Source organism: Deinococcus marmoris, from assembly GCF_001949125.1.
Taxonomy (GTDB): domain Bacteria; phylum Deinococcota; class Deinococci; order Deinococcales; family Deinococcaceae; genus Deinococcus; species Deinococcus marmoris_A.
On record NZ_MSTI01000091.1, the window covers coordinates 1 to 57,671 of the forward strand.

The window sequence follows — 57,671 nt, forward strand, 5'->3', positions numbered from 1 at the left end:
CCCGTTCCTGTCGCGCAATTTCCAGCTCCCGTTCGAGTTCTTGAAGACGAGTCTCCTGTGGTGAAAGGGCGGGGATCCCCCGCCCGGTGAAGGCAGGGCGTCCAGCGGCCGTTTGATGGTCCTGCTGTTGCTTCCACCGGACAACGTAGTGAGGAGGAACGCCGAGGTCACGGGCGATCTGAGCGCAACTCTTACCGGTCGTGCGAACCAGGCGGACAGCTTCGTATTTGAACTCAGCGGTGAACTTTTGCTTGGGTACGGACATTCTGTCCTCCAGTGTGAATCACACTGAACTTACCCTCCACCAAACCCTAACAACATCATCCTTCTCCTTCTCGCTCTCGTCATGAACAGACGCCCATAAGGACGCTATTCCTCCCGCTCGGATTTCATCGTTTTTGCAAACGATTCAATCAGAGTCCTTGTCATGCCTCAAGGCGAGCGCAGAACGTCTGGAGGGAGTACCCCGTTCAGGACTTGAGCTGGCGTAGATTGCTCCGCGTCCAGACGATGAAAATCGAGGTGACATGGATCGATATTCTTTCCAACACAGTTGAGATCGTCGGCGCAGCATTCGCCCGCTTCACCGTTGGACCAAATCGCACTTCAGCGCTGAGAAAAAGTGTCGTCACCAGAGAGTCATCGACGCTCTGCCCATCGTGGGCTAAATTTATCCGCTCAGGAGCAATTCCCGGTAGACCACCGGATGGCGGTCAGCACACCAACCAACACAAACGCATTGAAACGGTGTTCTCGCAACTTGCTGCTGAGAATGCCCAGTCTGTCCAGACCAAAACACTGGTCCCATCGCGGTTGTGCGTCGTCCTGACCGTCATCGCCCACAACCTTACCTGGCCCTGAACGGGGTCAATCTCAGGTTTTCGCCCACTTGATAAAGGCGCTCAAGTCCTGATACTGCTGCTCCAGACTGGGCAGGTGCACGTACATCATGTGGCCAGCTTCATAGAACGCCTCGCGGATATTCTTCTGGAGACCGGGATCAAGTTGCAGGTGATCAAAGGTATGCCGCATCGCCCAGTACGGTGTGGCGAAGTCATAGTAACCGGCAGCTACCAAGACTTTCAGATGGGGGTTCTGGTGCATGGCGCTTCTCAGGGTGTCCGACACCCGCACGTGCCGGTTCTCGAAGTCCTTGTTGCTCCACGGACGGGTCCGCCCCGATAGGACCTCATACGCCAGATCAGACTGGAAGCCCAGTTCCTGACGGACATAATGGTTCAGAGTCGCTGTGTAAGGTCCCACGATGGCCGCGTAGCTTGGATCGTAATCCGTGCCGCTGCCGCCTTTCTCGCGGTCAATGCCCGTGAAACGGCTGTCGAGACGCCCGACGGTCAGCCCCTGATCCCGCAGCAGTTCCTTGCAGAAGCGCGACAGCGGAACACGCAGATCGTGGTTCAGGACGAACTGCTCGCTCAGGCCAGTGAGCCGGGCATACCGCTGGGCAATCTTGAGACGGACGTCTGGCGACAGGCGGGCACCGAGGTGCAGGGCGCTGGAATACTCGTTGTCCGCAAACGCTTCCGCTTCCCGCAGCACCGTTTCCAGGGGGCGGCGTTCGCCGAGTTTGTCGTGATACCAGGCCGTGGCCGTCTGGGTTGGCAAATGGGTGACATATGCCAGGTCGTGACCCGGCGTGGTGTCCACCGTGGCGTAATCGAGGATGGCGCTGATCAGCATCAGTCCACTGAGAAACATGCCGTGACGCTCTTGCAGGTAACCGCTCAGGCCAGCGGAACGCAGCGTGCCGTAACTCTCGCCAAGCAGGAATTTAGGGCTGAGCCAGCGGCCCGCGCGCGTCGTCCACAGGCGGATAAAATCGCCTACCGATTCGATGTCTTTCTGGAAGCCGTGGAAATCGCCTGGATTCTCTCCCTCGGTCACGCGGGAATAGCCTGTACTCACCGGATCGATGAACACGAGGTCCGTGTCCGCCAGGAGCGTGAACTCGTTGTCCGTGAGCCGGTAGGGCGGCCCAGTCAGCCCACCGGCGTCGCCCATCACCACCCGGCGCGGCCCCAGCAGGCCCAGGTGCAGCCACAGGGATGGGCTGCCCGGGCCACCGTTGTAGGCGAAGGTCACCGGGCGCGTCGTGGCCTCCTGATCGTCCAGGGCGTAGGCCACGAAGAAGATGCTGGCCTGCCCCTTGTTGCCTTCAAATTCGCCGTCTTTGGCGTGCTTTTCCTCAAGCAGCACCATCGTTCCAGCCGTGGCCGTGTAGTTCAGGGTCCTGCCGTTTACATTCAGGCTGTGCCGGGTGACACTCACCTCATCACAAGGCCTCCGGGCAGCGTGCTGGGCGTCTTTTTTCTCTTCTGGTGCATCATTGCGGTCAGGAGTTTCGTTCATTTGTTCCTTCCTTGCGAAAGCGGTTGACGGCCCAGAACTTCACAGGCGTTCGATGATGGTGGCGGTTGCCATGCCGTGGCCGATGCACATGGTCTGCAATCCAAACGTGCCGCCTGTGGCTTCCAGACCAGTGAGCATCTTGGCCATCAATCCCGCGCCGCTGGCCCCCAGGGGATGGCCGTGGGCCACGGCCCCGCCCCAGGGATTGACCCGGGCCGGATCGGCTTTCAGCTCGTGGGTCCACGCCAGGGCCACGCTGGCGAAAGCCTCATTGATCTCGATCCAGTCGATGTCGGCCAGGGTCATCCCGGCCTTTTTCAGCGCCTTGCGGGTGGCCGGAATAACGCCCGTGAGCTGCATGGTGGGATCGTCTCCTACCACCACGCGGGCGCGGAAGCGGGCGCGTGGGCGCAGGCCGTCAGCGACAGCCGCCTCCCGGTCCCCCACCAGCACGGCGGCGGCCCCGTCGCTGATCTGGCTGGCGTTCCCGGCGGTGACCACCCCGGCTTCCCGGAACGGTGTCTTGAGGGCGGCCATCCTGACCGGGTCAATGTCGCCGCGCACGCCCTCGTCGTGCTGAACGGTGATGGCGTTTCCGTCGGCGTCCAGCCCAGGGGCGGGCAGCAGTTCGGCGTGTAGCCCGCGCGACGCGGCGGCCCGGCGGTGGCTTTCGGCGGCAAAGGCGTCGAGCATCTCGCGGCTCAGGTTCCAGGCGGCGGCGATGCGCTCGGCGCTCTCCCCCTGATGGATCAGATCGACCGCTGAGAGCAATGCGGGATTGAGGCGCTCGAAGCCGCCGCCGATGTCGCTGAACATCGGCACGCGGGTCATGCTCTCCACGCCGCAGCCGATGGCGTAGGTCAGGTCCCCGGCGTCCACGCCCTGCGACGCGAAATGCACGGCCTGCTGCCCGCTGCCGCACATGCGGTTCAGGCTCAGGGCCGGGACTTCGGCGGGAAACCCGGCCAGCAGCACCGCCAGCCGCCCGATGTTCGCGCCCTGTTCACCCGTCTGCGTGACGGTGCCGGTGATCACGTCCTCGATTTTGCCCGCCTCCAGGCCCGCGCGGCTCAGCAACCCATTCAGCGTGAAGGCGAGCAGGGCGTCGGGCCGAACCTCACGGTAAACTCCGCCCCGCTTGCCGTAGGGGGTGCGAACCGCTTCCAGAATGACCGCTTCTCTCATGGGTTCTCCTGTGGTGACGGGGAATTGTCAGGACATTCGGCCAGGGTCAGGGTGCTGCGCCTTGCCCGTTCATAGGGCTGCGCTGCCGTCTGGGCGCTCATCTGGGGGCCATTCGGATCGCGCCGTCCAGCCGGATGGTCTCGCCGTTGAGCATCCCATTCTCGAAGATGTGCCGCACCAGCGCGGCGTATTCGTCGGCGCGGCCCAGGCGGCTGGGAAACGGCACCTGCTGGCCCAGCGAATCCTGGGCCTCCTGCGGCAGCCCCTGGAGCATGGGCGTCTCGAAGATGCCGGGAGCCACGGTGACCACGCGGATGCCGCTGCGGGCCAGATCACGGGCGATGGGCAGGGTCATGCCCACCACCCCGCCCTTGCTGGCCGCATAGGCCGCCTGTCCGATCTGACCGTCGTAGGCGGCCACTGAGGCGGTGTTGACGATCACCCCGCGCTCTCCTCCCTCGCCGGGTTCGTGGTCCAGCATGGCCTGCGCCGCGAGGCGGATCACGTTGAAGGTGCCGATCAGGTTGACCCGCACCGTGCGCTCGAAGACGTCCAGCGGGTGCGGGCCGCGCTTGCCTGCCGTGGTGGCCGCCGGGGCGATCCCGGCGCAGCTTACTGCCCCGTGCAATGCGCCGAAGCGCTCAAGCCCGGCATGAAGGGCGGCCTGCACATCTGCCTCGCTGGCCACGTCTGCCCGCACGAACAGGCCGCCGAGTTCCCCGGCCAGCGCCTCGCCCGCCTCCGCATTCAGATCCAGCATCAATGGAAAGCCGCCTGCCTCGGCCACCATCCGGGCCGTGCCTGCCCCCAGCCCGGAGGCTGCCCCCGTGATCAGCACCGTCTTGTCTTTGAGATTCATGACTCTTCCTCCTGCTGCTGTTCAGGCAACCTGAATTACCGCTGCAACTCGCGGGCGATGACCAGTTTCTGGATCTCGCTGGTGCCCTCGTAGATTTGCAACACCTTGGCGTCCCGGAACAGTTTCTCCACCGGATATTCCGTCGAGTACCCCATCCCGCCGAAGATCTGCACGGCCTCGGTGGCCGCTGCCATCACGCTCTCGGCGGCGAACAGCTTGGCCTGCGAGGCAGCCAGGGTGTTGCGCTGGCCGTGGTCGATCAGCCACGCGGCGCGGTAGGCCAGCAACCGGGCGGCCTCCAGCGAGGTGGACATCTCGGCCAGCTTGGCGGCAATGAGCTGATGGCGGATGATCGGCTGCCCCATCGTCTGCCGGGTCTGCGCGTAGGCCAGACTTTCCTCCAGACAGCGGGCATGCACACCCACCCCGAAAGCCGCCACCATCGGGCGGGAGTGGTCAAAGGCGTCCATGGCGATGCGGAAACCCTGGCCTTCCTCACCGATGCGCTGCGAGGCGGGAATGCGGCAGTCGTCGAAAAAGACCTCGCAAGTGGGGGCGCAGCGCTGGCCCAGCTTGTCCAGCGGCTCCCCGACGCGCAGTCCCGGCGTGCCACGCTCGACGATGAAGACGCTCAGGCCCCGACTGCCTCCCTCACCTGCCTGACCGCCCCCCGTTCGCGCAAACACCACGAAGAACGAGGCGCGGTTGGCGTTGCTGATCCAGGTCTTGCTGCCCGACAGGACATAGTCGTCGCCGTCGCGTGCCGCGCGGGTCTGTAGGCCCGCCACGTCGCTGCCCGCCCCTGGCTCCGTCGCGGCGTAAGAGGCCAGTTCACCAGCCACCAGCCGGGGCAGCACCCACTGCTTTTGCCCCTCGCTGCCGTGGTGGATGATGGCGTCGGCAGCCAGCGAGTTGATGCTCAGCGCCGCGCCGACGCCCACGCAGCCCCGGCACAGTTCCTCGGTAACCAGGGTCAGGGCCAGACAGCCCAGCCCCGCGCCGCCGTAGGACTCCGGCACGGTCAGGTTCAGCAGACCCAGGGCCAGCGCCTGATTGTAGATGGCCTGCGGAAATGCCTTGGTGCGGTCCAGCTCCGCCGCCTGCGGAATGATCTCCCGCCCGGTAAAGGTCCGGGCGAGCTGCTGGAGCTGGCGTTCTTCTGAGTCGAGCATGAAATCCAAGAGACCCTCCCTGGGTGCTTACCTGCGGCGGAGTGCCGCCAGGTTGCATTGAGTGTGAATTGACCAATTGAGCATACTCAACCTGGCACGGCTGTGCAGGACGGCATGCGGTCAGCAGAGACAACCGGGTGTTGTTCGCACGCTGAGAGAACTGGCGGCTGACAATGGGAGCGTGAAGCCGCCAGAGACTGATGACGCCGCCCCCATACGCTGCATGACCCGCCACCTGCTCTTGGCCGCTGATCAGACGGAAAGGTTCAATCGGCCCGTGTGAACTTTGACCTCTTCCTCAGAACAGGCTGTGCAGGGGCAAGTCCTGAAGTTGCTGGCCCGCAGACCGAACTTGCCCACGGTGATGATCAAGGGGCTGGCGGGAGCGGCTTTGGTTGGTGGCACGGGCATCAGGCGCTGCCCGCAGCCATCGGCATGATGCTGTTTTACACGGCTGGCATAGCGGTCATTAACTTGTGGATTGATCGTCGTGAACGTCCGAGCGCCCCTCCCGTCTGGTCTGATGGCACTGCCCGTGCTGTATGGCGTGTGGTACGCCATGCACCTGGATCAGACCTGCGGAAGGTGTTCGGCGTTGGCAACAGGCAGAGGCGGCGCTGCTGGAGCGTCCAGCAGGTCCCGCACCTGCGTGGCAAAGGCCAGTGTGTCGTTCACGCAGCCCAGATGTCCCTGCGCGGAGGCAAATTCCAGATGGACGTGACTGACCCCCGCTGCCGCCGACGCCTGCGCGAAGGTCCGCATCTCGGCGGCGGGGAAGAACTGGTCCACGGCGACGTTCACGGTGAGCAGCCGCAGCCCGGTCTCAGTCCAGTGTGCAAACAGCCTGGGGTGCGGGGCCACTGCCGCCAGATCGTGCGTCTCTATCAACCGCGCGATGTCCAGAATGTGCGGCAGGCTGGCCGTCCCCGAGCGGGAGGACAGGTAGCTGCCGAGATCGGCGTCCCGGAAGGTCGATTCCAGCCCGTCAGCGCCCAGACCGAAGAAGGTGATCAGACGCAGGGCCTCATCCAGGCCGCCTGCCTGCGCCACCTGATGCAGAAAGGGAGTGAAGGCGTCACGCAGCACGGGACCGATGTATGGGCTGGCGGCCACCGCCACCACGCGCGGCGCAAGTCTGGGGGTCCGCGCCGCCCACTGGAGGGCCTGCAACCCGCCCAGGCTGGGGCCAGCCACGGCGTGCCAGCGCTCCACCCCCAGCGCCTGCATCAATTCCAGTTGGATGGCATGCAGGTTGCCAAAATCCCAGGCCGGAAACCGTCCGCCCCACGCCTTTCCATCTGCGTGAGGGGTGTCCGGTCCGGTGGTCACGATGCCAGGATCATGGGCTTGCACGTTGGACGGCGTGTTCATGCAGATCACGAAGAAACGCTCGGTGTCCAGCGCCAACCCTGGCCCGATCAGCGCGGCCCACCAGCCGGGTGTACCGTCCGGGTTCAGTCCTGCCGCGCGCATGGTGCCGGTGTAGTAGTGACAGACCAGTACGGCATTATCGCGCGCCGCGTTCAGTGTTCCCCAGGACTGCGCGCCCAGCCGAAGCGGCACCTCCACACCAGAAAACGTTGCCTGGGTCGAGAAGACCCATTCACCCGGCCTCGCGCCCGCTTCCAGCCTTGGTCCACACAGCTTGTCGCTCATTACAGCAAAGGGTAGGCGGGGAGCGTTACGCGGCGGTCACAGTGAGGCTTCTGGTCAGGTCTTCCTTTCCCTTCCCCCACGCTGTAACGCCCATGTGACGCCTCCCCATTACACTGCGCGCGTTATGAAAACTCTACTTCTGACGGGCGTGTTGCTCGCGGTTTCCGGTGCGGGCGCAGTAAAGGTAGGCGTGCTGATTCCCCTTTCCGGGGCGGGCAGCGTGTCGGGCCAGGCGGCCAAGAACGGCTACGAACTGGCGCTTGATGAGATCAATAAGGCTGGTGGCGTGCTGGGCAAACCGCTGGAAGTGGTCTACGGTGACGACGCCAGCGCCCCGGCCAAGGCGGTGCCGGAATTCGTCAAGCTGGTCACGGTGGATAAGGTGGACTTCATGGCCGGCGGCGTGAGCAGCGCGGTCAGTGTGGCCCTTTCGGGGCCGGCCAAGCAGTACAACACCTTCATGGCCTGGATCGGGGCCGCTGCCACGCCCGTCGAGGATGCGTTCGCCGATCACAAGTATTTCTTTCACTATCACCCGTGGTCCTACTACAATTTCGAGGCCATCCTGGGCTTCTTCAAGACCCTCAAGGACAAGCAGGGGGCCAAAAATATTGCCATCGCCTACGAGGACGGCCCCTTCGGCAGCGCGGGCATCGACGCCACCGTGGACGCCTTCAAGAAGGCCGGATTCAATGTGGTGCTGACCGAGAAGTTCAAGACCGGCAGCGGCAACTTCGGCCCGCTGGTCAGCAAGGCCAAGGCCGCCAAACCCGACATCATGTACTGGGTGGGCTACGACACCGACGCCCTGCCGCTGGCCACTGAGATCAAGCAGCAGAACCTCAAGCTGGGCCTGATCTACGGCACGCCGCCGAGCTGGCCCGTGGGCTTCGAGAAAAACCCCCTGGCCAACGACATCGCGGGCCTGAGTCTGTGGCTGCCCACCAGCCCCAACAAGGAAAGCGCCGCTTTCGTCGCGGCCTACAAGAAGAAGTTCAACAACGTCACGGAGGAGTACTTTGCGCCTTTGGCCTACGTGAACCTCAAGTCGCTGGCCGCCGCCATTAACAAGGCGGGCAGTGTGGACAAAGACAAGGTGGCCGCCGAACTCGCCAGGATCAACATGCCCACGCCGTTTGGACCACTGACTTTCAGCAAGAGCCTCAAGACCCAGTACCAGGGCTTTAAGGCGGGCAACTGGCTGCACTTCCAGTTCCTGAACGACACCCGCGTGCCCGTTTACCCGGCCAACTTTTCGCAGAAGCCCGTGGTGTGGGGCAAGTAGGGGCAAGGGGGCGGCGACGGTTTAACCCCTCAGTCTGCTTCGCAGCCAGCTCCCCTTAAAAGGGAGCCAAGGAGTGCGACTGGCCGGGCAATTCCGCAACTCTTGCCTCCCTTCTAAGGGGAGGTGGCCCGAAGGGCCGGAGGGGTTAAACCGCAAGCTCCCACCCCTGCACATCCGAACAATAAATAAAGGGGCCACCATGACACCCACTTCAAGAACCGTCCAGACCTCCCGCCTCAACACCGCCGTGCTGGAGCGCCCCGCGACGGGCGAGGCGAAGCGGCGGCTTCTGTTCGTTCACGGCAACGTCTCCGACGGCGAGTTCTTCCGCGACTTGATGGCCTCTCTGCCCGGTGACATTCACGCCGTCGCCCCCGATCTGCGCGGCTACGGCGACAGTGAGGCCAGACCGATTGACGCCACGCGCGGCCTGCGCGACTGGTCTGATGATCTTCTGGCCCTGCTGGACGCGCTGGAATGGAAGGGCGCGCACCTGCTGGGCTGGAGCATGGGCGGCGGCGTGGTCATGCAGGTGGCGTTGACCGCACCGGAGCGGGTGCAGTCCTTAACCCTGGTGGCCCCGGTCAGTCCCTACGGCTTCGGCGGCACGCACGGCGCGGACGGCACGCCCAACAACGCGGATTTCGCGGGTTCGGGCGGCGGCACGGTCAATGCCGCCTTCGTCTCGGCGGTGGCTGCCGGAGACCGCTCTGACACGGCAGGCAGCCCGCGCGACGTGATGCGGAAGTTCTACTTCAACGCCGCACAGTTTCAACCGGACCCAGAGAAGGAAGAGGCGTGGGTATCGTCCATGCTCAAAACCCGTACCGGGGACGGCTTCTATCCCGGCGACATGACCGCCAGCGAACACTGGCCGAACGTCGCGCCGGGGACGGCTGGGGTGGCGAACGCTTTCAGTTCCAAATACATGAACCTTTCGGCGTTTGCTGACCTGACCCCGCCGCCACCTGTGCTGTGGGTACGCGGGGAAGCCGACGCCATCGTGGGGGATGCCAGCCTGTTCGATCTGGCCCAACTCGGGGCGCTGGGCGCAGTTCCTGGCTGGCCCGGCGCGGACGTCTGCCCACCTCAGCCGATGCTGATGCAGACGCGCACCGTGCTGCAACGTGGGGAAGCCAACGGCGGCAAGTGGCGCGAACTGGTGCTGCCCGGTGTGGGGCACTCGCCCTTTATTGAAGCACCAGACGAGTTCAGAACAGCCTTTCTGGAGCATCTGACCCAACACTAACCTTCCGTCCACAAATCAAGACCCAAATAAATCGCCACCCTACGGAGCCTGAATGGATCTCTTTTTACAAACCCTGCTCAATGGCCTGCTGCAAAGTGGGATTTACGCGCTGGTGGCCTCCGGTCTGGCACTGGCGGTGGGCGTGGTGGGTATCGTCAACTTCGCGCACGGCGAGTTCCTGATGCTCGGGGCCTTCATGGCCTGGGCCGCCAGCGCCTTTCTGGGCATCGATCCGCTGCTGTCGCTGCCCATCGTGGCGGTGGCAGTCTTCGGCGTGGGCGCGCTGACCTACCGCGTCAGCATCCGGCATGTGCTGCTGGCCCCGGAACTGAACCAGATGCTGCTGACCTTCGGGCTGGGCATCCTGCTGCAAAACCTGGCGCTGATGCTGCTGGGCGGCAACACCCGCACCGTCACCACGCCCTATCAGGCCAGCAGCCTCAATATCGGCGAGCTGAGCATCGGCGGCCCCAAGGCCATCGCTTTCGGGCTGGCGGTGGTGGTGCTGGGCGCGCTGTATTTCACGCTGTACCGCACGGTGCTGGGCCGCCAGATGCGGGCGGTGGCGCAGAACCGCCGGGGCGCGCAACTGATCGGCATTCCGGTGGACCGCGTGTACCTGATTGCCTTCGGCGTGTCGTGCGGGCTGGCGGCGGTGGCCGGGGTGCTGGTCAGCGTGTTGCTGTTCGCCTCGCCCACTGTGGGGCTGGTCTTTGCGCTGAAAGCCTTTGCCATCATCGTGATGGCTGGGCTGGGCAACCTGACCGGCGTCCTGTGGGCCTCCGTCATTCTGGGCCTGTCCGAGGCGCTGGTCCAGACCTACGTGCCGGGGGGCGGCGGCTGGAGCGACGCGGTGTTCTTCCTCATGATCTTCGGCACACTGGTGATCCGCTCGTTCAGGAAGGCCGCATGAGGGCAGACCGCATGGGCACGCCTGCCTCCAAACGGCAGGCCGCCCGCAAACCAGACATTACGGGTGTGGCGTTGGTGCCGCTGGCGATCTTCTTCCTGCTGGCGCTGGCCTTTCCCTTCCTGCCACTGGGAGACTTGGGCGCCTTCCTGCTCCAGATCGGCTTCTTTACGCTGGTGGCCGGGATCATGGCGCTGTCGTGGGACATTCTGGCGCGCAGCGGGCAGGTCAGCCTGGCGCATGCGGCGTTCTACGGGCTGGGCGCATACGGCTATGCACTGCTGCTGAAAACTGGCCTGGTCTGGTCGCTGGCCATGCCGCTGGCGGCGCTGGGCGCTGGTGTGGTCAGCCTTCTGGTGGGCGCAGTGACCATGCGCCTGAGCGGCATGTACTTCGCCATCGCCACCCTCGCCTTTACCGAGGTGGTGCGGACGATCATCCAGAACCTGCCGGAAGATGTGGCGGGGGGCGCGAACGGCCTGCTGGTTCCGGCGCTGCTGGGCGGCAATTCGCGCGGGCAGTATCTGCTGGCCCTGCTGCTGCTGGCCTTAACGGCGAGCGTGAGTCTGGCGGTGCGGACGGGCCGCCTGCACCATGCGTTTGCCGCCATCCGGCAGGGTGAGGAAACGGCGCGGGTGCTGGGCGTGTCCACCGTGCGCTACAAGCTGGCGGCATTCTTCATCTCCAGCTTTCTGGCAGCGCTGGCAGGCGTGCTGTACGCGGGCAAGACCTTTTTTATCAGTCCGCTGGATACCTTCAGTCTCGCCAATTCCATCGCGCCGCTGACCACCAGCATTTTTGGCGGGCTGTACACCACACTGGGGCCGATCCTGGGCGCAACCGTACTGCGTATTGCAGAGGAAGCGCTGCACAACGTCGTCAAGAACGGCTATCTGGTGGTCTACGGGCTGGTGCTGATGCTGAGCATCCTGTGGCTGCCGCGCGGGCTGATGGGCCTGTTCCGGCGCGGGCGGCACGGGGGTGACCTGTGAACACAGTGGGGCAAGTGGTGCTGAAGGCCGATGGGCTGAGCAAGCGCTTCGGCGGTCTTCAGGCTGTGCAGAACGTGACCTTTGACCATTACGACGGTGAGATCCTGGCCGTTATCGGGCCGAACGGTGCAGGCAAGACCACCCTCCTCAACCTGCTGTCGGGGGTGTATCGGCCCAGTTCGGGGCGGCTGGAACTGCTGGGTCAGGACATCACACACGCGCCGATGGAACAGCGCTGCCACGCCGGGCTGGGCCGCGCCTTTCAGGTGGTGCGCCCTTTCCCGGAGATGACCGTCCATGAAAACGTGACGGTGGGCGCACTGTTCGGGCAGCCCGGTACAAAGTTGCCGCAGGCCCGCGAACGTGCCTATGACCTGCTGGAACGCACTGGACTGGCCGATCAGGCCGCCCGAGCCGCCCATGAACTGACGCTACTCCAGGACAAGCGTATGGAAATTGCCCGTGCCCTGGCGACGGGTCCCCGCGTGCTGCTGCTGGACGAGGTGATGGCCGGTCTGCGCCCCGCCGAGGCTGCCGAAGCAGTGGAACTGATACGGAGCGTGCGCGCCGATGGCGTCAGCGTTTTGTTTATTGAACACATCATGCCGGTGGTGCGTGATCTGGCAGACCGCGTGGTGGTCATGGATCAGGGTCAGGTTATTGCCCACGGCACCTACCGGGAGGTCACGGCGCATCCGCAGGTGGTGGCCGCGTATCTGGGCACGGAAGAGGGGCTGGGAGCATGAGTGGAATGAAAGGTCTAAGGGTCAAAGAGTCTGAGGGGCTGGGAGCTTTTTCCCCTCTCCACTTGTGGGAGAGGGAGGGAGGAGCGAAGCGACGGAAGGGTGAGGGGGCCACCCAGCAGGCCCCCAACGAAAATAGATTCATCCACCTGGAGGCCACCCCATGACCGCCCCCCAGGGCCAGGAATTGATCATTGAAAACCTTGCCGCTGGCTACGGCAAGATTCAGGTGTTGTGGGACGTCAGCGTGCGCGTCGGGCCGGGAGAGTTCGTCGCCATGATCGGGGCCAACGGTGCGGGCAAGACCACCACGCTGCGGGCTGTCAGCGGCGTGGTGCGGCCTACAGGCGGCAGCATTCGCCTGGGTGGGCAGGACATCACCCGTGCCACGCCGACGCAGATCGTGGGTCTGGGCCTGGGCCATGTCCCCGAGGGCCGCGAACTGTTCGGCCTCATGACCGTGCGCGAGAACCTGGAACTGGGCGCGGCCATGCGCCCCGAGGCGCGCGCCAAACAGGCCCAGACGCTGGAACACGTCTATTCGCTGTTCCCCCGTCTGGCCGAACGTGCCGGGCAACTGGCCGGAACCTTGTCGGGCGGTGAGCAGCAGATGGTGGCCGTGGGCCGCGCTTTAATGGGCCGCCCCAGCGTGCTGGTGGTGGATGAACCCAGCCTGGGCCTCTCGCCTTTGATGACCCAGACCGTCTTCGGGGCGCTGAGAGCCGTCCATGCCGAGGGCGTCGGCGTGCTGCTGGTAGAACAGAATGTGGGCCTCAGCCTCAAGCTGGCGCAGCGGGCCTATGTGCTGGAAAACGGCGAGGTGGTCAAGGAGGGGACGGGCGCGGCGCTGCTGGCGGACCCCAGCGTGCGGGAAGCGTATCTGGCGCTGTAGCGGGCAGAGCCACCCGCCGGCCTCCGCGCCTCTCCATCAAGTATGTTTGCTCCAGGCCCCTAAATCAGGAGCGGGGCAGACCGCAGCAGCATGGCCTTGCTAGCATCGGGCATGACCCTGACCTGGCGTGACCTGACCTCGCGGCGGCGGGCGCGGGTGCCTGCGGTGCGCGGCGCTCTGGCCCGGCCCCGCCTACAGACGGTGATGGAAGCCGCGCGGGTGCTGCTGCTGGTGGCCCCGGCAGGCTACGGCAAGACCACGGCGCTGGCCGGAAGCATGGCGGGCGGGGCGCACGCGTGGCTGACCCTGGATGCCGATGACGCCGATCCACAGGTGCTGGCCGCCGGGCTGGCACTGGCCGCCGAGGGCCTGCCGGGAGGCGCAGAGGTGGCCGGGTTGCTGGACGCTGGAGCTTCCCCCCGCCGTGTGGCGGCGCGCGTGGCAGATCTGTTGGACGCCTGCGGTGGCCTGCTGGTGCTGGATGAGGCGCAGCATCTGAGTGCCGAGTGTGGGGGCGGCGGGGCCGTGGGCGACCTGCTGCGCGAGTTGCTGGGCGGCGGCCTCCCCGGCACCACGGCTGGGCGGCTGGCGCTGCTTTCACGCGTGCCGCTCGCACTGCCCGAACTGGCCCGGCTGGACGCGGCGGGCGAGGTCACGCGACTGGGAACGGCAGAGCTGGCCTTTACCCGGCAGGAGGTGGGCGGGCTGCTTCGTGCTGGCGGCCTTCATCCTGCCGACGCGGAAGTGCGGCTGGCCCACACCGTCACCGAGGGCTGGCCTATCGCGGTGCGTTTTCTGGCGCAGGCGGCAACGCAGGGCCGCGTTCAACTGGCCGCGCTCGCTGATCTGGACGGTGGAGAGGCACAACTGGGAACGTTGTTTGCCTACCTGGCTTCCGAGGTGCTGGGACCGCTGGACCCAGCCCTGCGGGCGGTGCTGACGCGCGGCAGCCTGTTCGAGGAGCTGACGCCTGAACTGGCCCGTGAAGTGCTGGATGAGCCAGATGGGGCGGCACTTCTGGAGGCGCTGGCGAACGGCGGCACCTTCCTGACGCGCTCGGATCATCTGGCCGGTTCGGAAAGTGCGGTCTACCGCGCCCATCCCCTGCTCCGTGCCCACCTGCGGACCGGACTGTACAGCACTGAAATCGAGGCACTGGCGTCGCGTGGGGCAGCGTATTTTGAGCGCACTGGACGGCCTCGCCGGGCGCTGGCTGCACATCTGCTGTCGGGCGACACGGCGCGGGCGGCGGCGCTGCTCTCGGTGTACGGGGCGGGATGGCTGGACCAGGGCCGGGCCGGGCTGATTGAGCGCAGCCTGGGCCGCCTGCCCCGCGCGGTCTGGACGCCCGAATTGCACGCCCTGGCGGGGGACGCCCTGCGCCTGTCGTCGCGGTACGGCGAGGCGCTGGCCGAGTACGAACAGGCCACGCCGCTGCTGCGGGCGCTGGGGCAGGTACAGGTGGCGCTGGACACGGTGCAGCCGGACGCGGCCTGGGAAGCGCTGGATGTGGCGACCACCCTGGCCCCCGACTCGCCCATACTCCGGCGCATGCGGGCCGAGAATCTGCTGAACGCCGGGCGGCTGCCGGAGGCGCTGGCACTGGAACCCAGTTTGCGGGACGGCGCAAGAGCCGCCCTGCGTTCCGGCGATCTGGAACGGGCGCTGGAACTGGCACTGGCGGCGGCACGGGGCGAGGCGGGCGGTGCGCGGGCCGCTCAGAACCACCGGGAGGGGCTGCTGCTCGCCTCTTTTGTCCATGCCCTGCGTGGCGAGTCGGCGCAGGCCGCCGAGAACGCCCGCGCCGGACTGGCCGAGGGCGAGCGCCTGGAAAGCCCCTTCGTGCGCTCGCTGGCGCTGGCACGGCTGGGGCATGCCGGGATGACGGCGGGTGATCTGGACGGTGCGCGGGCCTCCTACGAAGACGCCCTGATGCTGGCCCAGCGCGTTTCGGGCCGCCTGCGTGTGGAGCCGCTGATGGGACTGGCCTCACTGGCGGGCCGGGCGGGTGATTCGGCGCAGGCCATGAGGCTGAAAACCGAGGCGCTGGCCCAGACGGGCGGTGACGGCTACATGGCTGGTCTGCTGCATCTGGCGGCGGCGCTGGGCGTGCAGGAGTCAGGGAACACCGATGGGCCTGGACTGGACGCTGCCCTCACCGCCTTCCAGACCTGCGGCGACGCCTTTGGAATGGCCTGCGTGGCACTGGCCCGTTTCGCTGCGGATGGCAGCGGGGATCTGGAGGCGGCCCATGCGGCGGCGCGCTATCCGTTTCTGCTGGCCCGGCGCGGCCTGTTGTCGCCAGTCTCCAGTTCATCTGGGCGGGCGCGTTTACTGGCGCAGTTGGCACACGCCCACCCCGAACTTCAGCTTGCCCTGCTGCCCATTGCCCGCCAACTGGGCTACCTGCACTTGCCCCAGCCAGATCAGACGCCCGGCTTCAGGGTCCAGATCTCCGTGCTGGGGCGTGTTTCAGTCACCCGCAGCCATGAGACGAGGGCGCGCGACTGGGGACGGGCCAGGGCGCGTGATCTGCTGGCGCTCCTGGCTGTCCATGACGCTGGTCTGGCACGCGAGGCCGCGCAGGAGGCGCTGTTTCCAGGGGCTGATCCCGGTGTGGGCGAGCGCAATTTCCGCGTGACGTTGCATGCGTTGGGGCAGGTGCTGGAAGAGGGGGCGGCCAGCGGCATGTTTCTGGAACGCGGCGACTGGATTCGCCTCAAGCCTGGTCCCGATCTGTGCATTGATCTGCATGCCGCCCGCACGCTGCTGGACACGCAGACCGGAGACACTGGACGTCTACAAGGACTGCTGGCCCTGCCGGGGCGGATCGCCGACTCTGACCTGAGCGACGTGCAGAACGAGGCCCAGCGCTACGCCGCCCGCCTGCCCGACGCGCTGGCCGCCGAAGCCGAGCTGGCCCTGGATGGTGGAAACACCGAGCTGGCCGTCCGCGCCGCCGAACGCGCGCTGGCTCTGGACTCCGCCCACGAGAGTGCCGCCCACGCCCTGATGCGCACCTGGCATGCACTCGGCCAGGCTGTCGCCGCCCGCCGGGTCTACGATCAACTCTTCAGCGCTCTGGATGAACTGGGACTGGAGCCGCTGCCAAAGACGCGGGCGCTGGGCGGTCATGGGGTGGTCATTTCATCCCGAACGCTGCGGTAACGCCTCCGTCCTACACTCCGGGGCATGACAACACCACAGCAACAGAGAACCGCGCTGGTCACAGGCGGAACAGGTGGCATCGGCCTCGCTATCGCACGCAGATTCCAGGCCGATGGGTTGCGGGTGGCCGTCCTTGATCTGGACCGACCAGAAGGACGCGAAATTGCCGCCGAACACGAGTTGACGTTCATTGGAGCGGACCTGTCTGAGCGTGAGGATTGCCGCCGCGCCGTTGACGAGACGGTGGCTGCATTGGGCGGATTAGATGTACTGGTCAACAACGCGGGCTTCCAGCACATTGCCCCGGTGGCCGATTTTCCCGAGGACACCTGGGACGCCATGCTGCGCGTGATGCTGACCGCGCCGTTTCTGCTGTCCAGGTACGCCTGGCCGCACCTGACCCGGAGTGGTCAGGGCCGAATTATCAATATCTCCAGCATTCACGGCCACGTCGCCAGTCCCTTCAAGGGGGCGTATGTCAGCGCCAAGCACGGTTTGATCGGCCTGACGCGCACGGCGGCGCTGGAGGCAGGCGATCAGGGCCTGACTGTGAATGCCATTTGCCCCGGCTATGTGCGAACGCCGCTGGTCACCGGACAGATGGCCGATCAGGCGCGTACGCGCGGCATCACTGTTGAGGAAGTGGAGCAGAAAGTGATGCTGGAAAGCGCGGCCATCAAGCAACTGCTGAATCCCGAAGACATCGCTGCCCTGGCCAGCTACGTCGCCAGCCCCGCCGCCTGGGGCATGACCGGGGCCGTGCTGGACCTTGATCTGGGTTGGACGGCGCGGTAGGCGCACGGTGATCCTGCCACGAGCGAGTGGCTCCTGCGCGCTTCTGGCACAACGCGTCTGACCGTGCTGATACGGATTCCGGCTGTGACGCGGCAGAAATCGGGACCGCGCAGGGTTCCTGCACTCCACACCCGGAATCCGTTTTCCTCCTGCTCACTGTATTGTCCAGAGCAGCGCCCATGACTGGTACAGCTCGCAGAGAGGACGCTTGGACGCTCGTTCGGATTTCCAGGTGTTCTCAACACCTTTCAATCGGAGTCCGTATTACCCCACCCGTCCACGCGGATCGAGCGCTTCCCGCAACCCGTCGCCGATCAGGTTGAAGGCCAGCACGGCCAGGAAAATGGCAAGGCCAGGAAATAGGGCCATCCACGGCGCATCGGTCAGGTAGCCGCGCGCTGCATTGAGCATGGACCCCCAGCTGGGCGCGGGCGGCTGAATGCCCAGGCCCAGGAAGGACAGGCTGGCCTCGGCCAGAATCGCATTGGCGATGGCCAGCGAGGTCTGCACGATCAGCGCCCCGCTGATGTTGGGCAGCAGGTGACGGGTAATCAGGCGTCCGTCGCCCGCGCCCAGTGCCTGCGCGGCCTGCACATAATCGCGTTCGCGCTGCGACAGCACCTCGCCGCGCGTGATGCGGGCAAAGGCAGGGGCAGTCACGATGGCAATGGCGATCATGGTGTTCTGCAAGCTGGGGCCGAGGATGGCGGCAAGGGCAATCGCCAGCACCAGAAACGGCAGCGCCAGCAGCGCGTCCACGAAACGCATCAGCACGTCATCCACCCAGCCGCCGACGTACCCGGCGACGAGGCCGATGCCGCCGCCAAACACCAGGGCCAGCGTCACGGAGATCAGCCCGGCGCTCAGGGACACCCGCGCCCCGTACACCACCCGCGAGAGAATGTCGCGCCCCAGTTCATCGGCCCCGAACAGGTGCGCCGCGCCGGGAGCGGCCCGCAAATCGGAAAAGAAGATCTGCGCGGGGTCAAAGGGGGCCACCCAGGGGGCCAGCAGCGCCGAGACCGCGAAGATCAACAGCACGAACAGGCCGATGACGGCCAGCTTGTTGCCCAGAAAACGCCGCAATGGCGCAGGCAACCGCCGCTTCTCCGGGCTTGGCGTCTTGGAAACCGTTGTCGTCATGTTCTCGCTCCCCTCAGTGGGCTTCCTGTCACTTGTACCGCCATCAGTTGTACCGGATGCGTGGGTCTACTGCCGCGTAGCCCAGGTCCACCAGGAAACTGACCAGGAAGACCGCCACTGCCGAGACCAGCACCACGCCCTGAATCACGGGCAGGTCACGGGTGAACACAGCGTCCACCAGCAGCCGCCCGAAGCCGGGAATGCTGAAAATCTGCTCGGTGATCACCGCTCCGCCCAGCAGGCCGCCCAGTTGCAGGCCGAAAGCGGTCAAAAAGGGAATCAGCGCATTTCTGAGGGCATGTTTGGAGGTGACCTGCCGCGCCGTGAGGCCCTTGGCGTGGGCGGTTCGCACGTAATCCTGCGTCAGCGTCTCGCTGAGGCTGGAGCGCAGATAACGCGTCAGCACCGCCCCCGAGCCGACGCCCAGCGTGACGGCGGGCAGCAGCAGCAGCAGCAGATTGCGCCCCGGATTCTCCAGCAGGCTGGTGTAACCGCTCGCCGGAATCCAGGCCAACTGGATGCTGAACAGGTAGATCAGCAGGATGCCCAGAAAGAAGTTGGGCAGGCTGATGCCCGACAGCGCCAGCAGCGTCAGCACCCGGTCCACCCAGGTGTTGCGCCGCATCGCGCTGAGAATCCCGGCAGGCAGGGAAATCAGCAGCGAGATCAGCATGGCGAACAGCGAGAGTTCCAGGGTCACCGGCAGTTTCTGGGCGATCAGTTTGCTCACGCTGCTGTTGTCGGTCAGGCTGGTGCCAAAATCCAGCCGCACGGCCCCGGCCAGCCAACTCAGATATTGCTGCAACAACGAGCGGTCCAGGCCCAGCGAACGGCGCAGTTCAGCCAGGGCCTGAGGCGTGGCCTCCTGGCCCAGGATCAGCCGGGCCGGGTCGCCGGGCAGCAGCTTGACCATCACGAAGATGATCACCGTGACGATCAACAAAGTAGGAATGGACGACAGCAAACGGCGTAACGCGAAAACAGCCACTGGACCTCCTGATCTGAAAAGTGCGAAAGGGGCGAGCAAGACCAACTGCCCGCCCCTTCGAGAGAATGTCCGTTACTTCAGGTCCACGTCTTTAAATCGGATGATGCCGTCTGGGATGGGCTTGAGGCCGGTCAGACCCTTAACGCTCGCCACCAGATTGCGCTGGAAGTAGACCCAGGTGTACGGGGTGTCGCTGATGATGGTACTCAGCGCGACGTTGTAGGTGGCTGCGCGGGCGGTCATGGCGGTCTGGGCGCGCGCCTTGGCCAGCAGGCTGTCCACAGTTTTGTTGCTGTACCCGGCCTGGTTGTTGGTGCCGTCTGTCACGAAGAAATCGTAGATGTTGCCGTCAGGATCGGGGCGTCCGCTCCAGCCCAGCATCAGGGCGTCGTAATCCTGTTTGTCGGCGCGGTCCAGCAGGGTGCCGAATTCCACCTGCTCGATCTTGGCGGTGATTCCGGCCTGCGCGAACATGGCCTGATACACCTGCGCCAGTTGCGTGGTCACGCTGCCAGGGGTGGTCAGCAGCGTGAATGTCAGCGGCTTGCCGCCAAGTTTCTGCTTGGCCAGGGCGATGTTGGGCTTCTGCACCGTGATGGCCGAGGACGCGGCAGGGGTGCCGGGCGGGAAGGGACCGGCAGCGGGCGTGACCGTGCCGTAGAAGATGCTCTTGGCAATCGCCTCGCGGTCGATGGTGGCCGCCACCGCCTGCCGGAAGTTCTTGTTGTTGAACGGCGCGCGGGTCACGTTAAACCACACGCCCTGGAAGCCGATGCCAGGGTAGTTCAGCACGCTGAATTTGGCGTTCTGCTCTAGCTTGCTGATGTCCTTGGGATCAATCGGCGTGATGGCCTGCACCGCGCCTGACAGCAGGTTGGCGTAGCGCACGTCACCGTCGGTGAAGGGGCGGTAAATCAGTTTGTCGATCTTGGGTGCGCCGCCCCAGTAGCTCTTGTTGGCATTCAGGGTGATGTTGTCCTGGCGCACGCGACTGACGAAGGTAAAGGGGCCGCTGCCCACCGGATTGTTCTGGAAATCGGCCCCGGCCTTCTTGGCCGCCGTGGGCGAGACGATCATGCCTGCGCGGTCCGTCAGCACCGCCAGCAGCGGGCCATACGACTGCGACAGATTGAGCTGAACCGTCTGCGCGTCAATGACCTTGACTTCCTTGATGCTGCTCATCTCGTTCTTGCGGGCGCTGCCTTCCAGCGTGCGGTTGCGGTCCAGGCCGTATTTGACGGCGGCGGCGTCCAGCACCGTGCCATCTGTGAATTTCACGCCGCTCTTGAGCTTGAAGGTATAGGTCAGGCCGCCGTTGCTCACCTTCCATGACGTTGCCAGCGCTGGAACCACCTTGAGGTTCACGTCCAGATCCACCAGCTTGTCGAAAATCTGGTTCATGACCTGACGGTCCACCAGGGCAGTGGACAGCGCCGGGTCCAGTTTGGGCGGGTCGGCGTCCAGGCCCACGGTCAGGGTCTGTGCCGAGGCGGAAGCGGCGCTCAGGCAGGCGGCACTCAGGAAGGCCATCAGGAACTGGGATTTACGCATTGTCTTCTCCTTGATTAATGAGGGGGGCGGCGTGGCGACGGACGGACGCCATGTGAACGAGCATGGCCTGACGGGCGGCCTCGGGCGAGGCGCTGGCAATGGCCCCCACCAGCGCGCGGTGTTCCGAAATCGTCAATTCCGGTTTGTCTCCTACCACCTGATTTCGCAACTGCACCATCAGGGACCGCAGAGTTTCCAGCACCAGCATGACCACCTCGTTGCCCGCAATCTGGGCGATCAGGTTGTGGAAGACCATGTCCTCATCACTGAGTTTGATGTGACGTCTACACGCGGCTTCCTGACGCTCAAGACACAGATGGAGCTGGGCAATCTGGGTGGGCGTGGCGCGGGCAGCGGCCTGTGCTGCCACTTCCGGCTCGATCATCTGGCGGAATTCGAGCAGATGCTCCAGCTTTTGTGGCGAGCGGATAAGCATGCCCTGGAACGGCTGGGTCAGGTGGGCGGCGGAAGGTTCGCGGACGAAAACCCCATTGCCCTGCCGCGCCTCCAGGTGTCCAAGAACCTCCAGGCGGGCAATTCCGTCCCGCAGGCTGGTGCGGGAAATGTTCATCTGTTCGGCCAGCAGCCGTTCGGGGGGCAACCGCTGACCAGCCGCGAAGTCTCCGCGCAGGATCAGGGCCAGAAGTTCTTCTGCCGCACTGGCAGCCAGTTTCTGCTGTTTGATCGGCTGCGCTGTCATCTCGCCTCCTTGTTTCCGACTTGAAGGTCCAGTGGTTGGACCAATTTGGGATGGAGCAAGCTTAGAGCCTGGAAAGGGCAATAAGCTCCATTGTCTAGATCAACGAGAATTTGCGCTGGATTTTGGGCGACAGAAGATGCGGTCTGGCGGGGAGAACCCCCAACTTTCTCAGCCCTGATCGAGCGGACGGATCAGCAACTCGTTGACGTTCACGCGCTCCGGCTGGGTCACGGCGTAAAGGACGGCGGCGGCGATGTCCTCCGATTGCAGCATCTCCATGTCCTTGATCCGGCCCTCGTACATGTCCTTGGTCTGGGTGTGGGTGATGTGATCGGTCAGCTCGGTGGCGACGACGCCGGGTTCGATGACGGTCACGCGAATGCGGTCCTGTTTGGCTTCCTGCCGCAGCCCCTCGCTGAAGCCCCCCACCGCCCATTTGCTGGCGCTGTACCCGGCGCTCAGCGGACTGGCTCCGCGCCCCGACACCGAGGAGATGTTGACGATATGACCGCTCTTCTGCGGCTTCATCGTTTCCAGCGCGGCTTGCGAGAGGTGCATCAGCGCGGTGACGTTCAGGTCCATCATGCGCGTGAGGTCGCTGGGATCGCCGCCTGCCAGCGGGCCGAGCAGCATCACGCCCGCGTTGTTGACGACGATGTCCAGACGGCCCAGGGCCTCTACCGCCTGCCCCACCACCTCTGCCCCCTGCCCGGCCTGCGCCAGATCGGAGACGATCACGGCCACCTTGCCGCCCATGCCTTCAATCCTGCCCGCCAGCTCGTCCAGACGGTCCCTGCGCCGCGCCACCAATGCTACTGCCGCGCCGTGTTCGGCCAGTGCCAGCGCCGTCGCCTCACCAATGCCGCTGCTTGCGCCGGTCACGAGGGCCACTTTTCCTGCGAGTTTTCCGTTTTGCTGGGTCATAGTATCTGCTCCTTTTGCGCCGTTTCATTTGTCTCGGCCAAGCCGTAGAGTTCGCCGTATTTGCCGCTGAGGTAATCCAGATACGGTTGCGGGTCAAGACCACGCCCGGTCACGCGTTCCAGCAACTCGTGGGGCGTGTAGATGCGCCCATGCTGGTAGATGTTGTCGGTCAGCCAGCCAAGAAGAGTGGCGTATTCGCCGCGCAGCAGCGTGTCTTCCAGTTCCGGCATCTGCTCTGTGGCCGCCGCATAGAACTGCGAGGCCATCACATTGCCGATGGTGTAGGTGGGAAACGAGCCGAACATGCCTGCTGACCAGTGGATGTCCTGCAACACGCCCCTGGTGTCGTCCGGCACGTCCAATCCCAGATCAGCCTTGATGCGGGCGTTCCAGGCTTCGGGCAGGTCTTTGACCGCCAGTTCACCGCCGATCAGGGCGCGTTCCAGCTCTACCCGCAGCATGATGTGCAGGTCATAGGTCAGTTCGTCGGCCTCCACCCGGATCAGACTGGGACGCACGGTGTTGACGGCGCGGTGAAAGGCGGCGGTGTCCACGTCTGCGAGTGCTTCAGGAAACGCGGCCTGAAGCTGCGGGAAGTGCAGATCCCAGTAGGCCTTTGATCGCCCGATGCGGTTTTCCCACAGCCGCGACTGGCTCTCGTGCGTGCCGTAGCTGGCCCCGCCCACCGCGTACAGGCCCAGCAGATCGCTGGCCAGCACCGTGCGGCTCAGCTCCGGGCGGACGCCCTGCTCGTACATGGCGTGTCCAGTCTCGTGCAGCGTGCCGAACAGTGCGCCCGACAGGAAGTTCTCCTGGATGCGGGTGGTGATCCGCACGTCCTGACGGGTAAAACTGATCTCAAAGGGGTGCGCCGATTCGTCCAGTCGCCCGCGCTCCGTGTCGTAGCCGAACTTCTGGGCCAGTGCCAGCGAGATGCTCTTTTGCGCTGCTGCCGGATACGAGCGGTTCAGGAATTCGCTGCGGGGTTGGGGCCGCTCCTGAATGGCCCGCAACAGCGGCACATGATGGGCACGCAGTTGCTCAAACAGCGGCATGAGCGTCTCTACCGTCAGGCCTGGCTCGTACATGTTGAGCAGCGCGTCGTAGGGGTGGCCCTCGTACCCCAGCGCCTCGGCCAATTGCTGGTTCAGTTCCACCATGCGCGTCAGGCCTGGAGCGAACAGGCCGAAGTCGTTGGCCGCTTTGGCGCGTGCCCACACGTCTTGTGCCTCAGATTTCAGCAGGGCCAGTTCGCGGGTCAGCTCGGCGGGAATACGCTTCAGCGCCGAGATGGCGTCCAGCGCCTGCTGAGCGGCGCGGTTCTCCACGTCATCACCGCTGACTGCCTGGGCCGCCGCCGCGTAGGCCGGATCAAGCAACTTTTCCTGTGCCAGCGCACTGACGGTGGCGAGTTGCTGGGCGCGGGGCGAACTGCCGCCTGCGGGCATCTGCGTGCGGGCGTCCCAGTTCAGGACGTTCAGGACGCACAACAGGTCATTGATTTCCGCCGAGCGGCGCTTGAATTCATTCATGGCTTGCTCTCCTGTTCCAGTTTCTTCTGTTCCAATTTCTTCTGGGCCAGTGTCCACCAGAACTGCGCCCAGGCTTGCTGGCCCTCGTACAGCCTCGGCACACGGAAGAATTCGTTGGGGGCGTGGATGTCCTCGTCGCCTACCGCGAAGCTGAAGAACACGGTGTCCAGGCCGAGGGCGCTCTGGAAGGTTTCCAGCACGGGAATGCTGCCGCCCATGCCCACGTCCAGCGGGGGTTTGCCGTAGAGCCTGGCCAGCACTTCCCGCGCCACCACCGCGCCAGGGTGATCGTCGGGCAGGCGGTACGCGCGTGCGCCGTGGTCACTGCCGTGAATCTCCAGGGTAACGCCGGGCGGCAGCCTGTCCTCCAGATGCTGCTGGAGCAGCGCGGCGATGCGCTCCGGCTCCTGCCCCGGCACCAGTCGGCAGGTGATCTTGGCGTGCGCCTCGCTGGGCAGCACCGTTTTCGTTCCCTCGCCCGTGTAACCGCCCCACATCCCGTTCACTTCCAGCGTGGGCCGGTGCCACTGGCGTTCCAGCGTGGAATACCCGGATTCGCCGTAGACGGCGGGCGCTCCAGTCTGGGTCAGGTACGCTTCGTCGGTGAACGGCAGTTGCTGGATGTCCCCGCGTTGCTGCGGCGTCAGCTCGGAAATACCGTCGTAAAAGCCCCGCACGGTCACGCGGCCCGATTCGTCATGCAGTCCGGCGATCAATGTCGCCAGCGCGTGCAGAGGATTGTGGACGCTGCCGCCGTGCCGCCCGGAGTGTAAATCCTTGGCGGGGCCGCGAACGGTGAGTTCCAGCGCCGCCAGCCCACGCGCACTCACCGTCAGCGAGGGGATATCCGCGCTCCACATGCCGCCATCGGCACTCAGGACGAAATCTGATTTCAACCGCAGTGCGTTCTGCGCAACCAGCTCGTTCAGATGGGCGCTGCCGACTTCTTCCTCGCCTTCAAACAGAAATTTGAGGTTGAGGGGCAAGCTGCCCAGCGTGGACAGGTAGGCATCCACCACCTGGACGGTCAGCAGCAGCGGCCCCTTGTCGTCGCTGACGCCGCGCCCATAGATGCGCTCGCCCCTGACCGTGGGTGTGAACGGCGGCGTGTGCCACTTCTCCAGCGGATCGGGGGGCTGAACGTCGTAGTGGCCGTAGACGAGCAGCGTGGGGGCGTCCTCGCCCGCGTCCAGATATTCGGCGTAGACGGCGGTGTGCCCAGCCGTGGGCCACCGTTCTACAGTCTTGAGTCCGGCACGTTTCAGGCGCTCCGAGAGCCACAGTGCCGCCCGATCCATGTCGGATTTGTGGGCGGGCTGCGCGCTGACACTGGGAATACTGGCGAACTCAATCAACTCAGAAAGCGAATCTTTGGCGCGTTCGTTCAGCCGCACCAGCACATCATTCAGGCCGCTCATTTGCCACCGTCCACGCTTAGGACTTGCCCGGTAATCCAGCCCGCCTGCTCTGAAGCGAAGAACAGCACGGCGTTGGCGATGTCTTCCGGCGTTCCCAGGCGCTTCAGGGCGATGCCGTCCAGCAGTTTGCGCTGCCCTTCCTCGCCGTAGCTGTCCCACTGGCGCTCGGTGGTGGGATTGCTGCGGACAAAGCCGGGAGCGACGTTGTTCACCGTGATGCCCCACGCGCCCAACTCGTGCGCCAGTTGCCGGGTCAGACCGATCTGGGCGGCCTTGGCACTGGCATACGCCTGAATCCCGGTCAGGCTGATGCCCAGGCCCGCGCCGCTGGAGATGTTGACGATCCGGCCCGATTTGTGGGCTTTCATGTGCGGGGCCACCGCCTGCGCGAAGAAAAATGCCCCGTCCACGTTGACGGCGAAGATGGCCTGCCAGTCGGCAGGACTGATGTCCTCAATGGGGCGGCCCACCTGTCCGCGCACGCCGCCCGCGTTGTTGACCAGCACATCCACGCGGCCCGTTTCCGCCACGGCTTCAGCCACGAACGCGCCCACAGCAGCGGCGTCGCCCACATCCACTGCTCTGGTCTGGATGGTCAGACCGTCGTGGTGGGCCAGCCTTGCTGTCTCCCCCAGACCCTCGGTGTTCACGTCACAGGCCCAGACTGCTGCCCCTTCCCAGGCGAAGGCGTGGGCAATCGCGCGCCCGAAGCCGTGCGCCGCCCCGGTGACGATCACCGTCTGGCCTGCGAAGCGTTCGGCGCTCACGCCTGCTCCTGAAGCAGAAGCCCACGCAGGTCAGCCAGATTGCCCTGGCTCAGCTCGCGGGTTCCAGCTTCTATCTCGTGAATCAGCGCGATCAGGCGGGCGTTGAGCGGGGTGGGAACGCCGTGCTGGCCTCCAAAATGCACCACCCAGCCCAGTTGTGCGTCCACCTCCGTGGTGCGTTTGCGAACGGCCAGATCACGCCAGATGCCGCTGTGGGTCTTGGCGCTGCGGCGGTTGAAGGCCACCATCTCGTCCAGACTCTGTGCGGCTGCCGCGTCGCCTGCGTCTGGCAGGAAGGCCGCCGGGTCAAAGCCGTTGAAAGCTTCGGGGGTGACGCCGTGTGCCAGGGCCACCCGCATGACCTCGCGGCCCAGTTCGGTGTACAGGGCGCGGTCTTCGGGCTGCTCAAGTGCGTCGGCGATGCTGTCGTTGGTAATGGCGGTGGCAAACAGCAGCGCCCCGTAAGCCAGCTTGCTCCACAGGTAGCCGAAGACATTCGGACTGAGAATGGCGTCCGGTTCAAAGTGCGTCAGCATCTGGTGGAGCTGCCGCGCCCGCCCGGTCAACTCTCCGTCCTGCTCGCCGATGACCACCACGCCGCGCCCGCCGTAATGCACCACGCCGGGTTCCAGATAATCCGCACCGAAGTTGACGAAGCTGCCCAGCACGCGCTGGGGCGGGATGTGATCGTTGATGATCAGCGGGTTGAGGCCGTTCTGGATGGACAGCACCACGCCCTCCGGGCTGAGATGCGGCGCAAGGGCTTTGGCCGCCGCCGCCGTGTGTTGCGCCTTGGTACACAGCAAAATGGTGTCCCACTGGCCCTGCAAGGCGTCCGGGGTGAAAGCGGACGCTGTCACCCTGAAATCCCCAAACGGCCCGTTGATGCTCAGTCCATGCCTGTTAATGGCCTGGACATGATCGGCGTCCACATCCACGAAGGTCACGTCATAGCCATCCCGAACCAGATACGCGCCAATCGTGCCGCCGATGGCTCCGGCTCCCCAGACCAGCAGGCGTTGCGGGCCTTGCTCGTTCACCCGGCCCACCCGCCTTCCAGCAGGGCGCGGGTTTCCGCCACGGCCACATCCCAGATGGCGTGCATATCGGCGTCGGGGCGCTGAAATTTGCCGCCGAAATTGCCCTCGCCCAGATACTCGCGCAGGGCCTTGGGGCCAAGCAACCGCATGTGGTCAAAGTCAATCCCGGTTTTCTCGGTGTCCGGCATCTCCACGCCGTCCAGCCGCGTCCAGGGAAAATTTTCCATCCAGGAGGCGTGGCTGGCGTTGCTGTCGGTGGCCTGCACCTTGGCCCAGACCCCCGGCGCGTTCCACCAGTTGTGAAACTTGACCTGCGTGCCGGGGTGATCGGCCATCCACTCGGCGGCAAAACCCTGCGCCGGGGTATTGCCGCCGTGCCCGTTGACGATCAGGATTCGCCGGAAGCCCTGTTCGTGCAGGTCGTCCAGAATGTCGCGCACGATGGCCAGATATGTCTGTACCCGGATATTGATGCTGCCCGGATAGGCCCGGAAGTACGGCGTGATGCCGTAGGGCAGGACGGGAAATACGGGCACGCCAGAGTCGCCCACCGCGTCCTGTGCCAGCTTGAAGGGCAGGATGTTGTCCACGCACAGGCTCAGGTGCGCGTGCTGCTCGGTGCTGCCCAGCGGGAGGATGCAGCGGTCGTCGGTCTTGAGGTATTCCTCCACCTGCATCCAGTTCATCTGTTCAATCGCGGTCATGACAACTCCTTTTTGGGCATGGGTTGAGGCGGTGGCCGTGTGGATCTCTGCGTGGTTCGCTGTGTCGTTCTCTGGGCGGCCACGGCGGGCAGCACCAGCCCCTCCACGTCGCGCGGATCGACGATGTGGCGGTATTCCAGAGAAGGTTTGTTGGGCATCAGCGCCCTCACGGTTTCGGAGCCGGTGGCGTAGATGGCCACGTCACACGAATCCAGCACGCCCTGCAAATCGGTGGCGTGCAGGTGGGTGGCCTGAATGGCGGAAATATGCGGCGCAAAGCGTTTGACACCGCCCAGAAAGGTGGGCAGAAATTCCTCGAAGGTCGCCACAATCGCCAGACGGATCATGGGATTGAGGGCGGCCAGCGCCGCGCGGGTGCGCTGCGAGGGGATGAAGCCCACTGGAATGACCTCCCAGCCGGGCAAGAGTGCGTGGGTTTCGGATAAACGGTGGGCCAGCGCCAGCACCACGTCGGCGTTCTGCGCGTCGGCGTGTGAGCGCCCGGAGCGCAGGTCGTCCAGCGTGACCGCCAGCACCCGGTCCCCGGCGGGCAGCGCCGCCTGCACATCCGCCGCGTAACTGCGGGTGGCGTCTGCAAACAGGCCCACCAGCAGCACGCTGACACCGATCTGGGGCGGACGTGCGCCGCGCGCGATCAGGGCGTTCATGGCTTCCCCGATCTGGCGCAGGCTGTAGCCCTCGCCCTCGGCCTGTGCCAGCGTGTCTGACAGCAGGCGGGTCAGCCGCGCCGGATCGGGGCCGGGCGGAGGCTGCGGCGCGTCGGCCACGAACGTTCCGCGCCCGCGTGCAGTTACGATCAGGCCCAGCCCCAGCAGCTCCTTGTACACGCCGGCCACGGTCATGTGCGCCACGCCCAGTTCCTGCGATAGCTCGCGCACACTGGGCAGCCGCGCGCCGCGTGGAATATCCCCGCAGGCGATGCCGTATTCCAGTTGCCCGCGCAGTTGCGCCCCCACCGGAACGGCCAGCGTGCGGTCTATGCCCAGCGGCCACGTAAAAGTCTCGGAGGCTCCGAGCGACGCGTCCATCACTGAAGATTTCACGTTGTCACTTTAGCGAGGCCAGCATGGGCTGGATCGTACAGATGGCAGGCCACCTCTGGGCCATCCTCCAGTTTCAGGAGCGCGGGCCGCTCGGTGGCGCAGCGGTCAAAGGCGTGCGGACAGCGCGTGCGGAAAGCGCAGCCACTCGGCACGTTCAGCGGACTGGGCAACTCGCCCGTGATGGCCGGGGCCGCCGTGCGCCTGCTGGGATCGAGGGTGGGCGCGGCGGCCAGCAGGGCCTGCGTGTAGGGATGGCGCGGCGTGGTGAAGATCGTTTGCGTGTCCGAGATCTCCACCACCCGGCCCAGGTACATCACCGCCACCCGGTGCGAGATGTGGCGCACCAGCCGCAAGTCATGGGCCACGAACAGCACGGTGAGGTCCAGGCGTTCCTGAAGCTCCAGCAGCAGATTGACCACCTGTGCCTGCACCGACACATCCAGCGCAGACACCAGCTCATCGGCGATCAGACATTCCGGCTCCAGCGCCAGCGCCCGCGCGATGCCGATGCGCTGGCGCTGGCCGCCAGAGAACTCGTGCGGCAGGCGTCCGGCGGCTTCGGGCGGCAGGCCCACCAGCTTCAGCAATTCGCGCACGCGGGCGGGTTGATCGGCAGGTGGGCGCATCTTGTGGACGCTCAACGCCTCGCGCAGCACGGCTTCCACGGTCATGCGCGGGTTGAGACTGGAATACGGGTCCTGAAAGATCATCTGCACCCGGCGGTTGTACTGCCGCAGGTCCGCGCCGCGCAGCGCCAGCACGTCTGAATCGCCGTAACGGACGCTGCCCCGGTCTGCGTCGTATAGCCGCACCAGCGTGCGCGCCAGCGTGGATTTGCCGCAGCCGCTCTCGCCCACGATGCCCAGCGTCTCGCCGCGCCGCACCGTGAGTTCCACGTCAGTCAGGGCCGCCACCGCGCGTTGTGGCTGTCCGCGCCAGCGTGAGAGCAGGCTTTGAGCCACCGGAAAGGTCTTGGTCAGGCCGTGAATTTCCATCAGCGGAGGGGTGGTAGGGGAGAGAGGAGCAGTCATACGCCCACCTCCTCAGGTGTGGATTTAAGGGCGGGTAGCTCGCTGTAATGAACGCAAGCGCTGAAGCGTCCCGGCGCGACCTCAAGAAGTGGCGGTTCGCCCACCCGGCAGTCGTCGGTCACGTACTCGCAACGCGGCGCGAAGGGGCAACCGGGCGGCAGAGAACGCAAATCGGGTGGCCCGCCAGGAATCGGCTGCAAGGGGCGGCGATGTTCCCCGGCCCCCGGCAGGCTCCGCATCAGGCCCAGCGTGTAGGCGTGTTTGGGCGCGTGGAATAGATCGTTGACTCCTGCCGTCTCCACCAGTCGTCCGCCGTACATCACGGCCACCCGGTCACACGTTTGCGCCACCACGCCCAGATCGTGCGTGACCAGAATGACGCTCATGTGCATCTCCTCGCGCAGCCGCAGCAGCAGCCTGAGAATCTGATCCTGAATGGTCACGTCCAGCGCTGTCGTCGGCTCATCCGCCAGTAGCAACTGCGGCTCGGAGGCCAGCGCGATGGCGATCATGGCCCGCTGGCGCATCCCGCCGGAGAACTGATGGGGGTAGTCTGCGAGACGGGCGCGGGGGCTGGGAATGCCTGTCAAATCCAGCAACTCGGCAGCTCTGTCCTGTGCCGCCTTACCCCGCAGCCCTTTGTGTTCGCGCAGGTTTTCCCCGATCTGCTCACCCACCGTCAGCACCGGATTCAGCGCTGACATCGGCTCCTGAAAGATCATGCTGATCCGCCCACCGCGCACGTCCCGCAGTTTGGATTCGGAGGAATCCAGCAAATTTTTCCCGCCGTACTCCACTGTTCCCGTCATCTGAATCGGCGGGCGGTGAAGGCGGATCAACGAGCGCAGGGTGACACTTTTCCCGCTGCCCGATTCGCCCACCAGGCCCAGCATCTCGCCGGGCATCAGGTCAAAGTTGACGCCGCGCACGGCATGCAGGACACCGCCCGGTGTGGGAATGCGGACATTCAGATCACGCACTTTGAGAAGCGGCGCGGTCATGCGCGGGGCCTCAGGGCGTCGGCCAGTCCATCCCCGATCAGGCTGAAGGTCACGCCCGCCAGCGTCAGGGCCAGCCCGGGAAAGGTGCTGATCCACCACGCGGTGGCCATGAAGTTCTTGCCGTCGGCCACCATCACGCCCCATTCCGGCGTCGGCGGTTGCGCGCCCAGGCCCAGATAGCCCAGCGACGCACCCAGCAGAATGCCCAGGCTCATGTCGGTCATCAGGTACACGATGGCGGGCGTGACGGCGTTGGGCAGCAGATGCCGCAGCAGAATGCGGCTGGGACTGTAGCCCAGCACCCGCCCGGCCTGCGCGTACTCGGCCTTTTTCTGATTCATAACCTCTGCGCGCGTCAGCCGCCAGTAGCTGACCCAGCCCACGGCGCTGACTGCGATGTACATGTTCATCAGCCCTGGCCCCAGAACCGCCACGATGGCGATGACCAGCACCAGGAAGGGAAAGACCACCACCAGATCGGCAATGCGGCCCACCACGGCGTCGCTCCAGCGGCCCAGATAACCGGTCAATGCGCCCAGCAGCGTGCCGAAGATAAAGGGGAACAGGGTGGTAAAAATGGCGATCTGCATGTCGATGCGCGTGCCGTGGATCACCCGGCTCAGAATGTCGCGCCCGAAGTTGTCGGTGCCGAAGGGATGCGCGGCGCTCGGCCCCTTGAGGATGGCCTGATAGTCGAAATCGGTGGGGCTGTAGCGGGCCAGCGCCTGCGGAAACAGGGCCGCGAAGATCAGCACCAGCAGCAGCACCAGCCCGATCAGCAGTGTGGGCTTGGGCCAGCGGCGCGGGCGGGGGGCCACTTCCAGCGCGGGGGAATGCATGGTGGTCATGTGGCTCCTTCGGAGGGGTACGGGTTGTGGGGTGTGGGTTGTAGGCTTGATCTTTTCCTACAACCCATAGCCCACCTCCTACAACCCAACTTCACGACAGCTCCGCACGGGGGTCAAGTCGGGCATGGATCAGATCGGTTGCCAGAAAAACCAGCGACACGATCAGGGCGAACATCAGCGTCAGGCCCTGGATCACCGGGTAGTCGCGCCCGAAGATGGCGTCCACCATCAAACGTCCGACGCCGGGAATGGCGAAGACGGTTTCAGTAATCACGGCACCACCGATCAGCGCGCCAATGTTCAGGCCCAGCAGCGTGACGGTGGCGATCAGGGCGTTTCGCAGCACATGACGGGTCATGATTACGCTTCCCCTCAATCCCTTGGCCCGCGCAAAGTCCACGTATTCGGCGGTCAGCACTTCGATGATGCTGTTTCGCAGGGTTCGTACCAGAATCGCCGCCAGATTCAGCCCCAGCGTCAGCGCGGGCAGGAACAGGTGAAACAGGTGTTCACCGAAATTCTCGCCGTAGCCGCCGATGGGAAACCAGCCCAGCCGCGCGCCCAGCAGGGTCAGCAGTTGCAGGGCCACATAAAACACTGGCAATGACAGACCCACCTGAAACACTGCCCGGATCACGGCATCCACCCAGGTATTGCGGCGCACGGCGGCCAGCATGGCCAGCGGCACCGCCATTGCCACACCCAGCACGGCGGCATAAACAGTCAGGAAAAGGGTCACGGGCAGCCGCTCCCCGATCAGGCGCAGCACCGGAATCTTCAGGTTGATACTCTCGCCCAGATTGCCGTGCAGCAGTTGATTGACGAACAGGCCAAACTGCACCAGCAGGGGCTTGTCCAGGCCCAGTTCCTTATTGGCCCGCGCCACGATGTCCGGCGTGGCCCGGTCTCCCAGCAGCGTGCTGACCGGATCGCCGGGAATCAGGTGAACGAGTGTAAAGACCAGCACCATCACCGCCAGAAACAGCGGAATGATCTGGAGGAGCCGCCTCAGAACGTAACTGGTGTGCATTGCACCTCCTCAAAGCACCAAAGAGCGCGCCACGCCCTGACGAGAACAGCGTGGCGCGCACCCGAATTCAGCTTTCGCCGCCTACTTCGCCAGCCAGGTGGCCTCGAAGATGTTGTTGCCCAGCGGAATCTGGTTGAAGCCCTTGACGTTGTTCAGCAGCGCCACCGCGTAAGGCGTCTCGAACAGGAAGATGGTGGGCGAAGCCGCCGCGTACAGGGTCTGAATCTGCCTGTACTGTGCGGCACGCTTGGTCTTGTCGGTTTCCTGCTGGCTCTGGATGAACAGCTTCTCGATGGCCGGATCGGTGAAGCCGGTGTGCGCGGCCTCGGTGTCGCCGTTGACCGCGTAGTAGCCGGTGATCTCGCTGGGATCGGCGATGTCGTCGGTCCACGCGCCCGTCCGCATCTGGAAGTCGTTGGCGCGGTAGCGGGCGGTCTTGGTGGCGGCGTCGAGCTGCTCGATCTTGAGCTTGATGCCCACCGCACCCCACATCTGCTGCAAAGCGGTCAGGAGCGCCTGATCGTCTGCGCTGCCCGAAGTCGCCATGCTGGTCACTTCCAGACCTTTCTCGAAGCCCGCCGCCTTCAGCAGAGCCTTGGCCTTGTCGGGGTCATAGTTGAAGCCCTTCTGCGCCGGATCGAACAGCGGCGTGCCCGAAGACATGAACGACTTCATCGGCTTGCCCGTTCCGAAGGTTACGAGCTGGATCAGCGCGTCGCGGTTCACCGCGTAATTCAGTGCTTGGCGCACCCGCACGTCGCTCAGGGGATTGGCGCTGCCGTCCTTGAGCTTGGGGCGGTTGTTCATGATGATGTCATTGACCTTGGTGGATGGGAACAGCACCATGTTGATCTTGGGGTCTTTCTTGAGTTCGGCCACCCGGCTCAGCGGAATGAACTCTGCGCCCTGCAACTCCCCGGCCTGCAATTTCAGGATGCGGGTGTTGTCGTCGGGGATGATCTCGAAGCGCAGGGTGTCCAGGTACGGCAGGGCCTTCTTGTCCTCGCCCATCTTCCAGTAGTAGGGGTTGCGCTTGAGAACCATGTACGAGCCGCGTTTCCACTCGCTCAGCACAAAGGGGCCGGAGCCGATGGGCTTCTCGGCAAAGGCCTTGGCCTTCTCGGCGTCGTTCTTGCCGGGTGCAGCGTTGAACAGCTTCTGCGGCATGATGCCGGTGTTGAAGGTCGCCAGCGCCGGAATGATCGAGGGATCAGGCTTCTTGAGGGTCACGGTGACCTTGTTGCCGCTGGCTGCCACACTGGCAATCGAGCCGACCAGACCCACCCACGCGCCGTTGTCGGGGTTGCGGGCGCGGTCCAGACTCCATTTCACGTCGGCGGCGGTGATCGGGCTGCCGTCTGCGAACTTGATGCCGGAGCGCAGCGTCAGCGAGACGGTCTTGCCGTCCTTGGAAAGGCTGTAGGCGCTGGCCAGCCCTGGCTGCACGCCCTTGCCGTCGGCAGTGGGCTGGAGCAACGTGTCGTACAGGTTGGTCAGAATCCAGATGTCCAGGTTGGCGTCGTTCAGCACCGGGTCCAGAAACAGCGAGTCGGCGTAACGCCCGAAGGTCATCTGGCCTCCACGGGTGGCGGCGAACGCCTGACCCACGGTGAGTGCGGCGGCAAGCGATAAAGCAATACGAGACATTCTCTTCACGTTCATAGGGAAGACCTCCGGTACTGGGCAAGAACACCCGTTGATGTGTTCTAGGAGGCTATAACACCTGGGGGCAGAATGGAAGAGGTGGAACAGTGTGGTCCGGGTGGGGGAGAAGACATCGCAACTGATACCGGCTGCGGTTGGAAGGTCCTCGTATGCCTGGGAATCCAAATTGGACGCTCAGACCTGTGTCGCAGAGAAGCGGCCTTCTGTCCCAATTTGAGGGCGTGACAGATGATGTCCGTCTCAGCCGGGCGCGGTCTGCCCCTGGTCCGGCGCTTCCGGTTGCGTCTGCTGGCCCTCTATTCGCCCAGGACGGCGTTTGCCGAAGGCCGGATTGTCCGCCAGCAGGCCCAGGTAGACGTGCCGTACCGCCTCGCCGTAGGTGGGATACGGCACCGGCAGCAGCGCCAGTCTGGCCGGGTGAACGTGCAGGCGGGAGGGCAGGCTGAGGGTCTGGATCAGCTCTCCCGCGCGGCTGCCCACCACCTGCGCGCCCACCACCCGCAGGCCCACGGGCGAGCCGAACACGCCCTTCAGGGCGACGAGCTTGACGAATCCCGCTTCGCGTTCCGTTCGGGCGCGGTCCAGATGCGAGAAATCGTAGTCCACCACCACCACTCGCCCGCCGTATCGCTTCACCGCCTGCGCCTCGGTCAGGCCCCAGTGGGCGATCTCAGGTTCGGTGTAGGTCACCCAGGGAATGTCCTCCACGCGGGCGGCGGGGGCGCGCAGGGCGGCCACGCCCCTGCCCCACCATGCCAGCGCACCCAGCCCGGCCAGCGTGCCGCGCTCGGTTGCGCCGTGCGTGAACATGGGTCCGCCCACCACGTCGCCCGCGCCCCACAGGTACGGGCAGGAGGTGGACTGCATGTCGGATCTGACTTTCAGCCCCCTATCGTCGAAGTCGGCCCCGATGATCTCCAGACCCAGCCCCTGCACGCGTGGCGTCTTGCCCACGGCCACCAGCAGATGCGTGCCCTCCACCGTCTGACCGTCCCGCAGGTGCAGCCGCACGCCCTGCCCGGTCCGCTCCGCCCGCACCGTTTCAGTGTTTAGGTGGACGGTCACGCCGTCACTTCGCAAGACCTGGAGGAGTGCCGCCGAGGCTTCCGGTTCGTCCCTGTCGATCAGGCGCTCGCCGCGTTGCAGGGTGGTGACCCGGCTGCCCAGCCGCACGAACGCCTGGGACAGCTCGCAGCCGATGGGGCCGCCGCCCAGCACCAGCAGATGCGCGGGCCGCTCCGGCACATCGAAAATGGTTTCGTGGGTCAGGTACGGAATCTCGCCCAAGCCGTCGATGTCCGGCACCGCCGCTTCTGAACCCGTCGCCAGCACGAATTTTCCGGCCATCACCGTGCGGGTCTGGCCGTCACGGGTGACCTCCAGCACATGCGGAGAGACGAAAACGGCCTGACCCCCGATGACCTGTACGCCGCGCCGCTCGATAGATTCGGGGGAATCCACATCCTCGAACGAGTCGATCACCCCATGCAGTCTGGCCCGGATGGTGGTCCAGTCCGGCTCGCCACTGACCTGCATTCCCAGCTCCGTACTCTGGCGTGCAGCGTGGACCTTTTTTGACATCGCCAGCAGCGCCTTGGATGGAATACAGCCGGTAAAGGCGCATTCGCCGCCCGTCCGCTCGCGCTCAATCAGGATGACGCGCTGCCCGTTCTGGGCCGCCAGGAGCGCAGCGGTCAGACCAGCCGCTCCCGCACCGATCACGGCCACGTCCGCCTTCAGGGGCGTGGTGCCCGTTTCGGGCGGAATGGCCCAGCCGTAGCGCTGGGGGTCCGGCGCGGGAAAGGATGGTTCGGGTTGAACGGTCATGCGGCCTCCTGCCCCCGGTCTGCCCGCCGCGTCAGTGGGCGAAGGTCAAAAGAGGTGCTATCAGCGGGTACGCGGCTGGGACGCTCAGGGTTCAATCTGCTGGTCCCCAGTACTGCCCAGACCAGTGTCGTCCAGATCAGTACCGCCTACACCAGTGCCGCCCAGGTCCACCTGAAAAATCTGTTCCAGCGGCTTGCGCGTCAGCTCCGGCACAGTTGCGTCCGGGGCCGGGTAGCCCACGGGCAACACCATCAGCGCCTCCTCGTTGCGGGGACGGCACAGCAGTTCAGCCAGGAAACCCATCGGATTGGGCGTGTGGGTCAACGTGACCAGCCCGGCATGGTGGAGCGCGGCGATCAGCAGGCCCACGGCAATCGAGGCGCTTTCCACCGTGTAGTAATTCTTGGTGCGCGTGCCGTCCGTGTTCAGGCCGTATTTCTCGCGAAACACCACGATCACCCACGGTGCGTCGGTCAGGTGTGCCTTGACGTAATCGGTCCCCAGCGGGGCCAGCGCCGCGCGCCATTCCTCGGGCATGCGCCCGGTATAGGTCTTATATTCCTCGGCCTCCACCGCCTCTCGCAGCCGCGCTTTCAGGGCTGGGTCCTGAACGGCCACGAAGCGCCAGGGCTGACGGTGTGCGCCGCTGGGAGCCGTGCCCGCTGTCCGCACGGCCCACTCGATCACGGCCTGCGGAACGGCGTCGCGGCTGAAATGGCGCGTGGTGCGCCTCTGCTGCATCTCGTGATAGAAGGCTTCGGCGCGGGCCAGCGTCTCCTGCGGCGGCAGGCGGCTGAATTCAAGCGGCCTGAACTGTGGCTCGGGGTGGCCGGGGTAAACCTCGGCAAAAGTGGGGGCGTCAGCGGACATGATCATGATACGGATTCCGTCTGTTTCGCGGCAGAAATCGGGACAGCGCCGATTCCTGCACTCCACGCCCGGAACCCGTTTTTCTCCTTCTCGCTCCGCTCGGATTTCCAGGTGTTTTCAACACCTTTCAATCGGAGTCCGTATGACGAACGGTCTGGACCGTTTTGATCAAAAGTATGGGGGTTCAGCAGGACGACATCACCTGACCTTCCTCAGCCCTCCGCATCCTCCCAGTCGCGGGAACGCTCCACAGCCTTTTTCCAGCGGCGCATCCTGGCCGCCCGCTCATCTGCCTGCATCTGCGGCTCGAAGCGGCGGTCTTCCTGCCACATCGCCCTGAGTTCAGCCTGATCCTGCCAGAATCCCACCGCCAGCCCGGCCAGATACGCTGCGCCCAGCGCCGTGGTCTCCGTAATGCGCGGGCGCACCACTGGGACGCCCAGCAGGTCGGCCTGAAACTGCATCATCAGATCGTTGGTGCTGGCCCCGCCGTCCACCCGCAGTTCCTTTAAAGTCACGCCGCTGTCTTTCTGCATGGCTTCCAGCAGTTCGGCGCTCTGAAAGGCCACCGCCTCCAGCGCGGCGCGGGCGATGTGGGCGGCGGTGGTGCCGCGCGTCATGCCCACGATGGTGCCGCGCGCATAGGGGTCCCAGTACGGTGCGCCCAGTCCCACGAAGGCCGGGACCAGATACACGCCGCCGCTGTCGGGCACCCCCGTTGCCAGCGTCTCTACCTCCTCGCTGCTGCGGATGATGCCGAGGCCGTCGCGCAGCCACTGCACCACTGCGCCCGCCACGAACACCGAGCCTTCCAGCGCGTAGGTGCGCTTTCCGTCCAGTTGCCACGCCACCGTGGTCAGGAGGCGGTTCCGGCTGGGCACCGCCTCCTGTTCGGTGTTCATCAGCATGAAGCAGCCGGTGCCGTAGGTGTTCTTGGCCATGCCCCGCTCCAGGCAGACCTGCCCGAAGGTGGCCGCCATCTGGTCACCCGCGATGCCCGCAATCGGGATCTGCGCGCCCAGCAGCCCCGGCGCAGTCTCGCCGTAGACCTCGCTGGAGGAGCGCACTTCGGGCAGCACGGCGCGCGGCACGTTCAGAATCCCGAGCAGTTCGTCGTCCCATTCACCCGTGTGGATGTTGTAGAGCAGCGTGCGGCTGGCGTTGCTGGCATCGGTGATGTGCAGCTCGCCCCCAGTCAGGTTGTAGACCAGCCAGGAGTCCACCGTGCCAAAGGCCAGTTCGCCGCGCTCGGCCCGCCCGCGTGCGCCCTCCACATGGTCCAGAATCCAGGCCACCTTGGTGCCCGAGAAATAGGCGTCCAGAATCAGCCCGGTCTTCTGCTGAAACAGAGCTTCCTTACCCTCGGCCCTTAGCGTGTCGCACAGGCCAGCGGTGCGGCGGTCCTGCCAGACAACCGCGTTGTGAATGGGCTGCCCCGTCGCGCGGTCCCAGACCACCACAGTTTCGCGCTGGTTGGTGATGCCGATGGCGGCGATGTCGCTGGCCCGCAGCCGCGCTGACGCAATGGCCTCCTGCGCCACGCCCAGTTGTGTACTCCAGATGTCCTGCGCGTCATGTTCCACCAATCCCGGACGCGGGAAAATCTGGGGAAATTCCTTCTGCGCCCGCGCCACCACGTTGCCCCCGTGATCGAAAACGATGGCGCGGCTGGACGTGGTGCCGCCGTCGAGGGCCAGAATGTACTGCGGGCGCTGGGAACTGGTCATGGGAACTCCTTGGGAGGGGCAGCGTGGGAACCTGGAGCTGGCTCGGAAAGTTTAGGGCATGGGTTTGGAACCAGACTAAGAAACCACTGTGACGTCTGTTTTCGGGGTGGCTGCCACGGTTTAACCCCTCCCCCCCTTCGGGGGACCTTCCCTTAAAGGGAGGCGAGAGGTGCGGAATTGCCGTGTCGGCAGCGCTTTCCTGGCTCCCCTTGAGGGGAGCTGGCAGCGAAGCTGACTGAGGGGTTCGCCTTCCATCTCAGCCTGACAAAAGGATAGCGGGGCGGAATTGTCTGCCCCGCCGCCCTCCAACCTCTGCCCTACTTGATCGGGTCGATTTCCGACAGCGAGGTGGATGCCGATTCGATGCGCTGGGTGCGCGCCTGACCCACCACCTTGCCGTCCAGAGAATGCTGGGCCATCACGATGGTCTGGCACAGCAGCAGCAGCGACGCGCTGACGCTGGAGGTCAGCACCCGCAGGCGGCCCGCGCGGAGCAGCACACCCTGTTCACCGTCTGTGAGGATCAGGACGTGTGGCCCCACCAGCAGCCCAGCGCCGTGTGGGTAAGGCCATGAGCGGGCGCGGCAGGCCATCAGCTCCTGCCGCCACGCGTCGGTGTTCTCGGTGTGTTCTGAGGTCTGGCCCGCCTGCACGGCCCCCTGAGAAAGCTGCGTGATCAGCGTGCGGATCAGCTCGCCGGAATCGTCACTGACCCGGCGCAGGGCCGAAACCAGTTCGGTGCGGCCCACGTCGCCGCCCTGCCAGTTGTCCGTCAGCTCCAAGAGCGTTTGCATGTCCTGTGATTCGTCCATAAGCTGACCTCCAGCGCGCCGCACCCTTCTCCGGCCTGTCCTTGCGACTCTAGAGTATCCGGGCTGAGACTTTCCAAGTTTCCGTTGTCCATTCCCGAATCTGTCCATTCCCGAATCCAGCCCGCTTTGCGCCCAGAGCATTTGTCCGAATTACAGCATCAGGAAAAGAGACTCCTGACGTTTCCATTCTCTCCTTCGGAGCTGTACCAGTCTCAAATGCTCAGCGGAATTCACTCACTGTCTTGGGCAGAACAGACGCCCTTGAGGACGCTTGCCCGCTCCGTTCGGTCAAAAGTGAACAACTCTTTTGACAAATGCTCCAGGAGACCCCACCGCATGACGCAGCCTCAGAACTTGTTCGACACGGCCACCAATGACGAGTACATGCCCAGCCGCCGGGTGCCGGATGCCGACGCCATCGTCGCGGCCTGGGTGCGGAAGAGCGCCGCCGTGCGGGAAACGTTTCCGCCCGTGCAACTGGCTTACGGCACGGGCGAACACGAGCGGCTGGATGTCTTTGAACCTGAAGGTGAGGCGCGGGCCACCCTGATGTTCATCCACGGTGGGTACTGGCAGGCGTTTTACAAGGAGACCTTTTCGTATCTGGCCCCGCCGCTGCTGGAGGCTGGAATTCGCGTGGCTGTCATGAGTTATGACCTGACGCCCGCCGTGACGCTGGCGCAGATCACAGCTCAGGCACGGCAGGCCACGGCCTTTCTCGCCACCCAGTTTCCGGGACCGCTGATCGTGGCCGGGCACTCCGCCGGGGGGCATCTGGCCGCCATGATCCACTCCACCGACTGGGCCGCAGAAGGCTTCCCGGACGTGAAATTGACCGGCGGCATCGGCATCAGCGGCCTGTACGATCTGGGGCCGCTGCGCCGCACCGAGTTACAGCCTGTCTTACAACTCTCGGAGATTGAGGCGCGTGCGCTCAGCCCTGCTTTTCTCCATCCGACGAGTGCCAGCCCCTTTCTGGTTGCGGTGGGTGCGGACGAATCGGATTCGTTCGTGTGGCAATCCCGGCAACTCGCTGATGCCTGGCCGGGTGTGGCCAGTGGGGTGCGATTGTTACTGGGCCGCCACCACTTCGACGCGCCGGAAGATTTGCTGGCGCTGGCGCTGGAACTTCTGAAATAGAAACCCCTCATCAATGGTTCTGGTTGAACGGTGATGAAAATACCAGGAAACCCGACTGGAACAATGGTTCGGACAGTTTTCAGCAGGTACGCTGCTAGCAGAACGGTGTTCTTCAACCGTTGCCCGAATTAAACTCAATCCGACACCGACACCAATGGTTCGGACAGTTTTTGACGAAGATTTTTGCCTATCGGGCGAAAAGTGGCACTGGGACGGCGTTTCATCTCACCCCCTCCCAGCCTCCCCCATCAAAGGGGAGGAGCTAAAAACGCTGTGTTCATCGCATTTGAATCTCCGAATTTGAAAACTGTCCGAACCATTACACCGACACCTGGATTGATATTATTTATTTGCCCTGCCAGACAGCCCTGTTGATCAATCGGAGACACATCACCTGAATACAGAGCATTCTGTGTCCAGCAGAGCCTTGGACGTCTCGCGACACCCCACTTTTTCTCCTCTCCATCCAGCACGCGACGCCACCCAAAACTGTCCGAACCATTGCTGGAAGGCGAAGGGAAAACGGTGACGGAGAGGAGACGACGTAACGGATAAGCCGGAATCCGTGCGAAGGAACGACGGGCCTGCGTGCCTGACCTCTCCAGCACGGCGGGTTGTCTATGATGCGCGGCATGCCAGATGCCGCCGCCCCAAACGCCTCACCTCGCCCCTGGACAGCCCTTACGTGGCTGGCAGGCGCGGTGGTGTTCGCCATGGCACCGTGGTTTTCGGCCGCCGCCGTGCTTCCTCAACTGCGCGTCGTCTGGACGCTCAGCGAGACCGACGCCGCGTGGCTGACGCTGGCCGTCCAGTTGGGTTTCGTTCTGGGTGCGGTCCTCAGCGCGGTTCTCAACCTCCCTGACCGGGTCTCGCCCCGGCATCTGATTCTGATCGGGGCACTTCTGGCGGCAGGGGCCAATCTGGGCATGCTGCTGGCGCACGGCCCAGCCCAGGCCATTTTCCTGCGCGCCCTGACGGGAGCGGCCCTGGCACTGGTGTACCCCCCGGCGCTCAAGGCCATGGCCACCTGGTTCCGCACAGGGCGCGGTGTGGCGCTGGGCATCATGGTTGGTGCCCTGACTCTCGCTGCTGCACTGCCGCATCTGGTCAACGGCCTGGGTGGAGCCAACTGGCAGGCGGTGATTGCCGTCACCAGTCTGCTGGCTGCGCTGGGCGGTCTGATGGCCATGCAGGTCAGGAACGGTCCTCATCAGTATCCGCCTGCCGTTTTACGTCCCGCTCAGGCCTGGCGCATCCTGACCGGGCGTGCCATGGGCCTCACCACCCTGGGATATCTGGGACATATGTGGGAGCTGTACGCCATGTGGGCCTGGTTCGCCGTGTTCTTTACCCGGCTGCTCTCGGAGCGCAACCTGCCTGATCCGGGTCAGGGAGCAGCCTATGCCACCTTTGCAGTGGTTGGTGTGGGGGCAATCGGCTGTTATGTCGGTGGGGTGCTGGGAGACCGCTGGGGCCGGACACGCCTCACGGCGCTGGCCATGTTCCTGTCTGGCGGCTGTGCCCTGACGCTGGCCCTCGCCGTGCTGATGAACGGATCTCCGGCTGTGGTGCTGGTTCTGAGTCTGCTGTGGGGGTTCTGGATCATTGCCGACTCCGCCCAGTTTTCAACCATCGTGAGCGAAATCGCCGACCCTGCTTACGTGGGCACGGCGTTGACTATGCAACTGGCACTGGGCTTTACCCTGACAGCCGGAAGCATTGCGCTGGTTCCGCTCCTGGTCCGCAGCAGCGGCTGGGCACTCGCCTTCATGGTGCTTGCGGTAGGGCCGCTCCTTGGGGCTGTGGCCATGCGCCGACTTGCGCGTCTGCCCGAGGCTGCCCAGATCGCTGGGGGCCGTGGCTGACCCGGACAGAGGGGTTTTGACACCGTCGTACTGATCTGTCCGGCACTGTTCATTGTGGACACGCACTTCCGGGTGTCAAAGCGCTCAATGAATGAACCTAGAGACTGAAGTACGCGCGCAGCTCGCCTCGCCATTCGCCTCAGAACGGCGGTGCAAACCCACAGTATGGTGTGTGCCTGGTCTTTCCGTCCGCCCTGTACCCTTACCGTCTGCACCCACACCGCCTGCGCCCATCCGTTTTACCAGGAGTTCTCCCCATGCCCACTGTCAATGCTTACGCCGCCCAGAACGCCACCACCCCCCTCGCCCCCTTTCAGATTGAGCGGCGTGACCTGCGCCCAGACGACGTTCAAATCGAGATCCTGTTCAGTGGAGTCTGTCACTCGGACATTCATCAGGCCCGTAGCGAGTGGGGGCCGGGCCTGTACCCGATGGTGCCCGGCCATGAGATCGTGGGCCGCGTCACGGCGGTGGGCGGGCAGGTCCAGGGCTTCAAGCCGGGCGACCTGGCCGGGGTGGGGGTGCTGATCGACAGTTGCCAGGACTGTCCGAGCTGCGCCGAGGGCCTGGAGCAGTACTGCGAGAACGGGCACACCACCACCTACAACTCCCGTGAGCGGGACAGCGGCAATCTGACCTTCGGCGGATATTCGAGTTCTATCGTGGTGCGCGAGGAATTCGTCCTCCGTGTCCCGGAGTCGCTGGACCTCAAGGCGGTAGCCCCGCTGCTGTGCGCGGGCATCACCATGTATTCGCCGCTCAGGCACTGGAAGATCGGTCCGGGCCACCGCGTCGCCATCGTGGGGTTGGGCGGCCTGGGACACATGGGCATCAAACTGGCCGCCGCGCTGGGGGCCGAGGTCACACTCTTCACGACTTCCCAGAGCAAGGCCGACGACGCCGTGCGGCTGGGTGCCCACCACGTGATCATCAGCAGCGACCCTGAAGCCATGAAGGCGGCGCGTGCCAGCTTCGACTTCATCCTGAGTACGGTGCCGACCAGCCACGATCTCGCGCCGTATCTCAAGACCCTCAAGCTCGGCGGGCAACTGGTCATCGTCGGAGCTATCGATCCGGTAGGCGTCCACGGCGGCCTGCTGATCTCGCACCGCCGCAGCGTCTCAGGCAGCAACATCGGCGGACTCGCCGAGACCCAGGAGATGCTCGACTTCTGCGCCGAACACGGCATCGTGGCCGATATCGAGCTGATCGACATGCAGGATATCAACGCCGCCTATGACCGGATGGTCCGCAACGACGTGAAATACCGCTTCGTGATCGACATGGCTTCGCTGGGGCGTGAGGCTGCGGCGGACTGAAACAAACATCGCTTGAGAGGTGTCGGAAGCATCAAAGAAATCCGAACGGGCGTCCAGGCATCCTCTCTTTGAACTGTGCCAGGCATGGGCACTGTTCCGATCTCTGCCGCGTTGGAGACGGAATCCGTATGGCCCAGGAGGCGAGGGCAGCCGGGAACATCTGGCGGCAACACTGAAGTATTGAAAATCGGAGCCATCATCGGCGCGATACGGTCTTCTATTGCTGGAGGACCGCAGGATTGCCTGCCCTGGCCGGATACCTGCGTCACCATCCACTGGCCGTGCTGAACTGCCTGGATATCGGCCCTGGTTGAGACAGGAGCCGGATCGGTCCCGTCCAGATACAGCATCGCGGCCCCACGCCAGTACCAGATCCAGTACCAGATGGAGTACAGTGACGACGCTGCTCCCCACGAGCAGCCTCCGCAGGAACCGAGGGAAGTCCGGTCACGCCCCCCCACAAAGGGGGCTTCAGTCCGGCACAGTCGCGCTACGGTACCCAGTCCGAACGCTCGCCTCGCGGAGTCCCATTCTCGTGTCTGCTCCCGCGTCAGGGGCCAAGGATAACCACCGTGCCGAACTAGTTGTCTTATTGCCGTATTTGCCGCCCCACGAAGGGCTGCGCGAATACGTCTTTTTTTGTTTCCACCTATTGAACCCGCGCTGAGTTCCGCCGCACGGGTGGCCCTGTCCTGTCTTTTTGCCGAGGTTTTATGACCCACTCTCCCGCGCTGGATGTTGCGAACCTTCCGCCTCGTCCTCACACTGCCGAGACCCGCGTCACGCATGTGGTCTTTCCCGGCGACACCAACCACCACGGCACGCTGTTCGGCGGCGAGGCCCTGTCGTTCATGGACAGCGCCGCCTTTATCGCCGCCACGCGCTACTGCCGCCGCAAGGTGGTCACGCGGCATCTGGACGCGATGGAATTTTCGCGGCCCATTCCGCAGGGCAGTCTGGTTGAACTCGTCGCCCGCGTCATCAAAACGGGGCGCAGCAGCATGACCGTGCTGGTGGAACTGTTCATTGAGCAGATGTACAGCGATCAGCGCGAGCTGGGCTGCACCGGAACCTTCGTGCTGGTGGCGATTGGCGACGACGGTCAGCCCACGCCGGTTCCTAACCTGAATGGTGATGGCCCTCGGCTGGAAGGCTGATGCTGCTGGCCTACGACTCGTTAACCGGCAACGTGCGGCGGCTGGCGCGGGAACTGGCCGGGCACCTGGGCGCAGAAGCGGTGGACGTGCGCTCACATTCTCCCAGCCGCGAATACCTGCTGCTGACCTACACCTTTGGCACGGGGCAGGTGCCGGATAGCACGCGCCATTTTCTGGATCAGCACGGCCACCTGCTGCGCGGCGTGGTCTCCAGCGGCTCGTACCACTGGGGCCAGAATTTTGCGCGGGCGGCGGACGTGATCGCGGCGCGCTACGCCGTCCCCATCGTCGCCAAGATCAACAAGGGCGGCACCGCCGCAGACCGTGTGCGCGTGCTGGCGTGGCTGGAGGAGCGCAGTGTTTAATTTAAGGGAGAAGTATGGAACGCTGGATTGAACTGAACAACAAGGTGCTGGCTGGAACGCTGGTGCAGCCACAACACGATCTGGAAGCCCTTCAGGCGTACTTTCAGGAGAAGGTCAACCCCAACACGGTCTTCTTCCACAACCTGCGCGAGAAGGTGCGTTACCTGACCGAGCAGGGCGTCTGGGACGCGGGGCTTTTTGAGCGCTACACGCCAGACGAGGTGCAGTCCGTCTTTGAACGCGCCTACAGCTATAAATTTCGCTTCCAGTCCTTCATGGGCGCGTACAAGTTCTACAACGAGTACGCCACCATGACCCCGGACCGCACCCGCTGGCTGGAGCGCTACGAGGACCGCCTGAGCATCACCGCCCTGTCGCGCTCGGAAACGGTTGAGGAGGCGCTGGAGCTGGTGCATCATCTGGTCAACCAGACCTTCACCCCCGCCACGCCCACGCTGATGAATTCCGGCAAGGCGAATACGGGCCGTCTGGTTTCCTGTTTCCTTTTGCAGGACTGCACCGACAATCTGGATTCCATTACCAAAACTCTTTCTTTCGTGGCCGAACTGAGCAAGGGTGGCGGCGGGATAGGCGTGGAGGTCAGCAACCTGCGGGCGCGGGGTGAGAGCCTGCGCGGCATCCAGAACGTCACCAAGGGCGTGATGGGGGTTGCCAAGATGCTGGACAACATGCTCAGGTACGCCGATCAGGCCGGACAGCGCCCCGGTGCGGGGGCCATTTACCTGAGCGTGATGCACGCCGACTTTCTGGACACCCTGGGGGCCAAGAAAATCGCCACCGACGAGGACGCCAGACTGAAGACCCTCAGCGTGGGGGCCACCATTCCCGACATCTTTATTGAAAAGGTGCGTGCGGGCGAGGACATTTACCAGTTCTTCCCCCATTCGCTGTGGCAGGAAACCGGGCGCGAGTTCACCGACATTGACTGGACAGCGGAATACGACGCGCTGGCCGACAACCCACGCATCCGCAAGAAGCGCGTCTCGGCCCGCCGGATTCTGGAAGAAATTGCTGTCACGCAAGGGGAGAGCGGCTACCCCTACCTGCTGTTTGAGGGCCACGCCAACCGCGCCAACCCGATTCCCAACGTCGGCACCATCAAGATGAGCAACCTCTGCTCCGAGATCCTGCAACCCACCACGCCCAGTTATTTCCACGCCTACGGGCAGGAAAGTAAGGACCGCATCGGGCTGGACGTGTCGTGCAATCTGGCGTCGCTGGTGATTGAGCAGACGATGGGCAGCCGCGATCTTGGCCGCGTGGTGGGCGCTGCCGTGCGGATGCTGGACAACGTCGCGCAGTCCACCCACATCACCGAGGTTCCCGCCGTGCGCCGCGCCAACGAGGAAATGCGCTCTATCGGTCTGGGCGCGATGGGCCTGCATTCCTTCCTGGCGGGCAAGGAGCTGATTTACGGCTCTCCCGAGGCGCTGGAATTTGTGGACGTGTTCTTCGCCGCCGTGCATTACCACGCCCGCAAAGCGAGTATGGAAATCGCGCGGGACACGGGCTTCGTCTTCGGGGGCTTCCAGGGCAGCCGTTACCAGTCTGGCGAACACTTCGCGCAGTATCTGGACCGGGACTTTGCGCCAAAAATGCCCGAAGTCGCGGCCCTTTTTGACGGTCACGCCCTGCCCACCCGCGCCGACTGGGAGCAGCTTGTGGCCGATATCAAGCAGCACGGTCTGGCCCACTCCTTCGTGATGGCCGTCGCCCCCACCGGGAGCATCAGCTACGTGTCTCACGCCAGCGCCAGCATCATGCCGATCACCGAAAAGGTGGAGACGCGCACCAGCAACAAGGCGCGGACCATCTACCCCATGCCGCACCTGAGCGCCGAGACCGAGTGGTACTACGAGGAAGCTTACGACATGGACCAGCGCCGCGTGCTGGACACCGTGGCCGCCGCGCAACGCCATGTAGATCAGGGCATTTCCTGCACGCTGTTCATCCCTGCCAGCGCCACCACCCGCACCCTGCAGGCGTATTACCTGTATGCCTACCGCCTGGGCATCAAAACCCTGTACTACACGCGCCTGCGCAAGTCCAGCCTGCAAGAGTGCCTGAGCTGCGTGGTCTGAGGAGTTTCTATGTCATCCCAACCCTTTTCCGCCACCAACTGGTCCGATCCCGAGGACAGCTTCTCGGCCACCTTCTACGAGAAATACACCTCTCAGTTGTGGTTTCCCGAAGAAATCCCACTGAGCAACGACGCACTGGTCTGGAAGACCCTGAGTGACGCCGAACGCTGGACCTACATCCACGCCTCGGCAGGTCTGAACGCGCTGGATACCTTGCAGGGCGAGGTGGGAATGCCTGCCCTGCGTGGTCTGGTGTACGGACACATCCGCAAAGCGACGCTGCAATTTCAGGGCATGATGGAAGATATCCATGCCCGCAGCTACAGCATGATGAACAAGACCTTCCTCACCACCACCGAGGAACGCGAGGTCTTTGAATGGGTGCGGACCCAGCCCCACCTACAATTTAAGATCGCCTTTATCCAGGGCATTTTCCACGATCCCGACGTGTCCACGCTGGGCCTGTGGAAGAAGATGGTGGTGTCGTGCATGCTGGAAACGTCGCTGTTTTACAGTGGGTTCTTCTATCCGCTGTATCTGGCGGGGCAGGGCCGCATGGTTTCGGCAGGCGAGATTTTCAACCTGATTATTCTGGATGAGGCATTGCACGGCGTGTACGTGGCGTTGCTGGCCCAGGAGCAGTTCAACCTGATGTCGGCAGCCGAGCAGGCATATGCGCGGGCGTGGTACGCCGAGACGCTGCAAACGCTCTATAAAAACGAGCTGGCCTACACCGAAGTCCTGTATGCAGACCTGGGGCTGGCCGGGGATGTCAAGCGTTTCATCCGCTTCAACTTCAACGTGCTGGCCGACAATCTGGACCTGGAGCGTACCTTCCCCGACGAGGAGATCAACCCCGTGGTCCAGAATGGCATTCAGGGGCGCGGCACCACCCACGATTTTTTCAGCGCCAAGGGCAGCAGCTACAGCAAGATGACCACCGAGGCGATCACCGACGCGGACATTGACGCGCTGTGGTCCGGCCATTTTCCTGATTTGAGCCGCCCCGATCTTCAGCCGACTGTGCGGGTCAGCCATGACTGATTCTGAGGTTCATCCTGCGCCGTTTGTAATGCTGACCCAGGACGACTGCCCCAACTGCGAGCGCCTGAAACTGATGCTGGCACAGCCGCTTAAGGGCCAGTTTGACGCTCAGATCGAGGTGGTCCACCGCCAGCAGCACGCCGAGGCATTCGCCGCCCTGACCGCGAGCAGCGGCGTCCGCAGCACCCCGGCGCTGATCCACCGGGCCAGCGGAAAGGTGCTGCTGAACACCGGGGGACTGGGCGAGGTGCGGGGCTTCCTGACCGGGCAGGGCTGAGGCTCCACGTCCGTAACCCACCCTCCTCCTGTCCGAAGTCCCAGCAGTACCGCTGAGTTTTCAGCGAGAACGGCCAGGAGAACGGGCTGTGGTCAGCGCAGATCACTCCGCAGCAGCTCGACCATGCCCTTGACCGCGCGTTCCTGCATGGCCTTCAGCTCATCAGCGGTGGTTTTCTGGGCGGCGCGGACTGCCGCGAAATCACGGGCATCTTCCCCGGTCAGGCGCGTCACGCTGCTCTGAACGGTGAAGTGCGTTTCCGGCAGGCTGCCGAGGTTGCGCTCGGCGTCCTTGTGGCGCGCACTCAGGAAGGCTTGCAGCAGACCACCCTTGGCGCTGCGCTCCATCAGTTCGCGTTGCAGGGCACGGTCCTTGATGCCCTGGATGGCGTCCCAGGCGGCGTCGCCCAGCAACTGCGTCGCGTTGACGGGCTGGGCGTACTCGGTGGCCGTGACCTCCTGGCCGCCCTCGGTGCGCCGCCAGATGCGCAGAAACAGGCCGCGCTCCGGGGTCCACATCGTCTCGAAATCACGGGCGTCCTCGATCAGCACGCGCAGTTGCGCCGCACTCTTGATGGTCGTGCGCCAGCCCTCGCCCAGCACGCTCCAGTCGCTCAGGCCGTCGGCGTTGGGAGCGCCCAGGCTGGCGTAGCTGCGGGCCAGATGTTCGGCATCCTCTCCGGTGCGGCCCACCAGTGTCTTGCCCGCGAACAGTTGAATCTCGCCCGTGTCGGTCAGCGCCGCGCGGTGTTCCAGATGATGCAGGCTGTAGCCCCAGCGGTCCAGCGCCCCACGCAGCAAGGCCGTGAGCTGGGCGTCGGCAGTGGCCGGGTCCGCCACGATCCCCTTCACATCGGCGTCGATCTGCGCGGTGGTCAGCAGCCGCTGAAAACCGGTGGCGTCGCTGGGCACCGCGTTGCCGGGCACTGCGTCGCCGGGCGCTGGGGCAGGCGTGTCCTTGCGGCGGCTTCCCGATTGGCGGGTGGCGGATTGGCGGGTAGTCGTTTCGCTCATACCGTAATTATAGAGGATTTTGGTGGCCCTGTCTGTGTGGCACACGGCGCAGAGGTTGTTTCCTGGCAATTCAGACTGAACGGGCCGTGGTCCGACCAGAGGGCGGATGGTACGGTGTGGGCGCAATGATTGAGTCAGAACGCCCCGAACTTCAATTGGAACGGAGATTCTCACGGGCGGGTGGTCACCCGTGACCCGCGCGCCCCGCATCCTGGGCCTGATGACGGGCACCAGCATGGACGGCATCGACGCGGTGCTGATCGAGCTTGCAGGCTGGCCTGCGCTGGGTGCGGGTGGACGCCCTCCCGAATTGACTGGCCCCACCCCGCGCGCCACTGTGCTAGAACACCGCTTCACCCCGTTCGCCGATGACCTCCGTGCCGCGCTGCTGTCCGCCAGCCGCGACGAGGCAAAGACCAGCGAAATCACCCAGTTGAGTTTCTGGCTGGGCGAGGCGCTGGCCGATGCCGCCGCCGAACTTTCAGCAGACGCCGATCTGATCGCCAGCCACGGACAGACCGTCCACCACATTCCCGCGCCGGATGAAACGCGTGGCTGGCACACCCGCTCCACCCTCCAGATCGGCGAGGCGTCGGTGGTCGTGGAGCGCACCGGGAAGCCCGTGGTGTCCGATTTTCGCCCGCCCGACATGGTGGCCGGGGGTCAGGGTGCGCCGCTGGTGCCCTTTGCAGACCGGTTGATGTACGCCGAGGCTGGCGTGCGGCGTGCCATTCACAATCTGGGTGGCATCAGCAACCTGACCTATCTGCCGGGACTGGATGAGGCTGGCGTAATCGCTTTCGATACTGGCCCCGCCAATGCCCTGATCGACGAGGCCGCCGAGTTGTTTGGGAAGAGATACGACGAGGGCGGACACCTGGGCGCAAGTGGTTATGTGGCTGACAGTCTGGTGGAAATATGGCGGCAGGACGCCTATCTGGCCGCCCCACCACCCAAATCCACCGGGCGTGAGCGCTGGAACCTGCAACGCCTGCCCGGTGTCTTTGAATTGAATGCGGGGGATATTGCGGCCACCGTGACCGCCTTCAGCGCGCAGACGGTGGTGGACGCCTATCAACGGTTTGTGCTGCCGCATGGCCTGGACGAGATCGTGGTGGCGGGCGGCGGCGCGTACAATCCCACGTTCATGGCGCAGCTCAAGGCGGCCCTGGCACCCATCCCCGTCCTGACCTTCGAGGAACGCGGCTGGAATTCCAGCGCGCGGGAGGCGGCGGCCTTCGCCATCCTGGGGTATTACGCGTATCAGGGCTGGCGAAATACATTGCCGCACACGACGGGGGCGCGGCACGCAGTGATCGCCGGAAAGCTCTCGCGGCCAGCGGGAGAAGGTAGCTGATACGGAATCCGTATGGGACAACTTGAACAGAGGAGGCCTGGACGCCCATCTGGAATTTCAGGCATTTCCAGCAGCTTCCCATTGGAATCCATATGGAACCCCGTCCCTCACCCGCTGCGCCGACTCCCGGAAGATACTCGGGGCATGACGCGGCGTCACTTCATGTCTGGCCTCTGCTTGCTGGCCTGTTTCGCGCTGGGCGGTGGACTCACGCAGACGGCTGCGGCACCTGGCCCGCCCAGTGCCGCAGACCGGGACCGCGACGGCTACCCCGACGCTGCCGAACTGGTGGGGCAGGACCGCGCCAATTTTGCCGACTGGTTCGCCGCCGTCGCCGAGAGCCAGTACTACGGCATGAACGCCGACTGGAAGCCCGAGGACCGCGATTGCGGCGGCCTGCTGCGCTACGCCTTTACCAACGCGCTGATGCCGCACGACGCGGCGTGGTTCGCCAAATTCAGGTATTTGCCACGCCCGAAACTCGGCCCGGTGCAGGCGTTCAGTTACCCGCTGCCCGTCATCAGTCGCTCGGTGTTCCGGGTGGCGGGCGGGGCGTACCAGTCGGGCGATATCGGGGCTGGGAAGCTGGTGGGGCGCACGGGCGTCCAGTACCTCTCCACCTACTCGATGGTCCGCGTGTCGCGCGACATGCAACAGGCCAGGCGCGGCGATCTGCTGATCTTCATCCGTCCGGGCCAGCGCTCGTATCACAGCATGGTGTACCTGGGAGACGGCAAGGTGGTGTACCACACCGGAGCCAGCCCCGCAGAAGGTGGAGAGGTCCGGTTATTGACCGTTCAGAGCCTGCTGCGCTACGCCGAGCGCGCCTTTCACCCAGCGAGCAGCAACCCCAGCTTTCTGGGCGTTTACCGCTGGAAAATCGCAGATTGAAGGCGTCTTAAGGATTCCGGTTGACCAGTGATGGAAGAACTGGGAAACCCGAACGGAGTGAGCCGCAATCCGTATCAGTCGCGGATCAGCACCTCGGCCTCTACTTCCACCGGAATATTCCAGGGCAGTTCAGCCAGTCCCACTGCCGAGCGGGCGTGCTGACCGATCTCTGGGCCAAACACATCCAGGATCAGGGCAGAAAAACCGTTGATGACCTCTGGCAATCCGGTAAAGCCGGGCGCGGCGTTGACCATGCCGTGAACCCGCACCCAGGCCCTGATCCGGTCCAGATCGCCCAGCTCGCGGCGCAGGCTGCCCAGCACCGAGAGGGCCACCAGTCTTGCGCTGCTGTGGGCTGCACCGGGCGAAACTTCGCCGCCCACCTTGCCCACCTCACCCACCTTGCCCAGCGGCCCGGCCAGTGTGCCGTCCGGGGCCTGCGGACCGTGGCCGGAAATGATGGCGCGCGTGCCCACCACCCGCACCATCGCAAAGGGCAGGACCACTCCGGCAGGCAGCCGCACTGCTGGCGGCAGCACCAGTCCGAGTTCCCGGAGGCGGGCCTCAGCGCCCATAACGGGTTCCGGGAGGGAAAACGTGGGCAACCTCCAGATTTTGATCCGGCCAGTCAAACTTCACAGACATTGGGTTTCCTTCACGGCGAGTCCATTTCCACGGCCAGCGCCTTTTCAAAGAACTGCACGAGTGTCTGGCGGGCGGCCTCCCGCGCTTCCGGGTGGGGAGCAGACCGCCCCTCGCCGCCCTGGCCCCGGTGCAACATCGGGTCACGGTAGGTATATGGGGCCTCGAACATGTTGAAGCCGTGTTCCGCGCCGGGATAGACGACGGTCTGAATGTGGGCACGGTCCGCCGGGTCCAGATGGGCGATCAGCTCTGGCCCCGATTCGCCGGGATCGTCGTAACGGTCCAGCTCGCCCACCAGAACCAAGATGCTGGCCCCGGTCAGGTCACGAAATTCGTAGCCGGGAACGTTGTTGTAGATCCAGCAGGCCGGATAGAAGGCGGCGTGTGCGGCGAACTGCTGCCCTGCATCCAGATAGAGATCATGGGAGTTGCGGCCAGCACTGAGCAGGCTCATGACGCCGCCCCACGAGAAACCGACGATGCCGATCCGGCGGGCGTCCACCCCTGGATGCGCGGCCAGCACAGCAAACGCGCCGAAGATGTCCGGCAGGGTTTCCCACGCCGCTGTCGGCCTGCCTTCCGAGCCGCCCGCCAGATTCCGCGCGCCCCACATATCGATTTCCAGCGTGGCGATGCCTGCGCGGTTCAGGTCCAGCGCGTGCGCCTGCCCGCGTGAGTCGATGCCGTTGGAACCGTGGGCGATCACCACCGCAGGCCCAGGCCCATCTAGGACAGGGAGTTGAAGGCGTGCGCCGATCTGTAACGTCGTGCCGTCCAGCGCCTGCACCGGGAAACACAGATGCTGGATGCGTAGCGCTGGAAAGGGTTCACCTGTCGGAAGTGCGGGGGAGTTCACGGGCTGACCCCAGCCAGACACAGTGGCGGGGATGAACTGATGCGGAGCGGGATCATGGGACATCGTAGAAGCGCAGCGGGAAGGTGTCAATCGCATCCACCCGTTCAGCGTCAGCAGTCAGCACCTGCTGCCTTGATGAGAAGGGAACAGTTCGACGGGCTTCCCACAAAACGCGTCTGAAAGCACTTTTTCTCTCAATACCCTGCCATGCCTTTAAGCTATCTTAAGGTATGGCTCATCCGGTCACGGCGTCCAGCACGTCGTCCCTTTTTCTGATCGAACATTTGCAGGCCGTCACGGAGCAGCTCTCCGCAGCGTCCACCACCGGGGAAGTGCTGGGCAGCGTGCTGGTGTCGCTGCGGGAAACGCTGGCCGACGCGAGCGGGACCCTGCTGCTGCTCGGCCCATCGGGAGAACATCTGGACGTCGGACCTGCCGGGGGAGAGGAGACAGGCCGCCGATCCGTGTGGACGGGCGGACCTCTGAACCACGCTGATCCTGCCGGGGACGCCCTGCTTCGGCGGGAAGCGCTGTACTTCGGGCGTCACGCCGAGCTGGTCCAGACTTACCCGGAACTGGCGGGCCGGATGAACCTGACAGCGCCTGATGTGAATTTACCTGTGCCCTCTGGAAATGTACCTGGGGCCAGCGCTGCGCTGCCGCTGGTGCTGGAGGGGCGCGGAATCGGCACCCTGATGGTGGACTTCCGAGAGCCGCATTCCTTCGCGCCGGAGGAGAAAGGCTTTCTGCGAACGCTGGCCGCGCTGTGTGCTGTCGCGCTGGGGCGGGTGCGGCTGGGTGAAGAACTGGAGGCGCGGGTGGCCGCGCGCACCGCTGAATTGGAGGCGCAGTCCCGCTCGCTTCAGGAAGAACGCACGGCCCTGGACGCCTTCGTGGCCTATCAGGAAGCGGTGGGCGACGAGCGCGACGTGCAGGCGCTGGCGCGGCAGGCCATTCAGGTGTTGCGCGCCAGCCTGCCACACGTCAGCGCCGCGTACTACGAACTCGACGGCCAACTGTGGAAGGCGCGGGCATGGTCCGGGGAGCTGTCAGACGAGATGACCCGGCAGATTCGCTGCGGAGTGCCGCTGGACGCGCCCGATTTTGCCGAGGCCACCCGTAGTCGCGCCGCCGTCTTTGCGGACGGCTGGAATGCCGGGCCGAACAGTCTGTCCGGTTCCACGCTGCCCGGCACCCCGATGTCCGGCGCGGTGGCCCTGGTGCCGCTGCTGACCGGGAACGAGTTGCACAGCCTGCTGGCGGTGGGCACCCCACAGGCCCACATCTGGAGTGAGCGCGAGCGGGCCATCGTGCGGGCGGTGACGCGCGGGCTTGCGCTGACGCTGGAGCGTTCGGCGGCGGCAGCGGCGCTGGACCGGACCCAGCATTACCTGAAGGTGGCCGCCGAGAACGCCCCGATCCTGCTGTTTGCCACCGACGCGCGGGGAGTCTTCACCCTCTCGGAAGGCCGCCTGCTGGAGCAGCTTGGGCTGCGGCCCGGTCAGGCGGTGGGCCAGTTGGCCACGGCGCTGTTCGCCCGCGAGCCGGATCTGCGCGAGGGGCGGCGGCTGGCGCAGGCCCTGGACGGCGAGATCGCCCATGATCTGACGCACTTTGAAAGCAGCGGCGTGTCACTGGAAAGCTGGTTTATCCCGGTCAAGGATTCTTCCGGCGCGGTGACCGAGGTGGTGGGTGTGTCGCTGGACGTGACCGAGCGTCTGGAAACGCAGCGCCGCATCGAACGTGCCAACGCGGAACTGCGGCGCAGCAACGAGGAACTCGAACAGTTCGCGTATGTCGCGTCCCATGACCTGCAAGAGCCGCTGCGGACCATCACCAGTTTCTCGCAGCTCCTGATTACCCGCTACAGCGGTCAACTCGACCCCCGCGCCGAGGTCTATGTCCGCCAGATCAGTGAAGGCACCGGGCGCATGGCTCAGTTGTTGCAGGACCTGCTGGCCTTCGCGCGCGTGACCAGTGGGGCGGGGGCGCTGGTAGAGGTGGACATGAACACCGTGCTGGCCCAGGTGGTGCAGGACCTGCACGCGCGGACCCAGCAGACGGGAGCGGCCATCAGCGTCGGGGACCTGCCCCGCGTGCGCGGCGACGCCTCGCAACTGCGGCAGGTTTTTCAGAACCTGATCGGCAACGCCCTGAAGTTCCGTGATCCGCAGCGTCCCTCTGTCATTAGGGTAGAGGCTGTGCCGGACGGCGCGAATGTCCGTTTCTCGGTCAGGGACAACGGCATCGGGATAGAGGCGGAATTCTTCGGGCGCATCTTCACCATCTTCCAGCGCCTGCATGGCCGCGAGGAGTACGAGGGCAACGGCATCGGCCTGTCGATCACCCGCAAGATCGCCGAGCGGCACGGCGGCGAGGTCTGGCTGGACAGCGAGCCGGGCGCGGGCAGCACCTTTTTCCTGACCCTGCCCGCCGCCAGTGATCTGTAACGGCTCTGGGTCCGCCTGAACGGCCCCGCAGTCCAGACCCGAAGCGCGAAATTCAACACAGAAACGGCTTGAAAATTAGAAAATCCGCACCCAGCCCACTTTCCTGTCATAAAAACGTGGTGAATGCTGAACTACATTGGAGTCATGACCGGCGCCCCTTTTCCACCTGATGAATATGCGCGGCTGCTGGCACTGGCCCAGTACGAGATTCTGGATACCCCCCAGGAGGAAGCCTTTGACCGGATCACGCGGCTGGCGGCGCACCTGCTGGGCACTCCGGTGGCCTTTATCAATTTCGTGGACCAGTTCCGGCAGTGGAACAAATCTGCCTATGGTCCGGGAAACACCACAGCAGCGCGGCGCGATTCCGTGTGTGCCTGGACCATCCTGCAAGAGGGGCCGATGGTGATCGAGAATGCCCACGCCGACCCCCGCTTTGCCCACAACCCGATGGTCACGGGCACGCCGCATATTCACATGTACGCGGGCACGCCGCTGACCACGCCGTCGGGTCACCGTATCGGCACGCTGTGCGTCACCGACGACCAGCCACACCCGCTGTCGGCGGATGACCTCAAATCCTTGCAGGATCTGGCGGATCTGGTGGTCAGCGAACTGGAACTGCGCGCCCGCACCGTCTACCTGAACCGTGAATTGCAGGCGCAGACCCTGCGTAACGTCGACCTGCAACGCGGGCTGGATCAGGCCCAGGTGCTGGAAGGCATTACCCAACTGATGGGCCTGGACCTGACCCCCGAGGAAACCACCGTGGCGGCCTCGTCGCTGCTGGGCGAGGCGCTGGACGCCGATTACACGGGCCTGATCGTCTTCGAGGACGGGGGAGTGCGGGTCCGGGTGGCGCACCAGCATCCCCGCGTGCCGCAGACGACGCGCGATCTTCCCGGTCAGTTCTCCGACTGGCCCCTGTCACTGACACACGCTCTGCGCGGTCTTCAGCAGCCCCTGTACCTGGACAACTACCCGGCCCATCCCCACGCGCTCAAGGTTCTGGTGGCCGCCGGGGTTCAGCAGATCGCCTGGATTCCGCTGGGCACGCACGGCCCCACCACCCCGCTACTGATGGCCGTGCGCCTGGAGGGCAGCGAGGCCACGCGCTGGCGCAGCAGTGACCGCGCGCTCCTGGAGGCGGCAGGTCGCAGTGTCCGCAGCGCCCTGGAACGCCGCCAGACGGTGACGCTAGCCCGGCAGGAAGCTCGCCGCGATCCCCTGACTGGCGCACTGAACCGCCGCGCGCTGGACGAGGATCTGGCGCGG

49 protein-coding genes and 1 pseudogene (1 of these 50 running past the window's edge) are annotated in these 57,671 nt (G+C 64.7%); 21 read left to right on the forward strand and 29 right to left on the reverse strand.

Annotated features, from left to right (window positions below):
- Positions 1-265: transposase (locus tag BOO71_RS13335; RefSeq protein ID WP_139322934.1), on the reverse strand; the 265-nt coding region annotated here is incomplete at its 3' end.
- Between the two features lie 452 nt (positions 266-717).
- On the opposite strand from BOO71_RS13335, the pseudogene BOO71_RS29315 reads away from it, so the two are divergent.
- A pseudogene (locus tag BOO71_RS29315) lies at positions 718-861 on the forward strand (IS982 family transposase); the annotation flags it as partial.
- Between the two features lie 12 nt (positions 862-873).
- Here BOO71_RS29315 and BOO71_RS13340 read toward each other — a convergent pair.
- From BOO71_RS13340 to BOO71_RS13360, 5 genes are all read right to left on the reverse strand, one after another.
- Complete coding sequence (locus BOO71_RS13340) at positions 874-2,286, reverse strand: S10 family peptidase (RefSeq protein ID WP_075833359.1); 1,413 nt, start codon at positions 2,284-2,286, stop codon at positions 874-876.
- Positions 2,287-2,406: 120 nt separating this feature from the next.
- Entirely contained in the window at positions 2,407-3,552 is a 1,146-nt protein-coding gene (locus BOO71_RS13345; protein ID WP_075833161.1) for a thiolase family protein, read from the reverse strand.
- A 97-nt stretch (positions 3,553-3,649) separates the two neighbouring features.
- Complete coding sequence (locus tag BOO71_RS13350) at positions 3,650-4,411, reverse strand: 3-hydroxyacyl-CoA dehydrogenase (protein WP_075833163.1); 762 nt, start codon at positions 4,409-4,411, stop codon at positions 3,650-3,652.
- Between the two features lie 35 nt (positions 4,412-4,446).
- Positions 4,447-5,583: an acyl-CoA dehydrogenase family protein gene (locus tag BOO71_RS13355; RefSeq protein WP_217694893.1), complete on the reverse strand. Its 1,137-nt coding sequence runs from the start codon at positions 5,581-5,583 to the stop codon at positions 4,447-4,449.
- 570 nt (positions 5,584-6,153) lie between these two features.
- Positions 6,154-7,239 (reverse strand): alpha/beta fold hydrolase, encoded by a 1,086-nt coding sequence (locus BOO71_RS13360; protein ID WP_083653412.1) that lies wholly within the window; start codon positions 7,237-7,239, stop codon positions 6,154-6,156.
- 124 nt (positions 7,240-7,363) lie between these two features.
- On the opposite strand from BOO71_RS13360, the gene BOO71_RS13365 reads away from it, so the two are divergent.
- The 8 genes from BOO71_RS13365 (at position 7,364) to BOO71_RS13400 (ending at position 17,273) form a co-directional block, all read left to right on the forward strand.
- The gene (locus tag BOO71_RS13365; protein ID WP_075833167.1) at positions 7,364-8,524 is read left to right on the forward strand and encodes an ABC transporter substrate-binding protein; all 1,161 of its coding nucleotides are present in this window, start codon (positions 7,364-7,366) and stop codon (positions 8,522-8,524) included.
- 199 nt (positions 8,525-8,723) lie between these two features.
- Positions 8,724-9,773, forward strand: a complete 1,050-nt coding sequence (locus BOO71_RS13370) for an alpha/beta fold hydrolase (RefSeq protein ID WP_075833169.1) — start codon at positions 8,724-8,726, stop codon at positions 9,771-9,773.
- A gap of 52 nt (positions 9,774-9,825) precedes the next feature.
- Positions 9,826-10,686 (forward strand): branched-chain amino acid ABC transporter permease, encoded by an 861-nt coding sequence (locus BOO71_RS13375; protein ID WP_075833171.1) that lies wholly within the window; start codon positions 9,826-9,828, stop codon positions 10,684-10,686.
- On the forward strand, positions 10,683-11,675 hold the full coding sequence (locus BOO71_RS13380; RefSeq protein ID WP_139322937.1) for a branched-chain amino acid ABC transporter permease: 993 nt from the start codon (positions 10,683-10,685) through the stop codon (positions 11,673-11,675). The genes BOO71_RS13375 and BOO71_RS13380 overlap by 4 nt, the downstream gene beginning before the upstream one ends.
- Positions 11,672-12,421, forward strand: coding sequence for an ABC transporter ATP-binding protein (locus tag BOO71_RS13385; protein WP_217694894.1), 750 nt, complete (start codon positions 11,672-11,674; stop codon positions 12,419-12,421). Before BOO71_RS13380 ends, BOO71_RS13385 begins: the two co-directional genes overlap by 4 nt.
- A 160-nt stretch (positions 12,422-12,581) precedes the next feature.
- Positions 12,582-13,310 carry an ABC transporter ATP-binding protein gene (locus BOO71_RS13390; RefSeq protein WP_075833174.1) on the forward strand — a complete coding sequence of 243 codons (729 nt, stop codon included), beginning with the start codon at positions 12,582-12,584 and terminating at the stop codon, positions 13,308-13,310.
- 111 nt (positions 13,311-13,421) lie between these two features.
- Complete coding sequence (locus BOO71_RS13395) at positions 13,422-16,478, forward strand: BTAD domain-containing putative transcriptional regulator (protein ID WP_075833367.1); 3,057 nt, start codon at positions 13,422-13,424, stop codon at positions 16,476-16,478.
- Positions 16,479-16,502: 24 nt separating this feature from the next.
- Positions 16,503-17,273: a 3-hydroxybutyrate dehydrogenase gene (locus BOO71_RS13400; protein ID WP_075833177.1), complete on the forward strand. Its 771-nt coding sequence runs from the start codon at positions 16,503-16,505 to the stop codon at positions 17,271-17,273.
- A 264-nt stretch (positions 17,274-17,537) separates the two neighbouring features.
- Here the strand turns inward: BOO71_RS13400 and BOO71_RS13405 are convergent, their stop codons facing one another.
- From BOO71_RS13405 to BOO71_RS13500, 20 genes are all read right to left on the reverse strand, one after another.
- Entirely contained in the window at positions 17,538-18,416 is an 879-nt protein-coding gene (locus BOO71_RS13405; RefSeq protein WP_075833179.1) for an ABC transporter permease, read from the reverse strand.
- 43 nt (positions 18,417-18,459) lie between these two features.
- On the reverse strand, positions 18,460-19,404 hold the full coding sequence (locus tag BOO71_RS13410; protein WP_075833181.1) for an ABC transporter permease: 945 nt from the start codon (positions 19,402-19,404) through the stop codon (positions 18,460-18,462).
- 72 nt (positions 19,405-19,476) lie between these two features.
- The gene (locus tag BOO71_RS13415) at positions 19,477-20,955 is read right to left on the reverse strand and encodes an ABC transporter substrate-binding protein (RefSeq protein ID WP_083653413.1); all 1,479 of its coding nucleotides are present in this window, start codon (positions 20,953-20,955) and stop codon (positions 19,477-19,479) included.
- A complete protein-coding gene (locus BOO71_RS13420) occupies positions 20,948-21,655 on the reverse strand; it encodes a FadR/GntR family transcriptional regulator (protein WP_075833185.1) in 708 nt (235 codons plus the stop codon). The genes BOO71_RS13415 and BOO71_RS13420 overlap by 8 nt, the downstream gene beginning before the upstream one ends.
- Before the next feature lie 168 nt (positions 21,656-21,823).
- Positions 21,824-22,579: an SDR family NAD(P)-dependent oxidoreductase gene (locus tag BOO71_RS13425; RefSeq protein ID WP_075833187.1), complete on the reverse strand. Its 756-nt coding sequence runs from the start codon at positions 22,577-22,579 to the stop codon at positions 21,824-21,826.
- On the reverse strand, positions 22,576-24,111 hold the full coding sequence (locus BOO71_RS13430; RefSeq protein ID WP_075833189.1) for a carboxypeptidase M32: 1,536 nt from the start codon (positions 24,109-24,111) through the stop codon (positions 22,576-22,578). The genes BOO71_RS13425 and BOO71_RS13430 overlap by 4 nt, the downstream gene beginning before the upstream one ends.
- Positions 24,108-25,529: a dipeptidase gene (locus tag BOO71_RS13435; protein WP_075833191.1), complete on the reverse strand. Its 1,422-nt coding sequence runs from the start codon at positions 25,527-25,529 to the stop codon at positions 24,108-24,110. The genes BOO71_RS13430 and BOO71_RS13435 overlap by 4 nt, the downstream gene beginning before the upstream one ends.
- Positions 25,526-26,296: an SDR family NAD(P)-dependent oxidoreductase gene (locus BOO71_RS13440; RefSeq protein ID WP_075833193.1), complete on the reverse strand. Its 771-nt coding sequence runs from the start codon at positions 26,294-26,296 to the stop codon at positions 25,526-25,528. Before BOO71_RS13440 ends, BOO71_RS13435 begins: the two co-directional genes overlap by 4 nt.
- Positions 26,293-27,336, reverse strand: a complete 1,044-nt coding sequence (locus tag BOO71_RS13445; RefSeq protein ID WP_075833370.1) for a ketopantoate reductase family protein — start codon at positions 27,334-27,336, stop codon at positions 26,293-26,295. Before BOO71_RS13445 ends, BOO71_RS13440 begins: the two co-directional genes overlap by 4 nt.
- A complete protein-coding gene (locus BOO71_RS13450; RefSeq protein ID WP_254843153.1) occupies positions 27,333-28,040 on the reverse strand; it encodes a creatininase family protein in 708 nt (235 codons plus the stop codon). Before BOO71_RS13450 ends, BOO71_RS13445 begins: the two co-directional genes overlap by 4 nt.
- Positions 28,037-29,104, reverse strand: coding sequence for a GntR family transcriptional regulator (locus tag BOO71_RS13455; RefSeq protein WP_254843154.1), 1,068 nt, complete (start codon positions 29,102-29,104; stop codon positions 28,037-28,039). The genes BOO71_RS13450 and BOO71_RS13455 overlap by 4 nt, the downstream gene beginning before the upstream one ends.
- Positions 29,101-30,135 (reverse strand): ABC transporter ATP-binding protein, encoded by a 1,035-nt coding sequence (locus BOO71_RS13460; RefSeq protein ID WP_075833197.1) that lies wholly within the window; start codon positions 30,133-30,135, stop codon positions 29,101-29,103. Before BOO71_RS13460 ends, BOO71_RS13455 begins: the two co-directional genes overlap by 4 nt.
- Positions 30,132-31,136 (reverse strand): ABC transporter ATP-binding protein, encoded by a 1,005-nt coding sequence (locus BOO71_RS13465; RefSeq protein ID WP_075833199.1) that lies wholly within the window; start codon positions 31,134-31,136, stop codon positions 30,132-30,134. Before BOO71_RS13465 ends, BOO71_RS13460 begins: the two co-directional genes overlap by 4 nt.
- Positions 31,133-31,984 carry an ABC transporter permease gene (locus tag BOO71_RS13470; RefSeq protein ID WP_075833201.1) on the reverse strand — a complete coding sequence of 284 codons (852 nt, stop codon included), beginning with the start codon at positions 31,982-31,984 and terminating at the stop codon, positions 31,133-31,135. Before BOO71_RS13470 ends, BOO71_RS13465 begins: the two co-directional genes overlap by 4 nt.
- Before the next feature lie 91 nt (positions 31,985-32,075).
- Positions 32,076-33,014 (reverse strand): ABC transporter permease, encoded by a 939-nt coding sequence (locus BOO71_RS13475; RefSeq protein WP_075833203.1) that lies wholly within the window; start codon positions 33,012-33,014, stop codon positions 32,076-32,078.
- An 81-nt stretch (positions 33,015-33,095) separates the two neighbouring features.
- Positions 33,096-34,676, reverse strand: a complete 1,581-nt coding sequence (locus BOO71_RS13480; protein WP_075833205.1) for an ABC transporter substrate-binding protein — start codon at positions 34,674-34,676, stop codon at positions 33,096-33,098.
- A 243-nt stretch (positions 34,677-34,919) separates the two neighbouring features.
- Positions 34,920-36,506 carry a dihydrolipoyl dehydrogenase family protein gene (locus tag BOO71_RS13485; protein ID WP_083653414.1) on the reverse strand — a complete coding sequence of 529 codons (1,587 nt, stop codon included), beginning with the start codon at positions 36,504-36,506 and terminating at the stop codon, positions 34,920-34,922.
- A gap of 84 nt (positions 36,507-36,590) precedes the next feature.
- Positions 36,591-37,376, reverse strand: a complete 786-nt coding sequence (locus BOO71_RS13490) for a nitroreductase family protein (RefSeq protein ID WP_083653430.1) — start codon at positions 37,374-37,376, stop codon at positions 36,591-36,593.
- Between the two features lie 212 nt (positions 37,377-37,588).
- Complete coding sequence (glpK, locus tag BOO71_RS13495) at positions 37,589-39,103, reverse strand: glycerol kinase GlpK (RefSeq protein WP_075833207.1); 1,515 nt, start codon at positions 39,101-39,103, stop codon at positions 37,589-37,591.
- 317 nt (positions 39,104-39,420) lie between these two features.
- Positions 39,421-39,915: a hypothetical protein gene (locus BOO71_RS13500; RefSeq protein ID WP_075833209.1), complete on the reverse strand. Its 495-nt coding sequence runs from the start codon at positions 39,913-39,915 to the stop codon at positions 39,421-39,423.
- Positions 39,916-40,251: 336 nt separating this feature from the next.
- On the opposite strand from BOO71_RS13500, the gene BOO71_RS13505 reads away from it, so the two are divergent.
- From BOO71_RS13505 to BOO71_RS13540, 8 genes are all read left to right on the forward strand, one after another.
- On the forward strand, positions 40,252-41,055 hold the full coding sequence (locus BOO71_RS13505) for an alpha/beta hydrolase (RefSeq protein ID WP_075833211.1): 804 nt from the start codon (positions 40,252-40,254) through the stop codon (positions 41,053-41,055).
- A gap of 632 nt (positions 41,056-41,687) precedes the next feature.
- Positions 41,688-42,920 (forward strand): MFS transporter, encoded by a 1,233-nt coding sequence (locus BOO71_RS13510; RefSeq protein WP_217694895.1) that lies wholly within the window; start codon positions 41,688-41,690, stop codon positions 42,918-42,920.
- Positions 42,921-43,177: 257 nt separating this feature from the next.
- Entirely contained in the window at positions 43,178-44,239 is a 1,062-nt protein-coding gene (locus BOO71_RS13515) for an NAD(P)-dependent alcohol dehydrogenase (RefSeq protein ID WP_075833215.1), read from the forward strand.
- A 713-nt stretch (positions 44,240-44,952) separates the two neighbouring features.
- Positions 44,953-45,396 carry an acyl-CoA thioesterase gene (locus tag BOO71_RS13520; RefSeq protein ID WP_075833217.1) on the forward strand — a complete coding sequence of 148 codons (444 nt, stop codon included), beginning with the start codon at positions 44,953-44,955 and terminating at the stop codon, positions 45,394-45,396.
- Positions 45,396-45,761, forward strand: coding sequence for a class Ib ribonucleoside-diphosphate reductase assembly flavoprotein NrdI (gene nrdI, locus BOO71_RS13525; protein ID WP_075833219.1), 366 nt, complete (start codon positions 45,396-45,398; stop codon positions 45,759-45,761). Before BOO71_RS13520 ends, nrdI begins: the two co-directional genes overlap by 1 nt.
- A 14-nt stretch (positions 45,762-45,775) precedes the next feature.
- Positions 45,776-47,863 carry a class 1b ribonucleoside-diphosphate reductase subunit alpha gene (gene nrdE, locus BOO71_RS13530; protein WP_075833221.1) on the forward strand — a complete coding sequence of 696 codons (2,088 nt, stop codon included), beginning with the start codon at positions 45,776-45,778 and terminating at the stop codon, positions 47,861-47,863.
- 9 nt (positions 47,864-47,872) lie between these two features.
- Positions 47,873-48,907, forward strand: a complete 1,035-nt coding sequence (locus BOO71_RS13535) for a ribonucleotide-diphosphate reductase subunit beta (RefSeq protein ID WP_075833223.1) — start codon at positions 47,873-47,875, stop codon at positions 48,905-48,907.
- On the forward strand, positions 48,900-49,184 hold the full coding sequence (locus tag BOO71_RS13540) for a glutaredoxin family protein (RefSeq protein WP_075833225.1): 285 nt from the start codon (positions 48,900-48,902) through the stop codon (positions 49,182-49,184). Before BOO71_RS13535 ends, BOO71_RS13540 begins: the two co-directional genes overlap by 8 nt.
- A gap of 92 nt (positions 49,185-49,276) precedes the next feature.
- Here BOO71_RS13540 and BOO71_RS13545 read toward each other — a convergent pair whose 3' ends face one another.
- Entirely contained in the window at positions 49,277-50,197 is a 921-nt protein-coding gene (locus BOO71_RS13545; protein ID WP_083653416.1) for a hypothetical protein, read from the reverse strand.
- A 190-nt stretch (positions 50,198-50,387) separates the two neighbouring features.
- On the opposite strand from BOO71_RS13545, the gene BOO71_RS13550 reads away from it, so the two are divergent.
- Together BOO71_RS13550 and BOO71_RS13555 are read left to right on the forward strand one after the other, a co-directional pair.
- Complete coding sequence (locus BOO71_RS13550) at positions 50,388-51,554, forward strand: anhydro-N-acetylmuramic acid kinase (protein WP_254843155.1); 1,167 nt, start codon at positions 50,388-50,390, stop codon at positions 51,552-51,554.
- Between the two features lie 162 nt (positions 51,555-51,716).
- Positions 51,717-52,445, forward strand: a complete 729-nt coding sequence (locus BOO71_RS13555) for a DUF1175 family protein (protein ID WP_175607445.1) — start codon at positions 51,717-51,719, stop codon at positions 52,443-52,445.
- 74 nt (positions 52,446-52,519) lie between these two features.
- Here the strand turns inward: BOO71_RS13555 and BOO71_RS13560 are convergent, their stop codons facing one another.
- Positions 52,520-53,050, reverse strand: coding sequence for a RidA family protein (locus BOO71_RS13560; protein WP_254843156.1), 531 nt, complete (start codon positions 53,048-53,050; stop codon positions 52,520-52,522).
- A 50-nt stretch (positions 53,051-53,100) separates the two neighbouring features.
- Complete coding sequence (locus tag BOO71_RS13565) at positions 53,101-53,946, reverse strand: dienelactone hydrolase family protein (protein WP_175607446.1); 846 nt, start codon at positions 53,944-53,946, stop codon at positions 53,101-53,103.
- A gap of 230 nt (positions 53,947-54,176) precedes the next feature.
- On the opposite strand from BOO71_RS13565, the gene BOO71_RS13570 reads away from it, so the two are divergent.
- Positions 54,177-56,396: an ATP-binding protein gene (locus BOO71_RS13570; RefSeq protein WP_075833233.1), complete on the forward strand. Its 2,220-nt coding sequence runs from the start codon at positions 54,177-54,179 to the stop codon at positions 56,394-56,396.
- A gap of 144 nt (positions 56,397-56,540) precedes the next feature.
- Positions 56,541-57,671 carry the 5' portion of a sensor domain-containing diguanylate cyclase gene (locus BOO71_RS13575; protein WP_075833236.1) on the forward strand. 363 nt of this gene lie beyond the right edge of the window, so the window shows 1,131 of its 1,494 coding nt (coding positions 1-1,131); it begins with the start codon at positions 56,541-56,543; its stop codon lies off the right edge, out of view.

Excerpts from the sequence above, each read along its gene's own strand:
- BOO71_RS13425 (WP_075833187.1), bottom strand. The coding sequence starts at position 22,579 with ATGACCCAGCAAAACGGAAAACTCGCAGGAAAAGTGGCCCTCGTGACC.
- BOO71_RS13395 (WP_075833367.1), top strand. The coding sequence starts at position 13,422 with ATGACCCTGACCTGGCGTGACCTGACCTCGCGGCGGCGGGCGCGGGTG.
- BOO71_RS13370 (WP_075833169.1), top strand. The coding sequence starts at position 8,724 with ATGACACCCACTTCAAGAACCGTCCAGACCTCCCGCCTCAACACCGCC.
- BOO71_RS13535 (WP_075833223.1), top strand. The coding sequence starts at position 47,873 with ATGTCATCCCAACCCTTTTCCGCCACCAACTGGTCCGATCCCGAGGAC.
- BOO71_RS13460 (WP_075833197.1), bottom strand. The coding sequence starts at position 30,135 with ATGACTGCTCCTCTCTCCCCTACCACCCCTCCGCTGATGGAAATTCAC.
- BOO71_RS13485 (WP_083653414.1), bottom strand. The coding sequence starts at position 36,506 with ATGACCGTTCAACCCGAACCATCCTTTCCCGCGCCGGACCCCCAGCGC.
- BOO71_RS13415 (WP_083653413.1), bottom strand. The coding sequence starts at position 20,955 with ATGCGTAAATCCCAGTTCCTGATGGCCTTCCTGAGTGCCGCCTGCCTG.
- BOO71_RS13365 (WP_075833167.1), top strand. The coding sequence starts at position 7,364 with ATGAAAACTCTACTTCTGACGGGCGTGTTGCTCGCGGTTTCCGGTGCG.
- BOO71_RS13570 (WP_075833233.1), top strand. The coding sequence starts at position 54,177 with ATGGCTCATCCGGTCACGGCGTCCAGCACGTCGTCCCTTTTTCTGATC.
- BOO71_RS13555 (WP_175607445.1), top strand. The coding sequence starts at position 51,717 with ATGTCTGGCCTCTGCTTGCTGGCCTGTTTCGCGCTGGGCGGTGGACTC.
- BOO71_RS13420 (WP_075833185.1), bottom strand. The coding sequence starts at position 21,655 with ATGACAGCGCAGCCGATCAAACAGCAGAAACTGGCTGCCAGTGCGGCA.
- BOO71_RS13400 (WP_075833177.1), top strand. The coding sequence starts at position 16,503 with ATGACAACACCACAGCAACAGAGAACCGCGCTGGTCACAGGCGGAACA.
- BOO71_RS13380 (WP_139322937.1), top strand. The coding sequence starts at position 10,683 with ATGAGGGCAGACCGCATGGGCACGCCTGCCTCCAAACGGCAGGCCGCC.
- BOO71_RS13520 (WP_075833217.1), top strand. The coding sequence starts at position 44,953 with ATGACCCACTCTCCCGCGCTGGATGTTGCGAACCTTCCGCCTCGTCCT.
- glpK (WP_075833207.1), bottom strand. The coding sequence starts at position 39,103 with ATGACCAGTTCCCAGCGCCCGCAGTACATTCTGGCCCTCGACGGCGGC.
- nrdE (WP_075833221.1), top strand. The coding sequence starts at position 45,776 with ATGGAACGCTGGATTGAACTGAACAACAAGGTGCTGGCTGGAACGCTG.
- BOO71_RS13505 (WP_075833211.1), top strand. The coding sequence starts at position 40,252 with ATGACGCAGCCTCAGAACTTGTTCGACACGGCCACCAATGACGAGTAC.
- BOO71_RS13515 (WP_075833215.1), top strand. The coding sequence starts at position 43,178 with ATGCCCACTGTCAATGCTTACGCCGCCCAGAACGCCACCACCCCCCTC.
- BOO71_RS13405 (WP_075833179.1), bottom strand. The coding sequence starts at position 18,416 with ATGACGACAACGGTTTCCAAGACGCCAAGCCCGGAGAAGCGGCGGTTG.
- BOO71_RS13435 (WP_075833191.1), bottom strand. The coding sequence starts at position 25,529 with ATGAGCGGCCTGAATGATGTGCTGGTGCGGCTGAACGAACGCGCCAAA.
- BOO71_RS13355 (WP_217694893.1), bottom strand. The coding sequence starts at position 5,583 with ATGCTCGACTCAGAAGAACGCCAGCTCCAGCAGCTCGCCCGGACCTTT.
- BOO71_RS13480 (WP_075833205.1), bottom strand. The coding sequence starts at position 34,676 with ATGAACGTGAAGAGAATGTCTCGTATTGCTTTATCGCTTGCCGCCGCA.
- BOO71_RS13545 (WP_083653416.1), bottom strand. The coding sequence starts at position 50,197 with ATGAGCGAAACGACTACCCGCCAATCCGCCACCCGCCAATCGGGAAGC.
- BOO71_RS13465 (WP_075833199.1), bottom strand. The coding sequence starts at position 31,136 with ATGACCGCGCCGCTTCTCAAAGTGCGTGATCTGAATGTCCGCATTCCC.
- BOO71_RS13490 (WP_083653430.1), bottom strand. The coding sequence starts at position 37,376 with ATGTCCGCTGACGCCCCCACTTTTGCCGAGGTTTACCCCGGCCACCCC.
- BOO71_RS13510 (WP_217694895.1), top strand. The coding sequence starts at position 41,688 with ATGCCAGATGCCGCCGCCCCAAACGCCTCACCTCGCCCCTGGACAGCC.
- BOO71_RS13345 (WP_075833161.1), bottom strand. The coding sequence starts at position 3,552 with ATGAGAGAAGCGGTCATTCTGGAAGCGGTTCGCACCCCCTACGGCAAG.
- BOO71_RS13360 (WP_083653412.1), bottom strand. The coding sequence starts at position 7,239 with ATGAGCGACAAGCTGTGTGGACCAAGGCTGGAAGCGGGCGCGAGGCCG.
- BOO71_RS13390 (WP_075833174.1), top strand. The coding sequence starts at position 12,582 with ATGACCGCCCCCCAGGGCCAGGAATTGATCATTGAAAACCTTGCCGCT.
- BOO71_RS13350 (WP_075833163.1), bottom strand. The coding sequence starts at position 4,411 with ATGAATCTCAAAGACAAGACGGTGCTGATCACGGGGGCAGCCTCCGGG.
- BOO71_RS13475 (WP_075833203.1), bottom strand. The coding sequence starts at position 33,014 with ATGCACACCAGTTACGTTCTGAGGCGGCTCCTCCAGATCATTCCGCTG.
- BOO71_RS13500 (WP_075833209.1), bottom strand. The coding sequence starts at position 39,915 with ATGGACGAATCACAGGACATGCAAACGCTCTTGGAGCTGACGGACAAC.
- BOO71_RS13470 (WP_075833201.1), bottom strand. The coding sequence starts at position 31,984 with ATGACCACCATGCATTCCCCCGCGCTGGAAGTGGCCCCCCGCCCGCGC.
- BOO71_RS13430 (WP_075833189.1), bottom strand. The coding sequence starts at position 24,111 with ATGAATGAATTCAAGCGCCGCTCGGCGGAAATCAATGACCTGTTGTGC.
- nrdI (WP_075833219.1), top strand. The coding sequence starts at position 45,396 with ATGCTGCTGGCCTACGACTCGTTAACCGGCAACGTGCGGCGGCTGGCG.
- BOO71_RS13450 (WP_254843153.1), bottom strand. The coding sequence starts at position 28,040 with ATGACCGCGATTGAACAGATGAACTGGATGCAGGTGGAGGAATACCTC.
- BOO71_RS13375 (WP_075833171.1), top strand. The coding sequence starts at position 9,826 with ATGGATCTCTTTTTACAAACCCTGCTCAATGGCCTGCTGCAAAGTGGG.
- BOO71_RS13540 (WP_075833225.1), top strand. The coding sequence starts at position 48,900 with ATGACTGATTCTGAGGTTCATCCTGCGCCGTTTGTAATGCTGACCCAG.